Annotated in this window: 49 protein-coding genes and 1 tRNA gene (1 of these 50 cut by a window edge); 31 read left to right on the top strand and 19 right to left on the bottom strand. The window is 59.0% G+C overall.

The genetic code is table 11. From position 1 onward, the window contains the following. From ACR0DO_RS14400 to recF, 7 genes are all read left to right on the top strand, one after another. Positions 1-142: the 3' end of a hypothetical protein gene (locus tag ACR0DO_RS14400; protein WP_480559687.1), read on the top strand. 539 nt of this gene lie to the left of the window's left edge; 142 of the gene's 681 nt are visible here — the last part of the coding sequence; its start codon lies off the left edge, out of view; it ends in the stop codon at positions 140-142. After that, positions 100-951 carry a bifunctional DNA-formamidopyrimidine glycosylase/DNA-(apurinic or apyrimidinic site) lyase gene (mutM, locus tag ACR0DO_RS14405; protein WP_480559689.1) on the top strand — a complete coding sequence of 284 codons (852 nt, stop codon included), beginning with the start codon at positions 100-102 and terminating at the stop codon, positions 949-951. The genes ACR0DO_RS14400 and mutM overlap by 43 nt, the downstream gene beginning before the upstream one ends. Positions 952-1017: 66 nt before the next feature. Continuing rightward, the gene (locus ACR0DO_RS14410) at positions 1018-1794 is read left to right on the top strand and encodes an enoyl-CoA hydratase (protein WP_170447301.1); all 777 of its coding nucleotides are present in this window, start codon (positions 1018-1020) and stop codon (positions 1792-1794) included. 227 nt (positions 1795-2021) lie between these two features. After that, a complete protein-coding gene (gene rpsT / locus ACR0DO_RS14415; RefSeq protein WP_058282200.1) occupies positions 2022-2285 on the top strand; it encodes a 30S ribosomal protein S20 in 264 nt (87 codons plus the stop codon). Positions 2286-2843: 558 nt separating this feature from the next. After that, positions 2844-4235, top strand: a complete 1392-nt coding sequence (gene dnaA, locus ACR0DO_RS14420; protein ID WP_170447300.1) for a chromosomal replication initiator protein DnaA — start codon at positions 2844-2846, stop codon at positions 4233-4235. A gap of 226 nt (positions 4236-4461) precedes the next feature. Beyond that, positions 4462-5583, top strand: coding sequence for a DNA polymerase III subunit beta (gene dnaN, locus ACR0DO_RS14425; RefSeq protein WP_480559692.1), 1122 nt, complete (start codon positions 4462-4464; stop codon positions 5581-5583). A gap of 59 nt (positions 5584-5642) precedes the next feature. Next, positions 5643-6740 carry a DNA replication/repair protein RecF gene (recF, locus tag ACR0DO_RS14430; RefSeq protein ID WP_480559694.1) on the top strand — a complete coding sequence of 366 codons (1098 nt, stop codon included), beginning with the start codon at positions 5643-5645 and terminating at the stop codon, positions 6738-6740. Here the strand turns inward: recF and ACR0DO_RS14435 are convergent. Then, the gene (locus ACR0DO_RS14435; protein ID WP_480559696.1) at positions 6737-7303 is read right to left on the bottom strand and encodes a carboxymuconolactone decarboxylase family protein; all 567 of its coding nucleotides are present in this window, start codon (positions 7301-7303) and stop codon (positions 6737-6739) included. The two genes, recF and ACR0DO_RS14435, sit on opposite strands and share 4 nt — an antisense overlap. Positions 7304-7403: 100 nt before the next feature. On the opposite strand from ACR0DO_RS14435, the gene ACR0DO_RS14440 reads away from it, so the two are divergent. Next, entirely contained in the window at positions 7404-7976 is a 573-nt protein-coding gene (locus ACR0DO_RS14440) for a TetR/AcrR family transcriptional regulator (protein ID WP_170447292.1), read from the top strand. Between the two features lie 102 nt (positions 7977-8078). Beyond that, positions 8079-10496: a DNA topoisomerase (ATP-hydrolyzing) subunit B gene (gene gyrB, locus ACR0DO_RS14445; RefSeq protein ID WP_170447290.1), complete on the top strand. Its 2418-nt coding sequence runs from the start codon at positions 8079-8081 to the stop codon at positions 10494-10496. A gap of 134 nt (positions 10497-10630) precedes the next feature. Here the strand turns inward: gyrB and ACR0DO_RS14450 are convergent, their stop codons facing one another. The 6 genes from ACR0DO_RS14450 to ACR0DO_RS14475 all read right to left on the bottom strand — a co-directional run bounded on the left by ACR0DO_RS14450 (position 10631) and on the right by ACR0DO_RS14475 (position 17486). After that, the gene (locus ACR0DO_RS14450; RefSeq protein ID WP_480559698.1) at positions 10631-11098 is read right to left on the bottom strand and encodes a hypothetical protein; all 468 of its coding nucleotides are present in this window, start codon (positions 11096-11098) and stop codon (positions 10631-10633) included. A gap of 31 nt (positions 11099-11129) precedes the next feature. Next, positions 11130-13421, bottom strand: coding sequence for a hypothetical protein (locus ACR0DO_RS14455; RefSeq protein ID WP_480559700.1), 2292 nt, complete (start codon positions 13419-13421; stop codon positions 11130-11132). 786 nt (positions 13422-14207) lie between these two features. After that, positions 14208-14705 (bottom strand): hypothetical protein, encoded by a 498-nt coding sequence (locus ACR0DO_RS14460; protein WP_480559702.1) that lies wholly within the window; start codon positions 14703-14705, stop codon positions 14208-14210. 325 nt (positions 14706-15030) lie between these two features. Next, positions 15031-15495, bottom strand: a complete 465-nt coding sequence (locus ACR0DO_RS14465) for an FAD-binding protein (protein ID WP_480559704.1) — start codon at positions 15493-15495, stop codon at positions 15031-15033. Between the two features lie 317 nt (positions 15496-15812). Next, entirely contained in the window at positions 15813-16322 is a 510-nt protein-coding gene (locus ACR0DO_RS14470; protein WP_480559705.1) for a hypothetical protein, read from the bottom strand. Between the two features lie 81 nt (positions 16323-16403). After that, on the bottom strand, positions 16404-17486 hold the full coding sequence (locus ACR0DO_RS14475; protein ID WP_480559706.1) for a GFA family protein: 1083 nt from the start codon (positions 17484-17486) through the stop codon (positions 16404-16406). 134 nt (positions 17487-17620) lie between these two features. Between ACR0DO_RS14475 and ACR0DO_RS14480 the strand changes: the two genes are divergently transcribed. The 3 genes from ACR0DO_RS14480 (at position 17621) to ACR0DO_RS14490 (ending at position 18984) form a co-directional block, all read left to right on the top strand. Next, complete coding sequence (locus ACR0DO_RS14480; protein WP_480559707.1) at positions 17621-18427, top strand: class I SAM-dependent methyltransferase; 807 nt, start codon at positions 17621-17623, stop codon at positions 18425-18427. A gap of 123 nt (positions 18428-18550) precedes the next feature. Then, positions 18551-18763, top strand: coding sequence for a hypothetical protein (locus ACR0DO_RS14485; RefSeq protein ID WP_480559709.1), 213 nt, complete (start codon positions 18551-18553; stop codon positions 18761-18763). A gap of 26 nt (positions 18764-18789) precedes the next feature. Further along, positions 18790-18984, top strand: a complete 195-nt coding sequence (locus ACR0DO_RS14490; RefSeq protein WP_480559773.1) for a methyltransferase domain-containing protein — start codon at positions 18790-18792, stop codon at positions 18982-18984. A gap of 310 nt (positions 18985-19294) precedes the next feature. On the opposite strand, the gene ACR0DO_RS14495 is transcribed toward ACR0DO_RS14490, so the two are convergent. Continuing rightward, entirely contained in the window at positions 19295-20929 is a 1635-nt protein-coding gene (locus tag ACR0DO_RS14495) for a hypothetical protein (RefSeq protein ID WP_480559711.1), read from the bottom strand. Positions 20930-21793: 864 nt separating this feature from the next. Here ACR0DO_RS14495 and nadA point away from each other — a divergent pair. The 12 genes from nadA (at position 21794) to ACR0DO_RS14555 (ending at position 38187) form a co-directional block, all read left to right on the top strand. Beyond that, positions 21794-22846 carry a quinolinate synthase NadA gene (nadA, locus tag ACR0DO_RS14500; protein ID WP_480559713.1) on the top strand — a complete coding sequence of 351 codons (1053 nt, stop codon included), beginning with the start codon at positions 21794-21796 and terminating at the stop codon, positions 22844-22846. Between the two features lie 8 nt (positions 22847-22854). Then, the gene (locus ACR0DO_RS14505; protein WP_480559715.1) at positions 22855-24420 is read left to right on the top strand and encodes an L-aspartate oxidase; all 1566 of its coding nucleotides are present in this window, start codon (positions 22855-22857) and stop codon (positions 24418-24420) included. Further along, positions 24417-25265, top strand: a complete 849-nt coding sequence (gene nadC, locus ACR0DO_RS14510; RefSeq protein WP_480559717.1) for a carboxylating nicotinate-nucleotide diphosphorylase — start codon at positions 24417-24419, stop codon at positions 25263-25265. The genes ACR0DO_RS14505 and nadC overlap by 4 nt, the downstream gene beginning before the upstream one ends. An 85-nt stretch (positions 25266-25350) precedes the next feature. Next, positions 25351-27603 (top strand): hybrid sensor histidine kinase/response regulator, encoded by a 2253-nt coding sequence (locus ACR0DO_RS14515; protein ID WP_480559719.1) that lies wholly within the window; start codon positions 25351-25353, stop codon positions 27601-27603. A 100-nt stretch (positions 27604-27703) separates the two neighbouring features. Continuing rightward, positions 27704-28807, top strand: a complete 1104-nt coding sequence (locus ACR0DO_RS14520; RefSeq protein ID WP_480559721.1) for a cytochrome-c peroxidase — start codon at positions 27704-27706, stop codon at positions 28805-28807. 11 nt (positions 28808-28818) lie between these two features. Beyond that, entirely contained in the window at positions 28819-30006 is a 1188-nt protein-coding gene (locus tag ACR0DO_RS14525; protein WP_480559723.1) for a cytochrome-c peroxidase, read from the top strand. Positions 30007-30011: 5 nt separating this feature from the next. After that, positions 30012-30581 carry an arsenate reductase (azurin) small subunit gene (locus ACR0DO_RS14530; RefSeq protein WP_170675639.1) on the top strand — a complete coding sequence of 190 codons (570 nt, stop codon included), beginning with the start codon at positions 30012-30014 and terminating at the stop codon, positions 30579-30581. Between the two features lie 14 nt (positions 30582-30595). Continuing rightward, complete coding sequence (locus ACR0DO_RS14535; protein ID WP_480559725.1) at positions 30596-33277, top strand: arsenate reductase (azurin) large subunit; 2682 nt, start codon at positions 30596-30598, stop codon at positions 33275-33277. A 143-nt stretch (positions 33278-33420) separates the two neighbouring features. After that, a complete protein-coding gene (locus ACR0DO_RS14540; protein ID WP_480559727.1) occupies positions 33421-35628 on the top strand; it encodes a HEAT repeat domain-containing protein in 2208 nt (735 codons plus the stop codon). Between the two features lie 15 nt (positions 35629-35643). Then, on the top strand, positions 35644-36129 hold the full coding sequence (locus ACR0DO_RS14545; RefSeq protein ID WP_480559729.1) for a plastocyanin/azurin family copper-binding protein: 486 nt from the start codon (positions 35644-35646) through the stop codon (positions 36127-36129). After that, positions 36122-37366 (top strand): molybdopterin molybdotransferase MoeA, encoded by a 1245-nt coding sequence (locus ACR0DO_RS14550; RefSeq protein WP_480559731.1) that lies wholly within the window; start codon positions 36122-36124, stop codon positions 37364-37366. The genes ACR0DO_RS14545 and ACR0DO_RS14550 overlap by 8 nt, the downstream gene beginning before the upstream one ends. Before the next feature lie 95 nt (positions 37367-37461). Continuing rightward, entirely contained in the window at positions 37462-38187 is a 726-nt protein-coding gene (locus tag ACR0DO_RS14555; protein WP_480559733.1) for a response regulator, read from the top strand. Here the strand turns inward: ACR0DO_RS14555 and ACR0DO_RS14560 are convergent. From ACR0DO_RS14560 to ACR0DO_RS14570, 3 genes are all read right to left on the bottom strand, one after another. Then, positions 38184-38702, bottom strand: coding sequence for an N-acetyltransferase family protein (locus tag ACR0DO_RS14560; protein ID WP_480559734.1), 519 nt, complete (start codon positions 38700-38702; stop codon positions 38184-38186). The two genes, ACR0DO_RS14555 and ACR0DO_RS14560, sit on opposite strands and share 4 nt — an antisense overlap. Continuing rightward, entirely contained in the window at positions 38699-39253 is a 555-nt protein-coding gene (locus ACR0DO_RS14565) for a helix-turn-helix transcriptional regulator (protein ID WP_170674299.1), read from the bottom strand. The genes ACR0DO_RS14560 and ACR0DO_RS14565 overlap by 4 nt, the downstream gene beginning before the upstream one ends. Before the next feature lie 119 nt (positions 39254-39372). Next, complete coding sequence (locus ACR0DO_RS14570; RefSeq protein ID WP_480559736.1) at positions 39373-40389, bottom strand: Fe(3+) ABC transporter substrate-binding protein; 1017 nt, start codon at positions 40387-40389, stop codon at positions 39373-39375. 408 nt (positions 40390-40797) lie between these two features. Between ACR0DO_RS14570 and ACR0DO_RS14575 the strand changes: the two genes are divergently transcribed. Beyond that, entirely contained in the window at positions 40798-41073 is a 276-nt protein-coding gene (locus ACR0DO_RS14575) for a hypothetical protein (RefSeq protein WP_480559738.1), read from the top strand. Between the two features lie 76 nt (positions 41074-41149). After that, positions 41150-41398 carry a hypothetical protein gene (locus ACR0DO_RS14580; RefSeq protein WP_170447246.1) on the top strand — a complete coding sequence of 83 codons (249 nt, stop codon included), beginning with the start codon at positions 41150-41152 and terminating at the stop codon, positions 41396-41398. Between the two features lie 59 nt (positions 41399-41457). Here ACR0DO_RS14580 and ACR0DO_RS14585 read toward each other — a convergent pair whose 3' ends face one another. The 3 genes from ACR0DO_RS14585 to ACR0DO_RS14595 all read right to left on the bottom strand — a co-directional run bounded on the left by ACR0DO_RS14585 (position 41458) and on the right by ACR0DO_RS14595 (position 42763). Continuing rightward, a complete protein-coding gene (locus ACR0DO_RS14585) occupies positions 41458-41853 on the bottom strand; it encodes a hypothetical protein (RefSeq protein ID WP_480559740.1) in 396 nt (131 codons plus the stop codon). 619 nt (positions 41854-42472) lie between these two features. Beyond that, positions 42473-42598, bottom strand: a complete 126-nt coding sequence (ykgO, locus tag ACR0DO_RS14590; protein WP_008755722.1) for a type B 50S ribosomal protein L36 — start codon at positions 42596-42598, stop codon at positions 42473-42475. Between the two features lie 90 nt (positions 42599-42688). Beyond that, positions 42689-42763 (bottom strand) — tRNA-Val (locus ACR0DO_RS14595). Between the two features lie 150 nt (positions 42764-42913). Here ACR0DO_RS14595 and ACR0DO_RS14600 point away from each other — a divergent pair. Beyond that, positions 42914-43774 carry an N-formylglutamate amidohydrolase gene (locus ACR0DO_RS14600; RefSeq protein ID WP_480559742.1) on the top strand — a complete coding sequence of 287 codons (861 nt, stop codon included), beginning with the start codon at positions 42914-42916 and terminating at the stop codon, positions 43772-43774. A 2-nt stretch (positions 43775-43776) separates the two neighbouring features. Here ACR0DO_RS14600 and ACR0DO_RS14605 read toward each other — a convergent pair whose 3' ends face one another. Both ACR0DO_RS14605 and pyrF read right to left on the bottom strand, forming a co-directional pair. After that, a complete protein-coding gene (locus ACR0DO_RS14605; protein ID WP_480559744.1) occupies positions 43777-45030 on the bottom strand; it encodes a DNA polymerase IV in 1254 nt (417 codons plus the stop codon). Between the two features lie 359 nt (positions 45031-45389). Continuing rightward, positions 45390-46106, bottom strand: coding sequence for an orotidine-5'-phosphate decarboxylase (pyrF, locus tag ACR0DO_RS14610; RefSeq protein WP_480559746.1), 717 nt, complete (start codon positions 46104-46106; stop codon positions 45390-45392). A 152-nt stretch (positions 46107-46258) separates the two neighbouring features. Between pyrF and ACR0DO_RS14615 the strand changes: the two genes are divergently transcribed. Together ACR0DO_RS14615 and clpB are read left to right on the top strand one after the other, a co-directional pair. Then, the gene (locus ACR0DO_RS14615) at positions 46259-46579 is read left to right on the top strand and encodes a hypothetical protein (protein ID WP_480559748.1); all 321 of its coding nucleotides are present in this window, start codon (positions 46259-46261) and stop codon (positions 46577-46579) included. 126 nt (positions 46580-46705) lie between these two features. Next, a complete protein-coding gene (clpB, locus tag ACR0DO_RS14620) occupies positions 46706-49324 on the top strand; it encodes an ATP-dependent chaperone ClpB (RefSeq protein ID WP_480559749.1) in 2619 nt (872 codons plus the stop codon). 46 nt (positions 49325-49370) lie between these two features. Here clpB and ACR0DO_RS14625 read toward each other — a convergent pair whose 3' ends face one another. The 3 genes from ACR0DO_RS14625 to ACR0DO_RS14635 form a co-directional block, all read right to left on the bottom strand. Next, entirely contained in the window at positions 49371-50294 is a 924-nt protein-coding gene (locus ACR0DO_RS14625) for an alpha/beta hydrolase (protein WP_480559751.1), read from the bottom strand. A gap of 57 nt (positions 50295-50351) precedes the next feature. Further along, positions 50352-51167 carry a cyclase family protein gene (locus tag ACR0DO_RS14630; protein WP_480559753.1) on the bottom strand — a complete coding sequence of 272 codons (816 nt, stop codon included), beginning with the start codon at positions 51165-51167 and terminating at the stop codon, positions 50352-50354. Between the two features lie 155 nt (positions 51168-51322). After that, positions 51323-52261, bottom strand: coding sequence for a hypothetical protein (locus ACR0DO_RS14635; protein WP_480559755.1), 939 nt, complete (start codon positions 52259-52261; stop codon positions 51323-51325). A gap of 270 nt (positions 52262-52531) precedes the next feature. Between ACR0DO_RS14635 and msrP the strand changes: the two genes are divergently transcribed. Both msrP and msrQ read left to right on the top strand, forming a co-directional pair. Then, positions 52532-53434 carry a protein-methionine-sulfoxide reductase catalytic subunit MsrP gene (gene msrP, locus ACR0DO_RS14640; protein ID WP_170674283.1) on the top strand — a complete coding sequence of 301 codons (903 nt, stop codon included), beginning with the start codon at positions 52532-52534 and terminating at the stop codon, positions 53432-53434. Positions 53435-53438: 4 nt separating this feature from the next. Continuing rightward, on the top strand, positions 53439-54053 hold the full coding sequence (gene msrQ / locus ACR0DO_RS14645; RefSeq protein WP_480559757.1) for a protein-methionine-sulfoxide reductase heme-binding subunit MsrQ: 615 nt from the start codon (positions 53439-53441) through the stop codon (positions 54051-54053). Positions 54054-54334 lie beyond the last annotated feature (281 nt).

A 54334-nucleotide genomic window follows, 5' to 3' on the forward strand; every position in this document is an offset into this window, starting at 1 on the left:
TTCGGATGGGAAGACGGCGCGGATTTTGAAATATGTTACCGGACATGATGAAATGGTGCAGGCATTTGAAAGCGCGCTGGCCGCAAATCAGGAGAGCACATGCCGGAACTTCCCGAAGTCGAAACGGTCCGCCGCGGGCTGACGCCTGCGATGGAGGGTGTGGTGATCGAACGGGCGGATGTGAACCGTCCCGATCTGCGCTGGCCCTTTCCCGACCGTATGGCGGAACGGCTGACCGGGCAGCGGGTCGACCGGCTGCGGCGGCGCTCGAAATACATTCTGGCCGATCTCAGCAGTGGGGAAACCTTGCTGATCCATCTGGGTATGTCCGGGCGGATGACGGTGTCGGGCGATCCGCTGGGACAGTTCGCGCATGACCACCCGATGCCCGAAAAGCATGACCACGTTGTGTTCCACATGGCCAATGGCGCGCGGGTGACCTTTAACGATCCGCGCCGGTTCGGCGCGATGGACCTGCTGCCGACCGCCACCGCCGAGGCGCACAAGCTGCTGTCGGTTCTGGGGCCGGAACCGCTGGGCAATGACTTTCACGAACAGCACCTGATTGAGGCGTTCCGTGGAAAAAACACCCCGGTCAAATCGGCGTTGCTGGATCAGGGAATCGTTGCCGGATTGGGCAATATCTATGTCTGCGAGGCGCTTTATCGCGCGGGCGTGTCGCCACGTCGCAAGGCCGGACAGATTTCTGAGGTGCGCGTCGCCGCATTGGTTCCGATCATCCGGCAGGTGCTGCAGGACGCCATCGAGGCAGGCGGATCATCGCTGCGCGATTTCCGTCAAGCCGATGGAGAACTTGGATATTTTCAGCACAGCTTTGATGTTTACGGGCGCGAAGGCGAACCCTGCCGCACCGAAGGCTGTGATGCGATGGTCAAAAGAATCACCCAGTCCGGTCGCTCATCCTTCTATTGCGCGCAATGCCAAAGATAACTTGATCCAGCTTCCTCGCGTGATAAGGAATCGTATCTGAACGGAACAACCGGAAGCTTACACCTCATGGCTTTTGAGACGATCATCGTCGAAATCGAAGACCACGTCGCACTTATCAAGCTCGACAGACCCGATGCACTGAACGCGCTGAACGCGCAGCTCACGCAAGAGCTCAGCTCGGCGCTTGAAGATGCGGACCAGAACGACAAGGTGCGCTGCATCGTCATCACCGGCTCGGACAAGGCCTTTGCAGCTGGGGCGGATATCAAGGAGATGTCCGAGATGAGCTTTGTCGACGTCTATGAATCCAACCTGTTCGGCGATTTCAACGACCGTATCTGTGCGATCCGCAAACCGATCATTGCTGCCGTTTCGGGCTATGCGCTGGGCGGCGGGTGCGAACTGGCGATGCTGTGCGATTTCATCATTGCCGCCGACACCGCCAAGTTCGGTCAGCCCGAGATCAATCTGGGTGTCATTGCCGGGTTGGGGGGCACGCAGCGCCTGACCCGCTTTGTCGGCAAGTCCAAAGCGATGGACATGAACCTGACCGGTCGTTTCATGGACGCCGAAGAGGCTGAACGCGCCGGTTTGGTCAGCCGGGTGGTTCCGGCCAAAAAGCTTGTGGAAGAAGCGATCGGTGCGGCCCAGAAGATTGCCGAGAAATCGCAGCTCAGCACGATGGCCGCCAAAGAGGCCGTCAACCGCAGCTATGAGGTTACGCTGAGCGAAGGCCTGTTGTTCGAACGCCGTGTCTTTCATTCCATGTTCGCAACCGAAGACCAGAAAGAAGGCATGGCCGCGTTTCAGGAAAAACGCGCCGCCCAGTTCCGCGACAAGTAAACCGCGCGCCGGGGACCGGGATCAGGCGGGCCTAGCCCGCCTTTTTCATGCCGGCCATGCCCTGTGAAAGAATCGGCTTGGCAAAGCGCGCAATCTTGGATAACTAGCGCCGCTATACATGCGCGTGCGGCCCGCTTGGCCCGACTCACACCCGTGATTCTGATCCGGTGCGGATAATCCGTGACGCGTAACCGAATATAACCGTACCGAACGAAGGTCAGAAACACATGGCAAATTCGCCCCAGGCTAAAAAACGCGCGCGTCAGAACGACAAGCGTTTCGCAATCAACAAAGCGCGCCGTTCGCGCATCCGCACCTACCTGCGCAAAGTCGAAGAAGCGATCGCATCCGGCGACAAGGACGCAGCGACCGCAGCCCTGCGCGCAGCTCAGCCCGAACTGATGCGCGGCGTCACCAAAGGCGTCTTCCACAAGAACACCGCCTCGCGCAAAATGTCGCGCCTGTCGGCCCGGGTCAAAGCTCTGGGCTAACCCCCTGGGTTGACCTAAGGTCAACAATTCACGGTTGAATTGTTCATAAAAGCGTCACAATTCGTGGCGCTTTTTTTGTGCTGTTGCCGGAAAGCCGCGTCTTCACGAAGCCGAGAGATTCTTTCGGCCAAAGACCCGAGTCAACATCAGAGTTTCGTTGCCGTACGCCTTGGCCTCTTGTTACCACTAAGTCAGCGATTCACTCGCTTGGGGGGACAGGCTGTTTCATTGATCAAACTGACGGGCATCAGGATGGTCGCGAAACGAATGTTGGCAAACGGACACTGCCCGTTTGTTGATCTGCTATAGGTTTTCGGGTGACCGAAGATCTGAGCCCTGTCTAAAAATATGTTTGCGATGCGCGACCCTGCATGCGGGCGCCCTGTTTTCGGGTGTCCACCTGTAAGGCTGTGCTGAGTTTAGGGGACAGCCTCGCCAGACCCACGTGGTTTGGCGTGTGGGTATCTTATTGCGAGTGAAAAGCAAAAATAACCGGGTAACCGGAACTGGGTAATAAGGCCGTCAGGCCAATAAAGAATGGGATGCGTGAGGCGCTTGATGACACAAGAGAAATGGGGACAACTGCGTAACAAATTGCTCAAGGCGGTCGGTAAGAACAACTACACCACCTGGATCGAACCTCTTGAATTTCAAGAGCTGCAGGATGGGGTAGCGGTGTTCTCGGTACCGACGAATTTCATGGGCAACTATGTGAGCCAGAATTTTGCGGATCTCATTTTGTATGAGATGAACACCGCCGGGGAATCAGTGCAGCGTCTGGCCTTTCGCGTCGCCGCCAATTCGCCGGTACGCCCGTCCAACGAACCCGCACCCGCGGTTGTTCAGGACACGCCGCAACCCCAATCTTTGTCGCAACAGGCCGAGTCGGCAAACGATGCGCTGGAATCGATGCAGGCCGCGCCATTGGACGCCCGTTTCACCTTTGACAGCTTTGTGGTCGGCAAGCCCAACGAACTGGCCCATGCCGCCGCGCGCCGTGTATCCGAAGGCGGCCCCGTCACCTTCAACCCGCTGGTTCTGTATGGCGGCGTCGGCCTGGGTAAAACCCACCTGATGCATGCCATCGCGTGGGAATTGAAAACCAAGCGGCCCGAGCTGAATGTCCTGTACCTGTCCGCAGAACAATTCATGTACCGTTTTGTGCGGGCTCTGCGCGAACGTCGGATGATGGATTTCAAACACCTGTTCCGCTCGGTCGATGTGCTGATGGTCGATGACGTGCAGTTCATCGCCGGCAAGGATTCAACCCAGGAAGAGTTCTTTCACACCTTCAACGCGCTGGTGGACCAGAACAAGCAGATCATCATCTCGGCCGACCGCGCCCCGGGCGAAATCAAAGATCTGGAAGATCGCGTGAAGTCGCGCCTGCAATGCGGTCTGGTCGTTGACCTGCACCCGACCGATTACGAACTGCGTCTGGGTATCCTGCAGAACAAGGTGCAGCAGTACAGCAGCACCTACCCCGACCTGACCATTGCCGATGGTGTGCTGGAGTTTCTGGCTCATCGCATCTCGACCAATGTGCGCGTGCTCGAAGGTGCCCTGACCCGTCTGTTCGCCTTTGCCTCGCTGGTGGGGCGCGAGATCGACATGGAACTGACCCAGGATTGTCTGGCCGACGTGCTGCGCGCGTCCGAGCGCAAGATCACGGTCGAAGAGATTCAGCGCAAAGTGTCGGACTATTACAACATCCGCCTGTCCGACATCATCGGCCCCAAGCGCCTGCGGTCCTATGCCCGTCCGCGTCAGGTGGCGATGTATCTGTGCAAGCAACTGACCAGCCGCTCGCTGCCCGAGATCGGCCGCCGCTTTGGTGGGCGTGACCACACCACGGTCATGCACGGCGTCAAGCGCATCGAAGAGCTGAAAACCACCGACGGCCAGATTGCCGAAGACGTGGAAATGCTGCGCCGCGCGCTGGAAGCCTGAGGCTTACCTCAAGCCCCTCAGGAAATGCCCCGGACCTTCGCGCCCGGGGCTTTTTTGTGCGCAATTATCCACGGTCGCCGATGAACTGTGCCCGCCGGGCCACGCGCCCCTTGACGCAATGGGTGTTCCGACCCAGAAAACCGTAAAAAATCCTTGTGCCTCAGGGTGGAACCGCTAACGTGCCAGTCCCGCCCATGTCGGTACGCAAGTCAGAGGAACTGAGGGTATGAAGATCAGCATCGAACGCGGCACCCTTCTCAAGGCCGTTTCCCAGGCCCAATCTGTTGTCGAACGTCGCAACACCATTCCGATACTGGCCAACGTGCTGATCGAGGCCGAAGGCGATCAAGCCATGTTCCGCGCCACCGATCTGGATATCGAAGTGGTCGACAAGGCCCCGGCGCAGGTGGAAAAGGCGGGCGCGACGACTGTCGCGGCGACGACCCTGCATGAGATCGTGCGCAAACTGCCCGACGGGGCGCTGGTCACCCTGAGCGCCGACAGCGCCGCAGGCCGCCTGACGGTTGAGGCGGGCCGGTCGAACTTCTCGCTGGCGACCTTGCCGAAAGAGGATTTTCCGGTGATGGCGTCCTCGGAGTATCAATCGAATTTCACGGCCTCGGCTGCGCTGCTACGGCGGCTGTTCGACAAATCGAAATTTGCCATCTCGACCGAAGAAACCAGGTACTACCTGAACGGTGTCTACATGCATGTGGCCGATGGATCCGAAGGCGGAAAGGTGCTGCGCTGTGTGGCCACCGACGGCCACCGTCTGGCCCGCATCGACGCCGATCTGCCGGATGGTGCCGCGGACATGCCCGGCGTGATTGTGCCGCGCAAAACCGTAGGCGAGCTGCGCAAGCTGCTGGACGATGATGAGATGGACATCGCGGTTTCGGTTAGTGAAACCAAGGTGCGTTTTGCAACGCCCGACATCACGCTGACTTCGAAAGTCATTGACGGCACCTTCCCCGACTACACGCGGGTTATTCCGCAGGGCAACACCCGCCAGCTGGAAGTGGACGCTGCCGAGTTCGCGCAGGCCGTTGATCGGGTGGCGACGGTTTCGTCGGAACGCTCGCGCGCGGTGAAGCTTCAACTGGATGCGGACAAGCTGGTTCTGTCCGTCAACGCACCCGACAGCGGCGCCGCCGAGGAAGAACTGGCCGTCGCCTATGGCGATGAGCGGTTGGAGATTGGTTTTAACGCCAAGTATCTGCTGGAGATTGCGTCTCAGGTGGATCGCGAAAACGCGGTATTCCTGTTCAATTCGGCCGGTGATCCGACCCTGATGCGCGAAGGCACTGATCAGAGCGCGGTCTACGTGGTCATGCCGATGCGCGTCTGATCGCGCTGGCGCGCGATGCCTCCGGCGGGAGTATTTTTTAAAAGATGAAGGGAGGGGTCATGGGATTGGCCCTGACCGAGCTTACGGTCTCGCATTTTCGGTCTCATAAGCTGGCGCGGTTATCTTTGGATGGGCGGCCGGTGGCGATTCATGGGCCGAACGGGGCCGGGAAGACCAATATCCTTGAGGCGGTTTCCCTGTTTTCGCCCGGTCGCGGGATGCGGCGGGCCAGTGCGGCCGAGATGACCCGCCGCCCCGAGGCGCTGGGTTGGAAACTGTCCGGTTTGCTGAACGCGCAGGGGCAGAATTACGAGATCGAAACCTGGTCCGAAGGCGGCGCGGCGCGTCAGGTTCGGATTGACGGCAAGGCGGCCAACCAGATCGATCTGGGCAAGCTGGCGCGGGTGGTCTGGTTGATTCCGTCGATGGATCGATTGTGGATCGAAGGGGCCGAGGGGCGTCGGCGGTTTCTGGATCGGATAGCGCTGAGTTTCGACCCGACCCATGCCGAGGCATCCCTGACTTATGAAAAATCCATGCGCGAGCGAAACCGGCTGCTGAAAGAGCAGGTGCGCGATGCCCATTGGTATGCGGCTCTGGAGGGGCAGATGGCCGAGACCGGGCATCGTATCCATGTCGCCCGGCTAACAGCGCTGGCGCATTTGCGGACAGCGCAGGAGCAGGCGGAAACTGCTTTCCCTTCGGCTGATCTGGAGCTGGTTCAGACCGAAGGGGAGATGCCGGAGACGGCCGAGGATTTGCGCGTGGCGTTGAATGAAAGCCGGTTTCGCGATCTGGCTGCAGGGCGGACTTTGGTGGGGCCGCATCGGTCTGATTTGTACGGGGTGTTCGCGGCCAAAGGGGTTCCAGCCAAGGATTGCTCGACCGGAGAGCAAAAGGCCCTGCTGGTGTCCCTGATCCTGTCCAACGCGCGGGCGTTGGCGGGGATGGTGGGCGCGCCGCCGATCGTGCTGCTGGATGAAGTGGCCGCGCATCTGGATGCGGGGCGGCGCGCGGCGCTGTATGATGAGATTTGTGCGCTGGGCGCTCAGGCCTGGATGACGGGTACCGGGCCTGAACTGTTTTCGGAATTGGGCGACCGTGCTCAAATGCTGGTCGTTGCCGAAGGCGATGAGGGCTCGGTCGTTGAAACTTAGGCCGGTTCACCGACTTTACGGTCCCACAGGAAGCCGCGCATAACCTCATCGACCGGGGTTTTGGCCATGTGATTCACGTAGTTCGACATGGTTTTCTGCGCCAGACCCAGCACCACGTCCAGAACCGCGCGGTGCGAGTAACCGGCGTCGAAGAAGGCCTGCAACTGATCTTCGGTCGGGTTGCCGTGGCTTTCCATTATCTGCAGGGTGAAGGTGCGCAGCGCCTCAAGCTTGGCCGAGGGCAGCGGGGTTTCGTTGCGCAGGGCTTCGGTGATCTCATCCGACACCTTCATCATCTTGGCGATACCGGTATGGGCGGGCACGCAGTAGTGGCATTCGTTTTCCACGTTGATGGTCTGCCAGACGACGGTTTTCTCATCATTGTCGAAATCGGTCTGCAGGAACAGGCCGTGCAGAACCTGATAGCCTTCCAGATGCTGCGGGCTTTCGGCCATCACCTTATGCAGGCCGGGCAGACGGCCAAAGGCGGCCTGTGATTTCTCGAGCAGCGGTTTGGACCCTTCGGGCGCGGTCTCGAGGTCATGAGACGGAAAATTGGCCATGTCGGAACTCCTGTTTCTGGCGCGATGAGTCGTAATTAGGGTTTCTTGAGTGATCGCTCAAGTATATATTTGAGCGGACGTTCAAGAATTGGTGAAGTTGATGCCCCGCAAACCTTCCTATGACCGCGACGCGCTGATCGCGCAGGCCCGTGACATTTTCTGGCGTCAGGGCTGGGCGGGGACGTCACTGAAAGATCTTGAGCGGGAGCTGAAACTGAAGCCAGGCAGTTTCTATGCGGCGTTCGGGTCGAAAGATGCGCTCTATGCGCTGGCGTTGGAGCGCTATGCGCAGGACGGGGTCTCAAACATGATGGCACTGGCCCAGGAACTGGGGCCGCTGGGTGCGCTCAAGGCGCAGCCGCATCGTGTGGTCGAGGCATCGGGCCTGCCGACCAAAGCCTGCATGTTGGCCAAGACCTATGCCGAATTGCAGGCCAGGGATCACGATCTGGCCGGACAGGCGCGCACCCATATGGTCGAAATGAAAACCTGTTTCGCAGAGCTGTTTCGCCGCGCACAAGAGGCCGGAGAGATCTCGCCGGACCGTGACCCGGATCGCCTTGCAGCGCGCTATCAGTCCGACCTTCTGGGGCTGCGGTTGTCCGCCGAACGCGACGACGTGAATGCGGCGGAAATTGCTGCGGATATCGCGGCGGACCTCGATCGGCTTTGATCGGTAAATAAAGCCGATCAGGACCACAAAATGTTGGGGGACCGCGTGACAATCCCCACCAGAAAACGTATAAGTTACCAAAATAATATAGGTACTAACGGCATGTCCGAAGACGCACAGGCACCACAGGAATACGGCGCTGATTCCATCAAAGTTCTCAAAGGCTTAGAGGCGGTTCGCAAGCGTCCCGGTATGTATATCGGTGACACGGACGATGGCTCGGGTCTGCACCATATGGTGTACGAGGTTGTCGACAACGGAATTGACGAGGCGCTGGCCGGTCATGCCGACCATGTGACCGTGAAGATTCACGCCGATTCCAGCGTCTCGGTCAGCGATAATGGCCGCGGGATTCCGGTGGACATTCACCCGGAAGAGGGCGTCTCGGCCGCCGAAGTCATCATGACCCAACTGCACGCGGGCGGTAAGTTCGACAGCAACTCTTACAAGGTGTCGGGCGGTCTGCACGGTGTGGGCGTTTCCGTGGTGAACGCGCTGTCGGATTGGCTGGAACTGCGCGTCTGGCGTAACGGCAAGGAACACGTCGCGCGCTTTGAGGGCGGTGAGACAGCCGAACACCTGAAGGTGGTCCAGGAATGCGGCGACCGCACCGGGACCGAGGTGCGCTTTCTGGCCTCGACCGACACGTTCTCGAACCTCGAATACTCGTTCGAGACGTTGGAAAAACGCTTGCGCGAGCTGGCCTTCCTGAACTCGGGCGTGCGCATCATTCTGATCGACGAACGCCCTGCGGAACGGCTGGAGACCGAGCTGTTCTATGAGGGCGGTGTTAAGGAGTTCGTCAAATACCTCGACCGCTCCAAGTCCCCGGCGATGCCGGAGCCGATCTACATCAAGGGCGAACGTGACGATATCGGCGTTGAAATCGCCATGTGGTGGAATGACAGCTATCATGAGACGGTGCTGCCCTTCACCAACAACATCCCGCAGCGTGATGGCGGGACGCACGTGGCCGGCTTCCGGGGGGCTCTGACCCGGACGATCAACAACTACGCGCAGTCCAGCGGGATCGCGAAGAAAGAGAAAGTCAGCTTCACCGGCGATGACGCGCGCGAAGGGCTGACCTGTGTGCTGTCGGTGAAAGTGCCTGACCCGAAATTCTCGTCCCAGACCAAAGACAAACTGGTTTCCTCCGAGGTGCGCCCGGCGGTCGAAGGCCTGATGAACGAAAAGCTCGCCGAGTGGTTCGAGGAAAACCCGAACGAGGCCAAGGGGATCGTTGGCAAGATCATCGAGGCCGCTTTGGCCCGTGAGGCCGCCCGCAAGGCTCGCGAGTTGACCCGCCGCAAGACGGCGATGGATGTGAACTATCTGGCCGGGAAGCTGAAAGACTGTTCCGAGAAAGACCCGTCCAAGACCGAAGTCTTCCTGGTTGAGGGTGACTCGGCCGGTGGCTCTGCCCAGACGGGCCGGGACCGGCTGACACAGGCGGTCCTGCCCCTGCGCGGCAAGATCCTGAACGTGGAACGTGCCCGGTTCGATCGGATGCTGTCGTCTCAGGAGATCGGCAATCTGGTGATGGCGCTGGGCACCGGCATTGGCCGCGATGAGTTCAACATCGAGAAACTGCGCTACCACAAGATCGTCATCATGACCGATGCGGACGTGGATGGCGCACACATCCGGACGCTGCTGCTGACCTTCTTCTACCGGCAGATGCCGGAGCTGATCGAAGGCGGATACCTCTATATCGCACAGCCGCCGCTATACAAAGTTTCGCGTGGTAAATCAGAGGTTTATCTGAAAGATCAGGCGGCGTTGGACGACTACCTGATCAATCAGGGCGTTGAAGGGGCGGTGCTGAAACTGGGCTCGGGCGAGGAAATCATCGGGCAGGACCTGACCCGCGTGGTCGACGAGGCACGCCAGCTGAAACGCGTGCTGGACGCATTCCCCACCCACTACCCTCGTCACATTTTGGAACAGGCCGCCGTGGCTGGCGCCTTTGTGCCGGGTGCGGTGGATGCCGACCTGCAAGGCGTGGCCGACAAGGTCGCCGCCCGTCTGGACCTGATCGCGCTGGAATATGAGCGTGGCTGGCAAGGCCGGATCACGCAGGATCACGGTATCCGCCTGGCCCGTATCCTGCGCGGCGTCGAAGAGGTGCGCACACTGGACGGCCCGATGCTGCGTTCCGGTGAGGCGCGCAAGACCGGCAGCTTTACGCAAAGCCTGCAAGAGGTCTACAACTCTCCCGCCACGCTGGTCCGTCGTGATCGCAGCCAAGTGATCCACGGCCCGCTGGACCTGCTGCGCGCCATTCTGGATGAGGGTGAAAAAGGCCTGTCTTTGCAGCGGTATAAAGGTTTGGGCGAGATGAACCCGGATCAGCTGTGGGAAACAACGCTGGACCCGGACGCCCGCACGCTGCTGCAGGTACGCGTGGACGATATGGTCGAGGCGGATGATCTGTTCACCAAGCTGATGGGCGACGTGGTCGAGCCACGCCGCGAGTTCATCCAGCAAAATGCACTGAGCGTCGAGAATCTGGATTTCTAGCCCGGTGTAGTTTCTACTTTGTCACCAGTCCTTGAAGGTGGATCCTGAACCCAATAACTACCTACCCCGGCGCATCTATTGCACGTGCCGTTAAGACCGGAACCATGACAAATCTCACAAGTTTGGTATCCCATTTAAAACCCCGGACAACCCGCTGCTTTGATCTTTCCAATGGCAGCAGAAGAACCGGCCAAAGAATAAACGCCAAGATCCCAATCTTCCCACCAGATTTGCGCAGTTGATCCTGCTTGCAGCGCTCTTACGAGAGGAAGAACGCCGGGGCGTCCCCCTGTTGAGCATTGATTGGCTTCACACGAAACAGGGACGTTGATGCGAGACACCGGATTGCCGTCTATTACAAAGCCAATGAAACCGCTGTTAGCCTGACGCATGGAACTGGGTCGAATGTCCGGCCGGACAACTATTCCAATCTCTCCGCTGTTGCCACAGTCTACAATTAAGGTCGAACCATCAGACCCCGCCACGGAAGCCGAGCCGGCCGGGCCGCCACTTGGTGAATAAGTCCAATTGGCCAGAGCCGGAACGGGTAAAACTACTGTCGCGCAAAAAAGGAAAGTTTGAAGGGTTGCGATCCGAGTCATCTTTCATTCTCCTGACAAAACCAGAAACTTGTCACTCCAAAGTACGGCTGACCGGCCAGACGATTATTTTGTTTTCGTCCAGCTTTTGGTCCAGGGCAGTGTGCATCGGATGCCAACTGGGGCTGATCGTTGTGAGGTGACCGCCCACCGTCACATTCAGTACGTTCGCCACCCATTCTATCCGAGCACCCTCTGGCACACGCAAAATCAGCCGGTCATTTGAATCTCCAAACCCTGAAAACGCGATGCGCCGCTTCAACCCTGTGATCACCGGTGTCAGGAACACCCCTGAATCAACAATGACGGTATCGGGCACGCCGTCTGGCGCGGCTATGAATTCAATCGATAGTCCGTCAAGTTGGCAAAGGATTGCAACGTCGTTGCCTGGTCCAAGGGTGACCGATCCATTGCCGGTGAAGACATAGGCTGTATCGTTGCCAGCACCCAAATCAATTGAGCTGTGCGAAAGGATACCGTGTTCGGAATCTTCATCTATCGACTTTAAGATGACAATTTCATCCTGGCCGCCATATCGAACCTGCAAGGCAGTATGCTCATCCAGATTTGGCAGGTCTTCCGGGCTCGCGCGGCTGGCCGGTAAGCTGGATTCGTTACATACAAGCGATGGGGGCGTGCTATCCGGTGTTGCTCCGGCGAGTGTTCTGGCGTTTGACCAACTTTGTTCCGTATAGGCAAGGTTTTCGGCCGGAACAACTTGTGTCGCTGCTTTGCGAACCTCTATATCGTTCAGTAACGGTTCCGGCGGCAAAACGCCGGTTTGAACTGCCGCCTTCAATACAGACGAATCCGGCACGTTCCCGTGGTACAGCCTGACCAGCAAAGGACCGTATGTAACATCGGTGCTGTACCCACCGGCCGACGGCTCGACCACTGGTGTAAAGGGTGCGGGCGGCAATATCAGGCGATCCGTTTCCGGTTGAAACTCTGAAACGGAAACCCGTCGAAAAAATCCCTCAGGAATGTCAGCCAGAACGCCTTCTGCAATAACAAGCGTATCCGGATCTTCGTCCATTGCGGCATCCCCGTTCCCAAGAGAAATACCCGCATCGATATCTTCGACCGAACACAGCACAACGAGATCCGAACCACGGCCAGCAATCAAGGCACTATCTGGTGCAACGTCGTAAAGCCACAACTGGTCGTCACCACCGCCAGCCAGCAATTCGTGCCCCTGTCCGTCACCAAAATGAACGATCTGATCATCGCCATCCAGCCAGGTGCTTTCTCGCGTGTCATGGTTTTCAGGTGTTACATCAACTTCTGCTGTATCAGGGCCATCAAATTGTCGGATCGACGCGCATGTCCCATTCCTGCTGACCTCCAACCCGATTTTCCGGTAAACAGACGGATCTGCGGCGTGGTCGCCATCGTGATGATCATCATGTCCGTGCTCGGCATGTTCATCAGAACTGTGGACCATAGCGCCATGATCTTCGCGTTGCCGGACAGTCTGCTCTGCAACCACGGCCAACAATTCCAGAGTTCCCGGTGGGTCTGATTGCACCACCTCTGTTTTGATACCTGTGGTCGGATGCGGTGCGGTCTCATCGGTTATCTGGATATCAAGCTGAATTGGACCGGCTTGAACGAGTGTTCTCCACGATGAGTCTTCTACTATCTTCGGTGCAACCGACTTTGGCGACCGGAGAATGATACGATCCGCACGGGCGTCAAAGCCGGAGATCATTATCCTTGCACCGTAGATTTCAATTGGACGACCACCCAGATTGACTTGATTGGTTCCGATTGCCTCTGCCGAAGTGAAGGCGCTGGGATGAATGACGATCAAGTCGGGAACGGAATCCGGAGCCATTTCACCGCCACTTGCTCCAATTAGGTTGATCGTGCTGACAAGAGAGCAGACATGGATCGTATCGCTCCCGTTCTCTCCGAGAGCATTGCCATGTGGTGAAGGGTTGACGACGAAAATTGTATCGTTGCCATCTCCGGCAGAGATGACGGCTTCCTCCCCGGGACCCAGCAATACGGTATCATTTTCCTTGCTGTAAAAGTGTTCTGATAAGGGCATGCCAAACTGGAACTCTGAAAGGGACTCGCGATCCATTTCTGAGCTGATGCTCGACGAGGGGCTATCGAAGTCTGGTGCCATAAATTGTTCAAGACATGTAGCGTTTTCGTTCGGAAAACCCTCTGCCAACGCCTCAGAGCGCGCACCTACAAAAAGCGCAAACGCGGATATTGCGATCACTGTAGAAATCAATGTGGAACCAGTTGCGCTAAGCACTTTTACCCCCCAAAACCGCCAACTAACTGCCAGATCCACGATTTTCTGGGGGTGCATCTAGCTTAAAGAACTAGGTCAAATCGGTTCATTGGTTCCGATGCGAATAGACAATTTTTCGCAATGTCTTCGGCCTAGTCAAATTTCCCAGAACAATAGGACGAAGGTTAAGATGAGGTACGATTCGCATCAAGTGATGGCAAAATAGGTTCCACAGAAGCACCATGCTGTCCTGGTGAAAAGTGGATCGTATTGGCCACGCGGTGCCCTCTACTCGTACCAATCACAATAGATGCTATCCGTCCCAACGCTGCATGACCTGTAATCTTGAGTCACTCGCCAATTGGAGCCATCCACTTGTACTGATACCCATCGCGGACCCGTGAGAGTTATCATAGTATTTAAGAACGCGGTAAGGGGCGCCAGCCTCTTGTCGCCGAAGAGCATTCGGCCAGAGAATTGACAGAACACGAGACCGTCTTTTGCCACAAAGCAGTCATGCAGCTTGAAGTCCTCGTATTCAAATCCCGCATTCTCGGCGCCTATGAGTAAGCTGTAAACACCCACTGAAAGCCCATAATACTTGGACAGGGCGAGTTGCAGCTGTTCAGAAGTAGGCTGGAGGCCGATGGGTTGACCATTAGCAACTTCCGCAACACTAGGTGGCGGCGGTTCGTAGTTCGGATCGCTCATAGCGCAGTGTTGAAGAAGCGGTCGCAGATCTGCTTCGTATCCACTCAGGTTTGCCCCACCGCCGAGCCTTAAGTACTTCTCACCTTCTTTGAGTATCACTTGTAGGTTTCCGGTCGGCCCAAGGCTGGATGCGACCTTACCGTTTGAGGGTACTTAAACCGAAATTCTGAACATCGTTGATGGACCATTCGCCTCATCCAGTGTCGGGACTGCCCCGAGTATCGTTGCTCCGTCCGGCAATACTGTATCCAGACCGATTGAGCTGGAAATGAGTTCCACATCTGAAACGTACCCCGACTTGATAAATTCAGGCACGTCGTCAGTCCCATATGGATTTACAACAAAGGTCATTCGAAGCACGCCCGGTGCCGAGCAATCAAACGTGGAAGCCAGAAAATCTCCGTATTTCCAGTTATTCTCTTTTCGGTAGGCAACCACGGGTATGCCGCCGATCGAAAGCAGCGTTACTGAAACAGGCACGCTTCTGCTAAGAACTAGGTTGGTTCCTCCAGCTTCCGCACGTTGAACGAGGTCGCTCAGATAGTCCATTGTAGCGCGGGCTTGATTAGCGTTCTGGGCCGAGGTTGGTGAAGCGACCACAACAATTGCCAGCCATGCCAACACAATGATCCTGTGAGATGCGACTTGCATAAATGACCCCCTGACACCAAAAACAACTTTTCCGATGTAACGATCTCACTCGACCTGAGTTCAGGCAAGCCCGGCTTCGGAGAATGTCCTTTCAAGTGCGAGGATGCCTTTGTGCAAAAAACGCCATTTCCTTGATGGAATATTCGTTTCAAGTCGGCTTCAGCGTAAAACACCGGGCAACGCTGAACTTGAACACTTCTGCAATTTTTATAAGCAAGCTCCCCTAAATAAAGACCTAACAATTGGATGGCGTCCTGGGCGACGGGCGCCGTGTCGCCGCCCCTGCCATACATGGTCGCAAGCCAAAGTCTGCCATGGACGGGTGTTAGATAGGTCGCACGCGTGTTGGGCGGTATTGCGAGTATAAGGCAAATCGAGTGGCTTCCGTTATTGATACATTTTGTAGCGCGAGAACACGCTGGCGCACCACGTGGTCCAGCAAAGGCCGAGTTACCGACGGTGCAAGGGTACCTACATCTCGAATTGGAGTCGGGCCAGCCGCATCGTGGAACCAGATATGCTTGTTTCTGCGAATTTGAACAGCACCCGCCTCATATAGTTCGGTCATGATGCCTGACAGAAAATCCTCCAAGGCTTCGACTGCGTACCCAAGGAACGTATGTACGTGTGCACCTTGAGGAGCTCCTTTTCGAACGTGAGGCGTGCGAGGTAGATCAGCCTTTTCGATGATTATGACCTCAGCAAATTGGTCTGCGAGCACAGCTGCTGCCATCAGGCCAGCCATACCTGACCCGATTACAATAACGCGTTGCCGCTTGCGGCGATCCATCACTGCGTCTCTCACTTTCGTTCGAAACGAAGACTGGCATGTACTGGAATTTTTTTAGAAGCCGTCGTTTTCCCTCAAAAGTCGGGTGCCCGAATTGCCCGCTGCTCGGACTCTCAAAAGCTCATTAGTGAAGGTTCGCTTGGGGCTGGGAAGGTCTTAGGCCTGAAAGGCCAAGTTCTCTTGTCGTTCCAAGATTGAACCACTGTCAAACCAGTTTGGTGTACTAACACAGTTCCTCTACACTTGTACCGACGTCGGATAGAGGGACACAGTATGCAGCGAAAGTTGGCGGCTAATCTGGCAGCTGATATCGTCGGCTATTCGGCCATGATGCATGAAGACGAGCTGGCGGCGTTGGAGATGCTCGAACATCTGGAAAGCGATGTCTTGTCTCCGACGATAACCGGCCAATCAGGCCAGATCGTAAAAAGCATGGGTGATGGCTGGTTGGTGCGATTTGACAGCGCTGCCCAGGCGGTTGGTGCCGCGCCGACACTGCCGTCCGGGCACTCTGCAACTTCAAAGGGCAATCCCTCTGCAATGCCCGCTTTGTGTAAATCATCAGCGCTCAATACCAAATGCACACCTTCCATCCGGCGCGCTTTGAGAACATTCAATTTGGTGATTTTTGCGTGCGCTACGGGCGATCTGAAAAAATGCGCATAAAGCGCGTTTGTTGGCGCAATATTGTCGAAAAAGGTTCCTTCTCCACGCAGAAACCTGAAATCTTCGCGTCGCGACCATGGATTGCGGGCTCCAAATTTTCGCATTGAATTCTCCCGCCAACAGCGAAAACTCTCGGAAAATCCTATGCCTCCAGCATGCATGTATGGCCGGCCCGAACAAGTTTTTCCGGCGGTTCGTCTATGTCTGGAAAATGGGTAATAAGTTTACCCAGGTCAGCTTTGCTATTTGAGCTTGGTTGGACCATCAAAAACTTTGCGCTTTTTTTTATCTGGCGGTGTTGGGCCAGCTTTTGACTCGCCCGCGGCCACCCAGCGCGATGAAAGCTGCGGATCATTCTCCGTCCTGATCCGTGGCAAATCGTCATGAATATCGACCCAGGGTATCTGGCTCTCGACACCAAAATGCAGTTCAGGAGGGAAGTCGGCTGGGTTATCGAAAGTTCCAACCCTGATCGAATAGTACCCAAGCTCTTTTACGTCTGTATAAATGCTTGAGCCGCAGGTTTTACAGAAAGCCCGCTCGGAAAGTTGCGAGGACGCATAAAGCCCCGGTGGATCGCCGTCAAACGTTACATTTTGCTTCTCGAAAATCGCCCAGGCGTTCAATGGCGCTCCAAGTGCGAGTTGGCAGTGCCGACAGTGGCAAAACCCAACTGTGACCGGTTCTGACCAAACCTTGTATTTTATTTTGCCGCAAAGGCACCCGCCCGCGGCCACCGGCTTGCGTGCAGTCGCTGAAAGGAATGGCCAGCCAGATGGTTTTTCCTTTTCGCTTGTTGCTTTGGCACCAGTAGAGAATACTCGCACCGGTTCAGCGATATTTTTCAGCTTACGGTGTCCGAGATCATGAAAGGTCTGGTCGATTTTACCTTTGATCTGCTCATGCACTGCTGCGGAAATGCAAATTGCACCTGGCTCAGATATCTCCTGCAATCGGGCTGCCTGAATGACCCCGTCGCCAAAGATATCGTCACCGATGATCGTAATGTCTCCGATATTGACGCCCATTCTGAATTCTATCCGATGGGCAGCCTCCTCATTGGTCTCCCACCCTTTCAGGGCGCACTGGATTTCCAGCATGCAGGTGACAGCATCCAGAGCCGACGCAAACTCCACTAGAACGCCGTCGCCCATGAACTTGACGACCCTGCCATTTCGAGAGTCTACGCGCGGCGAGAAGACATTGTCGAAACATGCAGAGAGGCGGGAGATTGTTCCGGCTTCATCCATTTCCATCAGATGCGAGTAACCCGCCACGTCTGCTGAAACGATGGCAGCGAGTTTTCGAAGCTTGGGTTGTGGCATAACAACATAATACTCGAACAGCCCCGTCAGAAATAGCTGTAATCCGGCGGGGGAAAGCGATCATACTGCCCTCACGAACCCAAACAGTCTGTGCTATATTCGAATCTGGGACCAATTGCTGAGGGAAGGCAAGAGTGGTTACTGAAGTGACACCGGAGGAACTTCAGGCAGGTCGCGGGTATGAAGCTCTGTTCGTGCCAGCGCTTTTTGCGCCGTGGACTGGCCATCTCATTGACGGAGCTTCAGCTAGCGCAGGTGCCGATGTTCTGGATATTGCCTGCGGATCGGGGGTACTTGCTCGTGCGGCCCTTGAACGCGTCGGCAAGTCCGGAAAGGTTGTTGGGCTTGATCCGGCACCGGGTATGATTGCTGCTGCCAGAGAATTAGAGCCCGATGTTGAATGGGTTCTTGGCAGCGCCGAAGATTTGCCTTTTGGCAATTGTTCATTCGACTGCGTAGTGTCGCAATTTGGCATGATGTTTTTTCAGGACCGCCAAAAAGCGGCCAACGAAATGTACCGGGTTACCAGACCAGACGGAACGTTGGCGGTAGCTGCCTGGCACTCGATAAACAGGAATCCGGCATATAAAGACGTCGCCTCGGTATTGGACGAGCATGTATCGCCAGAGGCTGCTGATGCAGTGCGAATGCCGTTTTGCCTAGATGATCCTGATCAGGTTGCCGGACTATTGTCGCAAGCAGGATTTGTCGACGTTGCCTACGAGACGAAAACCGAGCAGGCAAAATTCCCCAGCACCCGGACCATGATAGAAGTCGAATTGCGAGGCTGGCTGCCACTTTTCGGCATACATCTAGACGAAGAGGAAATCGCGACTGTGCTGGCAAAGTCAGACGCAAGGCTGTCGAAACACGCCACGTCGACCGGGCAGGCCGTTTTTCCTACGTCCGCCTACATTGTGACCGCCTGTAAGCCAGAATAGTCCCGGAGCCGGAACTGGACACCACCATTCTTGTGAAAGGCTGGCATCATGGTTTCAAACGCGGCCGTGATGCGTTTGTTGCAATAGTTTCGCGGTCCGACGATCATCGGAAGGACTAACAATATGCAGGACCGTGTATCTGACCATTACAGCGGCCGTGGCAACTTGGCCAAAAAACTCGTGAATGATCTGCGGGAAATTGGACTGGAGCCCACAGAACTGAAACCGTCTGATTTTGAGTCCATCGACGAATTTCACTTTCGGGGCCGGGAAGCGTCTTTGGAGCTGCTGAAACAACTAAACTTCCAATCAATCTCGAAAGTTTTGGATATCTGACGTGGCCTTGGGGGTTTGTCCAGAACATTCGCCCAAGTGGCAGGCGTTTTCGTGTCAGGGGCGATCTAACGCAAGAATTCTGTGACGCGGCCACAACCATTTCTGATTGGGTCAAACTGGGACGCAGCACCGAGTTTCGCCAGGGTGATGCGACAAACCTGCCATTTGCAGATGACCATTTCGACGGAGCAATCACCGTTCATGTTGCTACAAGAAATTGACAATCCAACGAAATCACAACGGTCAAATTCGTTCAGCCAATTTGGCCCATTGGCTCTGAAGTCACGTTGTGCTGGGTAAATCTCACTAGTCCTAAAAGAAAATAGCTCAGATAGCAGCAATGATTACACCGGTGCCGGCGGCGAACACTAATGCGATTGCGCTGAAGAACAAACGCGGCTGGCTGGAGCGACGGCTATTCGAAAAATGAATTCTTATCTGACCTCTAAGCAAACCATCTGCTGCCATCGACAAAGCAAAAAGGCCAAGAGACAGCGCACTGGATCCCCCCATAAACTCAACGTTCCAATGTTATGAGTTCTGCCTGCAATAGCAGGATGCCTTGATTGGCACCTCGGCGCGCGCGGCAGCCTTGTCCAGTTGCAACTTTATGTGGGCGGCTTCGACCGTTTCGCCACGTCGGGTGAGACATTCGTGCAGGCCATGCAGGCTCCAGACGTTGCCCGGATGCTGACAGGCCCGGCTAAGCGTAGCATCCAGACCAAGGTCTGCGCGGTAAACGGCTTCAGCTTCTTCCATATGGCCCTGTTCAAGAAGAAGTGCGCCCAGTGCATGACGGGTGGGTTGCATCCATCCCCAAGGCTCGTCGTAGGGGAGGTTATCGTCGATCTCGACAGACTTTCGCAGTTGGTCAAAGGCCGTTTCGTGCTCTCCTTTGTGATAGGCCAGCTCACCCAGCATCATTTGCTCGGCGACCTTCAAAATGTCCTGGCATGTGTTGTTGAACAGCATTCGGGTTTCCGGAACTCTAGCCAGAGCATCATAGAATTTGGATTTTTCATTCTCGGCGTCGGCGACCTTATGCAGGTTGGCCAGTGCAACCGTCCTTGCATATCGCATCATAGCGATGGTCACGCTGTATAGCTCTTCATCCTCTGGCAGATCCTGATCGAGAATATCTTGCCAGCGTCCAAACCTGATCAGCACGTGCTGCTTCATAGGAATGAAGCCCTCAAACCAGTCAGCCATCGGTCGAAGAGTGTCTGACGGCAAGGTGTCGATCAGTTCTTCGGCTGCCTCGATTGCCGCTGAAGGCTGCCCCAAAAACATCGCTCCGTAGATTTTGAAGTGATAGTTGTGGCACCGATAGACGGAATAGAAGTTGTCGGGCCCTTCGCGCTTCAGAAACTTCCGATCCGCCAATATGGCTTGGTGATTGCGCAGCACCACGTTCATGTAGTCTCCACACAATACGTCGATGTGGGTCGGCATGTGCAGCAAATGCCCGGCCTCGGGCACCAGTGTGCTGAGCACATCGCCGTGACGGAGCGCCCGCTCGGGGTGGGGCGACATTTCCATCAGGTGAATGTACATGTGCAATAGCCCCGCGTGCGCCCATGCTCCGGGAAGTGTGTCGAACGCGCTTTCGAGCACGGAAATAGCCTCGAGCGTATCGGCGCCCTCGGCGGGCTTTCCGGTCGGCAGGTCCCAAAGCTGCCAGGGCGTCCGGTTCATGAGCGACTCGGCCAGGATCGCACACACGTCCAAGTCCTCGCTGAACTCGGCGTGAACCTTTCGCATCGCATCGGCGAAGGCATCATTCCAGGGGCTGAAATCTTCGATATCAGATGAGTCCGGGTAGCGCGCTGGAATTGCTTCGATGAGCGCACGTTCAACTGGTGTCAGCCGGTCCTTTAATGACGTGGCAGCAAGAATTGAGTCCTTTGCCAAGGTGATACAGTCAGGCTTCTCGTCGTCTTCGAATGTTTCCCAAGGCTTGTTGTAATTCGGTCCAATACAATACGCGATGCCCCAGTACGCCATTGCGCAATCTGGATCGGCAGCCACTGCTTTTTGAAAGCACACAATCGCTTCTTCGTGGTTGTACGCGTAGGTCCATGCCAAGCCCCGGTCACACCAAAGCTGAGCTTCATCCGATGATGTCGTAATTTTCCGGCTATAAGTCCCGAGGTCATAATATTCCATAGTGGTATCCCCCAAGTATAAGGGAAGAGATTACCACAATGGCCCGATTTTCTATACAGGTGTGACACCAAGGTCTGCGCTAGGTTTTGTTTGCTGCAAAACGCATCTCCAACCAAAATGTCCAAATTTGAAACCAAGCACTGTTGAGAGGAAAATTGGCGCCGCGTTGCAACCCGCTACGATGAGCAACCACCTGCGCGCGTACCGAGTCGGCGAAAAAGCCGCATTAAACGCCTTTCAATGAGCTTACGCTACTGCCGCTGAATTTAAATTTTTGGCACTACTGCACGAGTGAGAATAGATTGCGTTTTTCGAAGAAGGTTGAATATTGCCGGAAATGACGGGCTTTAAACTGAAAATATGGGCCTTAAGTTCACTGAATCTCGTGGACACCACCCATAATAGAGCGAGTGTTTGGTGCCGTGCAAACTTTTGGGCGGTATCCCTAAAATTCCTAAAATAAAATCAGTGATGCTGGCGTAGCGTTTTGAGCGCACCTACACCCGGTGTGAGTGGCGCAAAGGGGCGCATGTGCGGGCATGGGTTTTCCATTGAGTTGAAGTCAAAGCCACAAACGGCAGATCTGCACTCTGAGGTGCGGGTCTGCGGTTCTGTTTCGCACCCGGTCGAAATCTATGAAACTCCGGCAGGATACGCCCTGCCGGTCAATTCTTGAGGTGGCCGCAGTGATCATGCGTGCCGCTGCGGGGTGCCCGGGGCAAGGCCCGAAAGTCGCGCGGTTTGGCACTGTATTTCCGCCGATGCAGGTAATATCGGAACATTCTTCTGATCTGAACGGTGGTAAATCCGCCACAAACCTCATATGAACAACGCCACGAGTTCATCAGGCAGAAAAACAGTCCCGTGTTCGACCTACCCGCGCAGCGCGCGCATCTCTCCGAAAAATATGATCTGGCCCCGTCGCCCGAGCTTGCCGCAAGCATGAGCGATATCTACGACCGAATGTCCCGCGTGGTCTCGCCCGTGGATTGGGCGATCTATGCGCCCTACGTGAAGGCGATCAACGACCTGAAAGTCGAGCGGAACGCGGTCATTCTGGGCCATAACTACATGACGCCCGAAATTTACCACGGCATTTCCGATTTCGGCGGCGACAGCCTGCAACTGGCGATCAAGGCGACCGAGGTCGAGGCGGATGTGATCGTGCAATGCGGCGTGCATTTCATGGCCGAGACGTCCAAGATTCTCAGCCCCCAGAAAACGGTGTTGATGCCGGATATGGAGGCCGGGTGCTCGCTGGCGGAATCGATCACTGCCGAGGGCGTGGATGAAATGCGCCGCCGTTATCCCGGCGCGCCGGTGGTGTCCTACGTGAACACGACGGCCGAGGTCAAAGCGGCCTCCGACATCTGCTGCACCTCGTCCAACGCGGCGCAGATCGTGGCCGCGCAAGACAGCGACACGGTCATCATGACCCCGGACCAGTATCTGGCGCAGAACGTGGCCCGCGACGTGCCGCAGAAGAACGTGGTCTGGTGGGAAGGGTCCTGCATCGTGCACGAGCAGTACTCGGCCCGCGACCTGCGCGATTTCCGCGAATGGAACCCGGGCACGCGGCTGATTGCCCATCCCGAATGTACGCCGGATGTTGTGGCCGAGGCCGATTTCTCGGGTTCGACCAGCGGCATCATCAAATACGTCACCGATGAAAAGCCGGAAAAGGCGCTGCTGATCACCGAATGTTCGATGGCGTCGAACATCGCCGATCAGTTGCCCGAGGTCGAATTTGTCGGCCCCTGCAACATGTGCCCTTACATGAAGAAGATCACGCTCGAAAAGGTGCTGTTCGCGCTGGATACCATGACCGGACAGGTCGAGGTGGACGCGGACGTGGCGGACAAGGCGCGCCTGTCGGTGCAACGCATGATCGACCTGTCGCGTAAACTGGGTATTTGATCGACGACATGCAAACCGTTGACACGCCGCGTGTGGTCATCATCGGCGCCGGGCTGGCGGCGGTTTACACCGCGCTGAAACTGGCCCCTTGCCCGGTTGTGATGATTTCGCCCGAACCGTTGGGGTCCGGGGCCAGCTCGGCCTGGGCGCAGGGCGGTGTCGCGGCAGCGATGGCGCGCACGGACAGCCCCCAAGCCCATGCCGAGGACACCATGCGCGCAGGCGCCGGGTCGGTCCTGCGCGAGGTGGCCGAGTTTGTCACCCGAGCCGCGCCGGAACATATCTATGATTTGTCCGACCTTGGCACCGGGTTCGACCGCACCGCCGACGGTGGATTTGTGCAATCGCGCGAGGCCGCGCATTCGGCGGCGCGGGTGGTACGGGTCAAGGGCGATCAGGCCGGGTCCGAGATCATGCGTGCGCTGATCGAGGAGTTGCGCCAGACGCCCTCGGTTCAGGTGATCGAAGGCGCACAGGCTGTCGGGCTGGAAAGTGATGGCACCCAGGTTACCGGCGTTTTCCTGACCCATGCGGATACGGCCACCGCGCCAACCGTTCTGTTGCGCGGTGCGGCGCATGTTCTGGCCACCGGCGGGTCGTCTGGCCTCTATGCCCAGACCACCAACCCGGCGCGTGTCCGGGGGCAGGGGATCGGCATGGCCGCCCGTGCCGGTGCGCGGATAGCCGATGCGGAATTCGTGCAGTTTCACCCCACAGCAATTGATGTGGGCGAGGACCCAACACCACTGGCGACCGAGGCGCTGCGTGGCGAAGGCGCCGTCCTGATCGACCGCGACGGCCATCGATTCATGTCCGACATCCACCCCGATGCCGAACTGGCCCCGCGCGACACGGTTGCGCGCGCCGTCTATCAACAGGCACAGGCGGGCAGGAGACCGGCTTTGGACACGCGGCAAGCCATCGGGGCCGAGATCGCCACGCAATTCCCTGCGGTCACCGAAGCTTGCCTGCGCAATGGGGTCGATCCTGTGCACGACCCGATTCCGGTGACCGCCTCGGCGCATTACCATATGGGCGGGGTTGAGACCGATCTGGCGGGGCGCAGCTCGCTGACCGGGCTTTGGGTCTGCGGTGAGGCCGCCTCGACCGGGTTGCACGGGGCGAACCGCTTGGCCTCGAACGGGTTGCTTGAGGCTCTGGTGTTCGCCCGCGCCTGTGCGCGAGACATTGCGGATGCGGTGATCACACAGGACGCGCCCGGGGTCGATATTCGCCTGGCCCATGGTGACGAAATCGCGCTGGATCAGGATGTGGCCACCCTGCGCCGCACCATGACTGAACATGTCGGCGTGGTGCGCGACGAACCCGGCCTGCGCCGCGCCTTGACGCAGATCGCAGCGCTTGAGGCCGCGCACGCAGGGTCCGAAGTGTTCCTCAACATGACCGCTACCGCCACCCTGATCGCCGCCGCCGCGCTGCTGCGCGAGGAGAGCCGCGGCGCGCATTACCGATCTGATTTCCCGGACCTTATTCCCGGCCCCGGCCAACGCTCGGCCCTGACCCTGACCGAGGCGCTGGCCCTGCGGGACCGCATTGCAAAGGATGCAGCATGACCTATCCGGCTTTGCCCGACATGATCCTGGAACCCATGGTGCGCGCGGCGCTGATGGAGGATCTGGGCGCCAATGGCGATATCACCACCCTGACCGTGATCCCGGCGGATGCGACGTATAACGCCCGGCTGAACGCACGCGAGGATGCGGTTGTGTCGGGGATGCAGATTGCCGCGCTGGCATTCCGGCTGGTCGATCCCGCGCTGCAGGTCACGACACATATCAGGGACGGCCAGCGGTGCTCCAAGGGTGATACGCTGATGGAGATCCAGGGTAGTGCAGCCTCGATCCTGTCGGGCGAGCGGGTGGCGCTGAACTTTGCCGGGCGTATGACCGGTGTGGCGACCGCAACGGCGGCGCTGGTGGCTGAGATCGAAGGCACCAAGGCGCGGATTACCTGCACCCGCAAGACCACACCCGGCCTGCGCATTGTTGAAAAACAGGCGGTGCTGCATGGTGGCGGCTTCAATCACCGTTTCTCTTTGTCGGATGCGATCCTGATCAAGGACAACCATATCGCCGCCGCCGGGGGCGTGCGGGCGGTGCTCGAGGCTACCAAGGCCCGCGCCTCGCACATGATGAAGGTTGAGATCGAGGTGGACACACTGGAGCAGCTGGCCGAGGTGCTTGAGGTCGGCGGGGCCGATGTGGTGCTGCTGGACAACATGCCGCCCGAGACCCTGAAACAGGCGGTTGCGCTGGTGGATGGCCGGATCGTGACCGAAGCCTCGGGCAATATCAGCCGCGACACGGTGGCCGCCGTTGCCGCGACCGGGGTGGATTACATCTCGTCCGGCGCGCTGACCCATTCTTACCGCACCATTGATATCGGGCTGGACTTCTAGGCGTTTCAGCCCGAACAAAAGTGGCGCGCGCCTGCAAAACGTGACACACCCTAGGCCTGAAAGATGTTCAGGTCAGGATGCAGGCATGAAGGACGTTCCCGAAGTGGTCGAGGGTTATCCAAGGCGGTCGCTTGCCGTGGCCTTTGCGATCGGCATCGCGCTGGTGACCATCCTGTCGGTGTTTCTGTATATGTCGCGCGAAACCGGCAACCGCATTGGCGAGATGCGGCAGGCCTGGCATAGCTATTCGGTCGAAACCACGCCGCGCGGCTATTGGATTTCCGACATCCGTGCGGATTTCGGCTATGGCGGGCTGATCCACAATTTCAAGAACTATGTGCTGCGGCAGGACCTTGATTACGGCCCGATCCTGCGCCAGCAATCGGCCCGCTTGCTGGGAACGATTCAGGCCTATCGCAACTCGGGCCCGTCGCAGGTGGAATTGGACGCCTTGCGGCAGATCGAAGACGTTGCATTGGAATATACCGGCAACATCCCCTTGATCGAAGAGGGGATCGCCGCAGGCCAGACCGCCGAACAGATCGATACCCGCGTCCGGGTCGATGACAGCGGCGCGCTGGCGGCTTTGGCAACGCTGGAAACCCTGTGGGTCGAAGAGCGGGACCGTAGCCTCTCGGGCATGGTGCGGGCGTTTTCGGATGGCGAGCGGCTGGTGCGTAACTTCTCGGTTCTGCTGGTGGGGCTGATTATTCTTGTCGGTGTGATCGCCATCCTGACCACCTTGCTGATCACCAACATCCTGCGCACCAACAGGCGCCTGCAGGCCGAGCTTACCCTGCGCGAACAGGTCGAACTGGCCGAACGGAAACTGGCCCGTGCGGTGGAACAAAGCCCGACCTCGATCCTGATCACCGATACCGACCTGAATATCGAATACGCCAATCGCAAGTTCTTTGACCTCAGCGGGTATTCGGCGGATGAGGTCTATGGTCATACGCCCAAAATGCTGCAATCGGGATATTCCGGGCAGGGCGTCTACAAGGACCTGAAGGACCGGCTGCAACGGGGCCAAAGCTGGTACGGCGTGTTCCGGAACCTGCGCAAGGATGGCGCGCATTACTGGGTCTCGACGGCGATTTTCCCGCTGGTGGATCAGAACGGATCTGTCACCCATTACATTGGTATCGGCGAAGACATCACCGAAACCCGTCGCACCCGCGAACAGTTCGCCCAGGTGCAGAAGATGGAGGCCGTCAGCATTCTCGCCGGCTCAGTCGCGCATGATTTCAACAATGTGTTGATGAGCGTCATCGGCAATGCCGATCTGATCGAACTGGATGCCGACGGGAACGAGGACGTTCAGACCTCGGTCAGTCATATCCGCATCGCGGCACGGCGGGCACAGGCGCTGGTGCGCAAGATGCTGACATTCGCCCGCCAGCGCCCCCGCAACCCGCAGCGCGGCGATCTGGTCAAAGCCACGCAAGAAGCGCTGGAACTGATCAAGGTCTCGGCCCCTCCCAGCATTGAGACCCGCTTTGACGTTGAGATCGACGCCGCCTTTTCCGATTTCGACACCACCCTGTTTTTCCAGACCCTGCTGAACCTGTGCCACAACGCCTTCGAGGCGATGGGCGACAAGCCGGGCGAGGTGGTTCTGCGGATCAGCCGGGCCGATGACGATGCGCTGGATGACATGCCGGACGAGGCGATCGGCGTGATCCGTCTGGATGTCGCCGACACCGGGCCGGGCATGAGCGGCGAGGTGCAGAAAAAAGTGTTCGAGCCGTTCTTCTCGACCAAACCGGTGGGCAAGGGCACCGGTCTGGGGCTGACCATCGTGCATAACAGCGTCGAGGAATCCCACGGCCGGGTCGAGCTGCACTCGGAGCCCGGAAAGGGCACCCGGTTCAGCCTGTTTTACCCGATGATGCCCGCGCTCAGCCCCGAGCAGCAGGCCGAGCTTCGCGCGGTGACAGGGGATGAACATGTGCTGCTGGTCGATGATGACGAAAATGTTCTGTATGTCACGCGCCGGCTGCTGACCCGCTATGGCTATCGGGTCGAGGCCTATTCCGATCCGCAGCGGGCATTGGAGGCATTCCGCGCAGCACCGGACAGCTATGATGTCATCGTCACGGATCTGATGATGCCCGGCCTGAAAGGCACCGACCTGATCGGCGCGGCGCGGTCCCTGCGCTCCGGCATGCCGACGATTCTGGTCAGCAGCTATTTCGATGACGCGGATACTCCGGATGCGGGTGATTCAACGATCCGTGTTCAAAAACCGGTTGAGGTACAGGACCTTGCGCGGATCATCCGCGGGTCGATACACGGGAATTTGAAACAAAACTTAACATCTCTTCACAGACCTTAACCTGGATCAAATCACCACGAAACAACTGCCCCCTAAGGTTGGCTCAGCCGGCCCTCGGCCAACCGAGTGACCGGAATAGCGAAAAAGGGGCTTTCAGATGATGACCAAAGCCAGAACATGGTTCTCGGCGCTGTCGACAGTATCATTGCTGACGATCTGTGCTGCGTACCCGGTTCACCAGGCCCAGGCGGACCAGCCGGGCCCGGTAGAAGCCATTGAGTTCGACCCTGCCAAGGCGGCGCTTGGCAAACGTTTGTTTTTTGATCCGCGACTGTCCGGCGATACCGAGCTGTCCTGCGCCAGCTGCCACCAGCCGGAATTGGGTTTCACCGACGGGCAGGCCCTGTCGGACGCCTACGCAGGCAGCCTGCATTTCCGCAACGTGCCGACGCTGATCAATAGCGCCAAGCGCGCGGCCTGGTTCCATGACGGGCGGATAGGCACCAACCTTAATGATGTGACCCGTGAAAGCATCACCGAGACCTATTCCATGAACATGGACATGCGTCTGATGCAGGAACGCATCAAGCAGGACCCGGTCTATGTCGAGATGTTCGAAGCCGCCGGATTTGGCGAGCCCTCGAACGGCGGCGTGCGCAACGCGATCCCGGAATATCTGAAAACCCTGATCTCGCGTGGTGCGCCCTTCGACACCGGCGAGATGTCCGACGAGGCCAAGGCGGGCTATGAGCTGTTCAACGCCAGCGGCTGTAACTCGTGCCATTCGGGCGAACGGTTCACCGATGACCTGCCGCACAATATCGGCGTCGGCGACAACCCCGACATTTGGGCGACCCCGGAGCGGCACATCACTTTTGTGACCATGATGAAATTCCTGGGTGTCGAGAATTACATGAACCTGCGCGCCGATCCCGGGGCGTATATCCGCACGCACACTGCCGACACGTTCGGCACCTTCATGACCCCCACGCTGCGCGAGTTGACCTATACCGCGCCGTATATGCACAACGGCTCGATTGCGACGCTCGAGGACGTGGTGGCCTTCTATAACGCCGGTGGCGATGACGATGAAAACAAGGATCCGCGCATCAAGCCGCTGAACCTTTCCGAGACCGAGCAAGCGCAACTGGTGGCCTTCCTCAAGGCGCTGTCCGGTGAGCCGTTGACCGGCCCCGACTTCGTCGCCGAGGGTATCGATACGGACTATGCGCCGATCGAAAACTGGCAAGACGCGACAAACTGAGGAGTGGACCCATGAAAGACCTTAAGTCTTACCTTTCAGGTACAATCGCCACCGCTGCTCTGGTTGCCGCCCTTGGTTCGCAAGCCTTTGCAGAAACCAGCATGGAGATTGAGGCCGGTATCGGCGGGGCAGACCCCGACCCGGATGCGCCGTTGGTGGCGCTGGGTGAGCCCCCAATTCCGCTGGACAACCCCCAGACCGAGGCCAAGATCGAACTGGGCAAGATGCTATTCTTCGATCCGCGTTTGGGCGGCAACCCGTCGACACCCTGTTCGGCCTGTCACATGCCGGATGTGGGCTGGGACGTCGAAGCACCGATCTCATTCGGCTATCCCGGCACGACCCACTGGCGCAACAGTCAGACGGTTGTGAACTCGGCCTATTACGGCAAGCTGTTCTGGGCGGGTTCGTCCAAGAGCCTTGAGAGCCAGGCCAAATCCGCCGCAGGCGGTGCGGTCGCCGGCAACGGCGAGGCCGACATGATGGAGGCGCGTCTGGCCTTCGTCCCCGAATACGTTGAACGCTTCAACGATGTGTTCGGCGATCAATGGCCGCGCATCAGCAACGCTTGGCGGGCCATTGCCGCGTTTGAACGCACCATCGTTCAAACCGACACGCCCTTCGACAACTATCTGCGCGGGGATGATGCGGCGCTGACCGAGGAACAGAAGCGCGGGCTGGAGTTGTTTACCGGCAAGGCGCAATGTTCCGAGTGCCACAACGGCGCGCTGCTGTCGGATGAGAAATACTACAACACCGGCGTACCGCCCTATAGCGGCTGGGAAGATGACGGTCTGGCGCAAGTGACCTTCCGGTACGAGCTCTATTCCAAAGGCTCGACCGAGGATTTCTACCGCCACACCAAGGACGACCCCGGCTTCTATTTCCGTACCAAGGAAAAGGCCGATAAGGGCAAGTTCCGCACGCCAAGCCTGCGCTACACCCTCTACACCGAACCCTACATGCACAATGGCATGTTGGCGACGCTTGAGGATGTGGTTGAATTCTACAACCAGGGCGGTGGCGAAAACGAATTCGCAGCCAATAAATCCCAGCTGATCCAACCCCTTGGTCTGAACGACCAGGAGAAATCGTATCTGGTGGCCTTCCTGAAATCCCTGTCCGGCGACGAGATTCTGATCGAAGAACCCGATCTGCCGGATTACCAGCCGCTTCCAGCGGTTGCAGCAGAGGAGTAAGCGTCATGACAGATCATAACGCAACCGGATGCAGCTGTTCGGGCGAGGCCAAAAAGGCCTGCACCGTGAACCGCCGCCAGTTCCTGTTCGCCTCGGGCGCAACAACCTTTGCCGTGATGGTGGCCATGCCCACCCGCCACGGTCAGGCCGAACAGGTGCCCGCATTAGTATCGACCTATCCGCGCAAGCTGATCGGCAAACTGTCCGAACTGGAACAGGATGTCCCGGTCGAGTTCTACTACCCCGATGAGGGCGACTATTCGGACTCGATCCTTGTGAAGACCGGCGTGGAAAGCGGCGGCGGCATTGGTCCGCAAAAGGATGTTGTGGCCTTCAACCTCACCTGTACCCACCAGGGCGGGTCGATGTATGACAGCTACAAGCCCGAACATAAGGTGCTGGGCCCATGCCCGCTGCACCTGTCCACCTATGACGTGACACGGCACGGCATCCTCGTCTCGGGGCAAGCCTATCAGTCGCTGCCGCAGGTCCTTTTGGAACTGGACGGTGATGACATCTACGCCGTTGGCATGTTCGGCCTGATCTACGGCCGTTACGACAACCTGATTGCATAAGGGGAGACGGAATCATGGCAACCCCGTATTACGTACCCGAAACCAACGTCCCGCTGCCGCCCAAAGGCGCCGAGGTCATCTCGACCGCCTGCGACTATTGCATCGTGGCCTGTGGTTACAAAGTCTACCGCTGGCCCGTGACGGCCAAACCCGGTGGCCCAACTGCGGACGAAAACGCCTTTGGCGAGGACTTCCCCGTTGCACCCTTGGGTGCATGGGTCGCGCCGAACCAGCACAATATCGTTCTGCACAAAGGTCAGCCGCACCACGTGGTGATCATCCCTGACAAGGACACGCAATACGTCAATACTGACGGCGACAGCTCCTTGCGGGGCGGGTGTATCGCGCAGAAATGCTATAACCCGCAGACACCGACACGCGACCGTCTGAAGACACCGCTGATGCGGATCTATGGCACCCTGATGCCGGTTCCGTGGGATCTGGCGCTGGATGTGGCGGCTGAGGTGGGCAACCACGTCATCGCCAAGCACGGCACCAATGCCTATGGCGTGAAAACCTTCAGCTATCAGTATATCGAGAACACCTATGCGATCTCGAAATACGCGCTGCGTCATATCAACACCGCGAACTTCACCTTCCACGACACGCCGTCCGACGTGACCTCAACCCCCGGTTTCCGGGATGCGGGTTTCGACAACTTCGGCCCGTCGTATGAGGACTGGCGCGATGCGGAAACCCTTCTGGTCTGCGGCACTGATCCGTATGAGACCAAGACCATCCTCTATACCCAATGGATGATGAAGGGGATGCAGAACGGTCAGAAAGAGATCTATCTGATCCCGCGCCGGTCGGCCGGTGTGGCCCATGCTGAAAAGATGGGTGGCCTGCATATCGACGTTCTGCCCGGCACGGACCTGCTGGTCGTCAACGCCATCGCCCGCGTCATCGTGGAAAATGGCTGGGAAGACAGCGACTGGATCAAGAAATGGGTCAACAACAAGTGGGAAAGCTCGTCCGGCTTCGGTCAGGGCACCCGGAACACGCCATGGCAGTGGCGTACGACCTGGGGCAAGTTCCAGACCAAGGGCTTTGAAGACTGGAAAGAATGGCTGCTGTCGCAGGACGAGTTCTCGCCCGAGAACGCAGCCGCCATGGCCGAAATCGACGTGCAGAAAATCTATACTGCCGCCGAATGGCTGGCCAAACCCAAGGCGGATGGCACGCGGCCCAAAACCTCGGTCATGATCGAGAAAGGGTTCTACTGGTCCAACAACACCGGCAACACACAGGCGATCTCTGCGCTGGGCATCATCTGTGGCTGTGGCGGTCGTCCGGGTCAGGTCATTGGCCGGGCCGGTGGTCACCAGCGGGGCGGCGTGAAGGGCGGGAAATACCCGCGCAACAAATCGCCCGAGAAACTGCCGGGTCGCCGTCGTCGCGCCATGGATACCGACCGGTATCTGATCGCAGGCCATACCCGTATGGCCCATGTGATCGGCACCACTTGGATCCAATCCATGTGCGGTTCGCAGCAACTGGCCGACAAGTTCGAGGAACTGACCGTCCGCAACCCGCACCAGATCGCCTCTTTCGACAAGCAAGAGATGATCGACACGCTGAAGGCCCGCGCCGACAGCGGCGGTATGGTGGTGATCAACCAGGACATCTATCTGCAGGACCCGATCGGCAACCGCTACGCCGACATCGTGTTCCCCGCAGCGACCTGGGGTGAAGAAGACTTCCTACGCGCCAACGGCGAACGCCGCCTGCGCCTGTACCAGAAGTTCTATGATGCTCCCGGTGCGGCCAAGCCCGATTGGTGGATCATTGCGCAACTGGCACAGCGGATGGGCTTTGACGGGTTCGACTGGCAGACCTCGAACGAGGTCGCGGAAGAGGCCGTGCGCTTTACCCGCGGGTCGCGCAAGGACTTCCACGCGGTTCATCGTCTGGCCAAGAAAGAGGGCAAGACCCTGCACCAGAAGGTCCGTGAGTTCGGCACCGATGGTGTGCAATGCCCGGTCATGCTGGATGCCGATGGCGTCACGCTGATTGAAACCAAGCGTCTGCACGACACAACCCGCGAACTGCCCGAAACAGGCGCAGCTGGTGCGGATGTGTTCAATAAGAAGCTGACGCATTTCAACAGCCAGACCGGCAAGTGCAACATCCAGAAATCGCCTTGGGGCCTGTTCTCGGACTATTGGGAATGGCTGAAACCCAACAAGGAAGAAGGCGAGCTTTGGGCGACCTCCGGTCGGATCAACGAACGCTGGCAGTCCGGCTTTGACGACCGCCGCCGCCCGTATATCGTGCAGCGCTGGCCGGAAAACTGGGTTGAAATCCACCCCGATGATGCGGCTGAGCGTGGCATCGAAAGCGGCGACTATGTGATGGTCTATTCGGAACGTGTTCCGGGCAACAAGACCACGCTGCTGGGTGTGGAAGGCGACGATTTCCAGTTCTCGAAACTGATGGAGAACGGGCATATCGAACTGACCAAAGCGGCGATCACCGCCGTGGCCATGGTCACGCCCGCCATCAAGAAAAGCGTTGTTTACATGGATTTCCTGCACATGCAGCAGCCTGCAAACGCGCTTGAAGGCCGGATCGTCGACTGGATCAGCGGCAACTACAACTACAAGATGGGCGTTGCCAAGCTGCGGAAACTGGGGCCGAGCCCCTACAAGACTTCGTTCCGCACGATGTCCTTCGCACCGCGCGACATCGCCTGATGTCTTTCCGGGGGGCGGTCGCCATGCCGCCCCTCGGGTCTGGTCCCACTGCAGAAGGGACCACATGGAAGGCAGGCTTCGGTTGGGAAACCTGTCTTCCACTTTCACCCAACCTGTCCCAACGCAAACATGGCAGACCCGATATGACACTGAAATCTGATACCGCCCTGCGCGATGAGGCCGCTGGCCTGTTTTCCGAATATGCGAAATCCGACTATGACGTGATCCGCCTGCGCGCCATTCAGGCCCTGACCGCCATTGGTGCCGCCAACAGCCCCGCACTGGTCGAGGCGCTGCTGGACGATGACGAAGATGTCCGCCAGGACGCGGCGCAGGCGCTGGGCGCGCTGGGCGTGCAGGACGCAGCACCACAACTGCTGGAAAACCTGATCCACGACCCTTGCGGCGAGGTCAAACTGGCCTGCGTCACCGCTCTGGCCGAGTTGAAATCCGAAGACGCCGCGCCCTATCTGCGCACACTGGTCACCGGGCGCGGCGAGGACATCACATGGGATGAAGACGAGCTGCACCAGGACGAATGGGACGACTGGCTGGATACCCAGATTGCCGCCATCAAGGCGCTGGGTCGCATGGGCGACGCGGCCGCGATTGAACCCATCGTCATGGCCCTGATGGACGAAGACGGTCAGGAACTGGGCGATGTGGCGTGTGAGGCGCTGGGCCGGATCGGCCAGCCCGCCGTGCCGACGCTGGGCGTATTCACCCAATCTTCGAACCGCCGCCTGCGTCACCGCGCTCTGCGCACGCTGGCCACCATCGGAGGACCCGAGGCCGAAGCCATCCTGCGCAAAGCCACCACCGAGAAGGACGGCGCCGTGCGCCTGATCGCCTATGAGGCCTTGATGCCCGGCGATCCCGCGCTGGTCGAACAGGCCCTGACGGATGCGGTCGAGGATATCCGCATCGCAGCGCTGAACCAGTCCGGCTTTTCCGAACCCGAACTACTGGACCGCATGATGCGCGACCCCGGTGCCAAGGTGCAACTGGCGCTGCTTGACCGGCTGGACCGCGACACGCCGATCGCGGACCAAGAAGACCTGCGCTGGCAGGTGCTGGATTTCCTCGCCACCGGTCAACAGCCTGAGGTCTCGGCGCAGGCGCTGGGCCTGCTGGCGGCGCTGGCTCCGGAATTGGTGGCCGATCGGCTGAACGCGCTGTTTTCGGTCGATGCCGATGACCTCAAGGCCGAGCGCATCCAATGGGCTATCGTCGACGCACTGGCGACCTCTCCCCTGCGCGAGGCGGCGGAATGGCTGCAGCGCGCCTGCCGCGCGCCCTTCCGGTCGGTGCGGCTCAAGGCCGTCGCGTCGCTGGCGATGATCGTCACCGACGCCGACCGTCCGCATGTGAACCAGCAGCAGGGCCGCGAATTGCTGCTGTCCTTCGCGCTGGCCCCCATGCCCATGGCCGCCGAGGAAACCCCCGAAGAAGAGGCCCCGCAAACCGATATCGCCGCGCTGGAAGAGGCCGGTCTGGACGTCTCCGAAGGCGGCGAGAATGGCCCGACCTCAAGCCTCGGCGCGATCCTCGGTCACGACGCCATCGCGGCAGAAATGACGCAGGAGGCGCAAGAGGATGAGGTGCAACCCCTGACCCCCCGCGAACAGGCGCTGCTGGCCAAGGCCACCCGTCATCCCAAACGCCGCCGTGTCGCGCTGGACGACAATGCCGAAGCGCTGGAGCGGGAAACCCGCCTCTCCGCCATCCGCCTGCTGGGCGAGGTGCCGGGGATGCAGATCATGCTGGCCCAGATTGCACAGGACCCCGAGACCGAGATCGCGCAACAGGGCTTCTCGGCACTGGCCGCCGCAGTCACCCGCAACGGTGTGGAACTGGAGCACGACCAACTGGTGGACCTGATCACCAAGGGCCTGTCGCACACCGACTCAAGCCTCTCGCTGCAGGCGCTGAAACTGCTGCAACAGGCTGATCTGCCGCCGCAGGACAGCCTGCGCGGCAAGCTGCGGGCGATGGTGAAGACCGGCGATACCGCCTTCCGCATCGACGCCATGCAGATCCTCACCCGTTGGGATGGCACACCCGATGTGGCGCGTAGCCTGTTGGACGATGTTTCGGCCCCCGTGCGGCAGGCAGCGATGCGTCTGTTGTCGGAAACCGCGCCCGATCAGGCCGGTGCCGCCATCGTGCCCTTCCTGATGGCCAACCCCGAGCAGCGAATCGTGACCTATGTCAATGACAGCGCGCCTGCGGTGGTGTCCATTGGCCGCCAATTGCTGACCGAACTGCGCGACGAAGACCGCCGCGCGCAATGGCCGGTGATGATCAGTGCATTGGCCGACCTGCTGGGGACCGACTCCCGGGCGGCGTGAACCCCGGAGGGACAGATGAACATATCGCTGAAACTGACTGCGGCGATCCTGGCGGGGGCCATGGCCTTTGGCCCCGCCGCACAGGCCGAGGACATTCCCGAGGTCGCGGTGGTGCACCAGATCATCGACCTGAACGCCGACACTCCGGCCCACGCCTTCCGGTTTGAACCCAAGTTCCTGCACGTCCCCGCCGGGTCCACCGTGCGCTTCAAGGGCTCGACCGGGCGGCATACCGTGACCGCCATCACCCGCATGATCCCCGTCGGTGCCCGCAGCTTTGAGATTCGCGGCAAGCCCGAGATGGACCTGACCTTCGAGAAAGAGGGCGTCTATGGCATCCGCTGCCGTGTGCATGGCCGACACGGCATGGTCATGCTGCTGGTGGTGGGCGACCCCAGTTCGAACCTCGAAGAGGCCAAGGCCTATCTGCCCAAGCTGGGTGAGGCCGAGCAGGCCGGTTTCGAAGAACTCTTCGCCTATATGGAGGCCCAAAATGGCTGATGGATGCGCCTGCGACCGCCACGCCCATATGTACCTGACCGTTGACGACGCGCTGCGGCGTGGGCTGTCCGTTTCTGACCCCCTCACGGACACCGAAACGCTGCCGCTGGCGCAGGCCATCGGTCGGGTATTGGCCGAGGATTGCACCAGCAAGGTCGATATGCCCGCCTTCAACAATTCTGCTATGGACGGCTACGTGCTCCGAACCGCCGATCTGGGCGAGGGGCCTTTGTTCGAACTGCCCGTTACCGGGCGCATCGCAGCCGGGGACAGCGGCGCGCATGATGCGCCCCAAGGCAGCGCCCTGCGCATCTTCACCGGCGCGCCGGTGCCGCCCGAATTCGATGCGGTGTTGATGCAGGAAGACTGTGAGGCAACCCCCGACCGCATCCGGTTCAGCCGCCGCCCCAAACCCGGCCAGCACATCCGCCGCGCAGGCGAGGACCTGAAAGCGGGCGCGCCCATCCTGCGGCGTGGTTGCGAGATCACCGCGCGCGAAGCCGCCGCGCTGGCCTCGTCGGGATACGCAGAAGTCAAAGTCTACCGCAAGCTCAAGGTCACCATCTTCTCGACGGGCAGCGAGCTGCGCCAGCCCGGTGAGGCGCTGGGCCCCGGTCAGATTTACAACTCGAACCGTTACATGCTGCGGGCGTTGCTGGACAAGCCGTGGATCGCCCTGACCGACCGTGGCCCGGTCGAGGACAAGCCGGCGCTGCTGGAACAGGTCCTGCGTGAGGCCTGCGAAACCTCGGACCTGATCATCACAACCGGCGGTGTATCGGTCGGTGATGAAGACCACATGCCGCGCCTGTTTGCCGAAATCGGTGGCCAGACCGATGTGATGAAGGTGGCAATGAAGCCGGGTAAACCGATCATGTTCGGCCGCCGGGGCAATGCGCTTTATGTCGGGCTGCCGGGCAATCCGGTCTCGGCTTATGTGACATGGCAGATCATCGGGTCGCATATGATGGCGCGCCGGGCCGGTCTGCACCACGCTCCGCATGCGTCGGAACAGGCGGTTCTGGCTGAACCGCTGGAGCGACGCGCCGGACGTCAGGAATACCGGCCCGTCGTGATCGAGGGTACATCGCCCGATGGCACCCCCCGGCTGCGCCTGATGGCACCGTCCTATAGCGGCCGGGTTGCGTTGCTGGCGCAGGCGGATGGCCTGGCCATCATCCCGGCTGAAACCGAGGCGCTGCCGCAGGGCCATGGGCTGCAGTTTCTGCGGTTCTGACCGCGATGAACAGGCCAGCCACATTCTTGCAACAGCCGGGCGGCAGCGGCTACAACGGTTCTGCGCCAGCTCAACACGCCCGCCTGGACTCGATTATGGTTAAAGAACATATCCTTGTCGTCGATGATGACCCGCAGATCACTTCGTTTCTGCAGCGCTACCTTGAAAAACAGGGGTGCCGGGTCAGCTGTGCCGCAGACGGCAATGCGATGGACGCGATTCTGGAGAAATCCGAGATCGATCTGGTCCTGCTGGATATCGGCCTGCCCGGGCGCAACGGGTTCGACATCACGCGCGAGTTGCGGGTGAGTTCCGACATTCCGATTATCGTTCTGTCCGGCCGGGATGAGATCTTTGACCGGGTCGTCGGGTTGGAGTTCGGGGCCGATGACTACATCACCAAACCGTTTGAGGCGCGCGAGGTGCTGGCCCGCATCCGCACCGTTCTGCGCCGCGCCCGCCCCGAAGAGAAAGGCGCCAATGGAACCGAGACGTCTCAGGTCAAGTTCGGCGATTGGGTGCTGAACGTGAATGAACGCACCCTGATGGCAACCGGAGCGTCCGAGGCCACGCCTCTGACGACCACGGAATTCGATGTGCTGCTGGCTTTTGTGACGAACCCGCACATGGTGTTCTCACGCGATCAGTTGCTGGACAAGGCGCGCGGGCGCGAGACCATTGTGGGTGACCGAACCATAGACGTGCATGTGGCAAGGCTGCGCAAGAAGATCGAGCCCGACCCCGCCGCGCCGACCTTTATCAAGACGGTGCATGGCATCGGTTATTGTTTTGCCGCCAATGTGCGCAAAAGTTCGGCCTAGCTGAGGTCCTTGAACATGTATGTCGTAGGCTCCAACCGGTTTTCGAACGGGTTGCGGCAATAGTTCGGAACCTCTCCGGCGATCTGAAACCCCAGGTTTTGATACAGGATGCGCGACGGGTCAGAGCTGCGCGTATCCAGCACCAGCAGCGTCCGGCCCAGTTGGATGGCGCGGTCTTGCAGCGCGGCCATCAAAGCACGCCCCACCCCCCGGCGCCGGGCCTTTGGGTGCACCAGCAGCTTGGCCACATCGGCGCGATGCGGCTGGTTGGGCATCGCCGCCGGGATCAACTGCACCGTGCCCAGCACACACCCGCCGTCGCGGGCAACGAACAGGTCCAGCGCGCCGGTCTGCAGGTCCGGCCGCACCCGGTTCTGCCAATAGGCGCGGGCCTGATCCGGCGGGAAGGGGTGGATGAACCCGATGCTTGCACCATCCTGCACGCAGGCGTGCAGGATGTCCGTCAGATCGTCCAGGGCACCGTCAAAACCGCTGTTGTCCAGACGTACGATCATATCAGCACCAGCAGATACCGCGCCCCGCGGGCGGGTGTGGTTTCGAACCGGGTCGGGCCGGACAGATGATAGCGCAGGCAATCGCCGCCATTCAGGTCATGCGCGACCCCGTCCACCGTAAGCGTCAGGGCGCCGTCCAGCATGATCAGGTGATGTTCCTGCCCGGGCTTGGGCGGCGTGTCATAGGTAATCACCGTGCCGGGCGGCAGATGGCCTTCCAGAACCTCGGCGCTGAGACCGGTGGCCGGCGGAGACACCGAGCGGCGGGTAAACCCGGTTTCGGGATCGCACCATTCCGGTTGCCGCTCGAAGGGTACGCGCGGGTCGAAACTGTCCTCGACCATCATCAGCAGGCGGGACATCGGCAGGCCATAGGCCGCACACAACCGCCCCAGTGTTTCCGCGGTGGGGCTGACATCCCCCTTCTCCATCCGCGAGAGGGTGGCGCGGCTGACACCGCTGCGCTCGGCCAATTGGTCCAGCGACCAACCATGACCCCGGCGAAGTTCGTTCAGGCGGTTGGCAAGGCGGTTTGAAAGATCGTCTAGCATAGCTCAGATGTGGGAACGTCGTTCACTTTTGGGATTATTGATTAAAAATAAATGCTGCACAACAAGAAAGGGCGCAGAAACCTCTGCGCCCTGTCCTTTGATTTGGACTTTTGTCCGGATCAGTTCCAGCCAACTTCGTTGAAGATTTTCTGCGCCTCGGGCAGGTTCTTGGCGACCTCGGACAGGTTCACCTCATCGGCCTTGAACTCACCGAGTGCCTTGACCGAGTCCACAAGTTCCACGCCTTCGACCGCCGGGAATTCGTCATTGCCCGCCGAGAAGTATTTCTGGGCCGTGTCGCTGGCCAGGTATTCCAGGAACAGGATCGCGTTTTCCTTGTTCGGAGCGTTCTCGGCCACACCCGCGCCCGACAGGTTCATATGCGCGCCGGTGCTGTCCTGGTTGGGGAAGACCCAGCCAATCGAGTCGATGTCAGCGGACACGCCTTTGACGTCTTTGCGGATGGCGCGGGCAAAGTAATAGGTGTTCGACACGGCGATATCGCACTCACCCGAAACGATGCCGCGCAGCTGGTCGGTGTCGCCACCCTGCGGATCGCGCGCCATATTGGCGACGATGCCCTCGGCCCAAGCCTTGGCGGCCTCGGGGCCTTCGTGGGTGATGATCGAGGCCAGCAGGGTCTGGTTATAGGTGTTGCTGGACGACCGGATGCAGATCAGGCCCTTGTATTCCGGCTTGGCCAGATCGGCATAGGTGGCTGGCGGATTGGCCACGTTTTCCTTGTCGAAAAAGATGATGCGGCCGCGCTGGGAAAAGCCGAACCACTCATTATCGGTGTCCTGCAGGTTGGCGGGGATACGCTCTTCCAGAACGGCGCTGTCGACCGATTGCAGGATGCCCGCATTCTTGGCGCGCGCCAGACGCGAGGTGTCGACGGTCAGCAGGATATCGGCGGGCGAGTTCGCCCCTTCGGCTTCCATCCGGGCGATCAGCTCATCGGCCTTGCCCTCGATGCGGTTGATGGTGATGCCGGTCGCCTTTTCGAAATCACCGTACAGGTTTTCGTCGGTGTCGTAGTGGCGCGAGGAATAGAGGTTCAGTTCCCCCTCGGCAGCGGCAGAGGTTGCAATCAGGGCCGTCAGGGCGGCGGCAACGCAGGTAGAGGATTTCAGCATCATGTCTCCCAACTTTGAAAGCTGTGGCAGAATATTTCTGACTGAAACGGTCAATGATACGATTCCGAGGGGGATGCAAGGAAATCCGACAAAATTAGTTGGTCAAATGGTCGCTGTCTGGTGGCGCCAAGTGCGCGAACCGCTTGAGGGTTGGGTTGGTAGCGGCTGCCACAAGCGCGTTCCGTGAAAGCCTGCCATGTGTATAAGGGTATCCAGAAGAGACCCAAGAGCGCCAACGCGGTTTTGGTCCAGGGTTTGTATTTACCAAGACACGTAAACTTTATGGTAAATCCGCGCGACCCCGGGTTTCAGACATAAATTCGTCACATTCATTTACAAGGGATACTATATGTAGTGGGTTGGTAACGTCGGGTGTTGGGCGTTCAACGAGTAAGAAAGTGTTGTGAAGTGAGTATCGAGTTTTTTGTTCCGGCCCGTGCAGCGTCAGGCGCTTCGTATTCGCAGGGGCTTGATCAAGGCCGCACCGGATTGCAGGCCGCTTTGAACCTTGCGGGCAAAAGCTTACCTTCGGATCTTGCGAATGAGCTTTCCCCTGAGTTGAACTTTTCCGATCAGGCCAACAAAGCACCTCTGTTGGCAGGCTGGATATCCCAACGCACAACCGAGTCAAAAGACACGTCCCTCGTGCGGGTATCTGATGTTGCAGTAATACGGGTGGGTTGACCCGCAATCGACCGTCTCCGATCGTGCGAGCGGGGAGTAAATAAACGAGTGTTTGAGAGTAAATAGGGTAACGATCATGAAAAACCTTCTGGCAATTGCGCTAACCATCCTTCCCGGCCTGAGCTGGTCGATGACGGAAGAGCAGGACATTGCAAATTGGAAAACCGCATGTGCAACTGCAGGCGGCGAACACTTTGTAGACTTTATTCGCGCAGGTAACGCAGAGCGGACGCCGCATGTGATTTATGTTTGTGAGCGTGCAAACGGGACGCAGGCTGTCAGAATTGTCCCTGCGGTACCGTTGCTCACAACGCCCAGAGGCTAAGTCCTGATCGAAGACCGGAGGAGGCGCTGCAATACAATACGGCCCCGCGGTTTTGCGGCTTATTCAACTGGAGCTGACCGCCCGGACGCCAGCGCAATTTGTTTCAGCCCGCAAGCTCCGAAAAGAGCGGCGCCGAACATTTCACAGGTTTCCTCGGCGAGAGTCACGTAGCGTCCATTTTCCATTTCATGAAACCATATGAAGGCCGCGATCATCTCGAGCCCAAGCGCGCCGCCCAGATAGACGGCTACAGCAAGGATGAGATACCGCCGTTGTGCGGGGTCCATGCCGTAGGCCACAAAACGAAAACCAAGCAGCATTAGTATGACGACATCTGAAATGCCGTAGACGACCCATTCCCACGCAAAGAACCCGGTGCCGTCAAAATTCCTGGTGAAATACGCGCCAACCGGTTCGTGTACCTGGGCCGCGTCGTCAAAGGCTGCGAAGAACATGATTGCCGCAAAGCCAAGCCAATGCCACCGGTCCTTGGCAGCAAAAGCCTGAGTTGCCGCCAGAAAATAAAGATGCTCGAAACAACGAGGAGCGTGAAGTTTACAAATGTTGGCACGTTCGCTTTTTCACCGACCCAAAAGATCTCGAAAGCAAGCCGCCCAAATTAGCTATCGGTGTTCGATAAAATTTGAGCAAGAGCCGCCAGCGCCGCAGTTGGAAGAATAGCTGCGGCTGAATAAATCAAGTATCGGTTAGAGGTTGGCAAAAAAGATACGTGAAACATGTCTACATTAATTCTTATCTCAAATTCTTTAACTCACCCCACCAAGCTTAGAAGCAGAGTTTTGGCTGTATAGTGAGTGGCGGCATAAGGTGAGTGCCAAGTTGATATTGGCCTCAAAACGAAATCAATATTTCTCAATGACCTCTATTGTCCCCGAAGTGCTGACAATTGCGACTCGATCGCTTGGGCGAAGTACCCCGATCTTTGGCGCGATAGGTGGGCCAGCTATCGGAGCGGCAAGTTTGGCTGCGTCCGTCATGGCCGCAAGACAGATGTCGCCACAAAAAAAAACCGCACCCGAAGGCGCGGTTTCTTTAAACGGCTATGTGCAGTTCTCAGCCCTGACGAGCTTTGAACTTGCGCTGCGTCTTGTTGATCACGTAGACGCGGCCTTTGCGACGCACAATCCGGCAGTCGCGGTGCCGGTTCTTGAGCGAGCGGAGCGAGTTCTTGACCTTCATTGGTCTGTCTCCAATCTGCGGCGCCTTCATCAAAGACGTGGCCAGCGCCTGGGTTAGCGGGTGTCCCGGACCCCCGGAACAGCGAAACGATGGTGGGCGGTACAAGGATCGAACTTGTGACCCCTTCGATGTCAACGAAGTGCTCTACCGCTGAGCTAACCGCCCACTTAAACCTTTGCGTTGCCCTGCCCCATAACGAAATGGGGCGCGGAACCCCGCGCCGGTAGCGGGGTCTATAAAAGGAGTCGCAAAGGGGTTCAAGGGGTTTGGTAGAACTATTTTCCGGTCTATGTTGAAACCGAACAAGGAGTCATCATGCAGAATACGCCCTATGTATTGGATATGCCCGCCAGCCGCACGTCCTGCGTGGTGTTTTCCTCTCCGCATAGTGGTCGGAACTATCCTGAATCGATGCTCAATCGCACGATCCTGAGCGAGAATGTGATTCGATCCTCGGAAGATGCCTTTGTGGATCAGCTGTTTTCCGCAGCGGCCGATTTTGGCGCGCCGATGATCTCGGCGGTGATGCCGCGCGCTTATCTGGACCTGAACCGCAGCGCCGAGGAGCTGGACCCGGCGCTGATTCAGGGTGCGCGCCGGTCCGGGCATAACCCGCGTGTGGCCTCGGGGCTGGGGGTGATTCCCCGCGTGGTTGCCAACGGGCGTGCGATTTACCGCGGTAAGCTGACGATGGATGAGGCCCGCCTGCGCATCGACACCTGCTGGCGGCCCTATCATGCCCGCATCAAATCCCTGCTGGCCGAATCGCATGATGCGTTCGGGCAGGCGATCCTGGTCGATTGTCATTCGATGCCGCATGAAGCCGTTGCCATGGTCAGCAACCCAAGAACCAGACGACCGGATGTGGTGCTGGGTGACAGGTTCGGGGCGTCGGCTTCGGTTGAAGTGGTGGACCGGATCGAAGCGGCTTTTGTTGCCGCCGGGCTGAGCGTGGCGCGCAACACGCCTTTTGCCGGGGCATACGTGACCCAGACCTATGGCCGCCCCACCCGTGATCAGCACGCGGTGCAGATCGAGATCGACCGGGCGCTGTATATGGATGAGGCCCGAATCGAGCCGAATGAGAACTTTGCCGCGTTTCAGGAGATATTGCGCGAGGTCATCCGGGACATCGCCGGTATCGGCGAGGGTTCTCTGCGTCTGGCCGCCGAGTGACCTCAGCGCAGGGCCCGGCCCTTCACAATCGCATCGCTGCCGAAACGACGCCGGATTTCATCGGTGGCGCGCTCGGCCTGTGATCTCTGGGTGGCGCCGGGGTCCAGCAGGTCTCCGGAGATGTCTGCCTGATCCTCGGGGCACAGATCGGACAGGCCAACACCCAGCAGGCGGTAGGGGCCTTGACCCCCGACCTGATCGAACAGCCCTCGGGCGGTGCGATAGATTCGGTCGGCGATCTGCGTCGCGTCGCGCAGGGACACGCGGCGGGTAATGATCTTGTGATTGGCGCGTTTTAGTTTCAGCGTGACGACCCGCCCGGCCAGCGCCTTGGCCTTGGCGCGGTCGGCAACCTTTTCCGACATGCGCCACAAGTGACCGTCCAGAATGTCCAGGCTGGCGGTGTCCTCAAAAAACGTGGTCTCGTTGCTGATCGACTTCATCGGCTCGTGGGACGATACGCGCCGTTTGTCCTGCCCGCGGGCCAGATGCCAAAGCCGGTATCCCATCGACCCGAACCGTGCGGTCAGCGCCTCCTGATCCCAGCGCAGCAGGTCGGAAAAGCTGCGGATACCGGCGCGGTCCAGAGACTCCTGTGCGGCCGGGCCAATGCCCCAAATCAGCCGCACCGGCTTGTCATACAGGAAATCCGCCGTTTCCGCCTGACCGATCACCGAAAACCCGCGCGGCTTGTCCAGATCCGAGGCCACCTTGGCCAGAAACTTGTTGTGCGACAGCCCGATCGAGCCGGTCACGCCCAGCTCATCCTTCATCCGCTTCACCAGCCGTGCCAGCATCACGGCAGGTGGCGCACCGTGCAGGCGTTGCGTGCCGGACAGGTCCATGAAGGCCTCGTCCAGCGACAGCGGCTCGACCACCGGGGTCAGCTCATCCATCATCTTGCGGATCTCGCGCGAGACCTCGGCATAGACCGACATGCGCGGCTTGATCACCACCGCCTCGGGGCACAGTTGCAGGGCCTTGAACATCGGCATGGCCGATCGGACACCGCGAATGCGGGCGACGTAGCAGGCGGTGGACACAACGCCCCGCTTGCCGCCGCCAATGATCACCGGCTTGTCGGTCAGCTCCGGATTGTCGCGTTTCTCGACCGAGGCATAAAAGGCGTCACAATCCATATGTGCGATGGACAGGTCGAACAGTTCCGGATGTGCCTTTACCCGCGGGCTGCCGCAGGCAGGGCAGCGCCGTTCATCGGTCAAAGTGGTCAGGCAATCTCGGCAGAGACCGGGCATGTAATGTTCCCGCCTTCCGTGCGATCCAGTCAGCGGCTTACTTATACCAGCCCCGGCTGCGGCGCAAAGTGCCGGCGGGTGCAAAGGTCACAACGCTGTCCTAAAGAAGACCCCCCGCAAATTGGCGGGGGGAGGTGACGGACCTCAGGAAGAGATGGTCCGCGGGGAGTATCACAGCCCCAGAATCGCGCAAAACCACCGATTTCGATAGGACCCAGGTCACAGAAGGAAATCTCGAGTTTTTCATGTGTGTTTTTAGGCACAGGGACGATTTGGCGCGGATCAACGGGAAAGTGACGCAAGGTCAACTGGTTGGCGGCGCTTTTGGGCGCAAGAATCCGCCGATCTGGCGGGGTGCCTCAGTGCTGTGTCAAGGAATTTAACTCATCAAGAACCGCTTGCGCCGCCGCTTTCGGGTCCTCTGCCTGATAGATCGGGCGTCCGACAACGATGTGATCTGCACCGTCGCCAATGGCGCTGGCCGGGGTTGCGACGCGTTTCTGATCACCCAAAGCGGCGCCTGCGGGGCGGACGCCGGGGGTGACGATCAGGCGGCCGTCGGCCTGCGGCAGGGCGCGGATCAGGGCGGCCTCTTGCGGGCTGGCGATGACGCCATCGGCCCCGGCCTCAAGCGCGCGGGCCGCACGTTCGACCACCAGATCCTGCACGTCGCCCTGTTTCAGCAGGCTGGCATCCAGATCGTCGCGGTTCAGCGAGGTCAGGATGGTCACTGCGAGAATCTTAAGGTCTTTACCCGATGCGCCCTCTTTCGCGGCGCGCACCACATGCGGGTCGCCATGCACAGTCAGGAAATCCAGATCGAACTGCGCCAACCCCCGCACGGCGTTTTCCACCGTATTGCCGATATCGAACAGCTTCATGTCCAGAAAGATGCGCTTGCCGTGGTCCTGCTTGAGCTCATTGGCCAGGGCCAGCCCGCCTCCGGTCAGCATTCCCAGCCCGATCTTGTAAAAGGATACCGCATCGCCCAGCCGCTCGGCCATGGCCAGCCCTTGCAGGGCGTTCGGGACATCAAGGGCAACAATCAGGCGGTCATCGGACGCGGGAACGGTCATGGGGCGGGCTCCTTTTTGGCAAACGTCTGCGTCCTAACGGGTTCGGGCGCGTCTGTCCATGCGGGACCGAAGGGAGACGGGAATCAAGCCGCATAAACCGGACTGTGCTATGGTACCGGTCATTCAGATGCGTATTTCAGATGGGGGGGAATATGAAAGCACGGATTGGAGTGGGGCTTGTTCTGGTTTTGACGGCCTGTCAGGACATGCCGCTTGAGACCGAGGCAGCGGACACGCTCGTGGTATCGCCGACAAATGATGATCTGCGTCTTGTACGCGGCTACCGGTCCACAGATGACGATTGTCAGCTGACCGGTGAAACCGCCTTTACCATAGATTTTCTGGATGATGCGGCGGACCTTGTATCCTGCCCGACCGGCAGTGATGCGGCACAGTCTCTGGTTGAGATGTATGGGGCGCGGCCAGTGGCGAATACCGGGGGTTACACGGTCTATTCGGTACCTCGACGATAAGCCCGGATTCTATGGTTTAGCCTCTTGAACAGACAAAGATATTTCCCAGATTGAATATGAGGCCCAGACCAGCACGTGCCGCCAAGCGGGCGTAGACATCCTGGGCGCTTAGAGAAGGAGACCACTATGGACTTGAACAAGTTCACCGAGCGGGCACGGGGATTCGTGCAGGCGGCGCAGACCATTGCGCTGCGCGAGGGGCACCAGAGGCTGGAGCCCACACATATATTGAAAGCATTGATGGATGACGATCAGGGGCTGGCCAGCAATCTGATCACACGCGCGGGCGGCGCGCCCAGCCGCGTGGTCGAGGCGCTGGATGCCGCTATGGCCAAGATACCGAAGGTCAGCGGTGACGCAAGCCAGGTGTATCTGGATGGCCAGACCGCCAAGGTTCTGGACGAGGCGCAGAAGATCGCCACCAAGGCGGGCGACAGCTTTGTGCCGGTTGAACGCGTGCTGATGACGCTGTGCATGGTGAAATCCAAGGCCAAGGATGCGTTGGAGGCCGGTGCCGTTTCCGCCCAGAAACTGAACGAAGCCATCAACGACATCCGCAAGGGTCGCACCGCTGACAGCGCGAGCGCCGAGGAAGGTTATGACGCGCTCAAGAAATACGCGCGCGACCTGACCGAGGCGGCAGCCGAAGGCAAGATCGACCCGATCATCGGACGCGATGAGGAAATCCGCCGCTCGATGCAGGTGCTGTCGCGCCGGACCAAGAACAACCCGGTTCTGATCGGGGAACCCGGCGTCGGTAAAACCGCGATTGCCGAGGGCATGGCCCTGCGCATCGTCAACGGTGACGTGCCGGAATCGCTGAAAGACAAAAAGCTGCTTGCGCTGGATATGGGTGCCCTGATCGCTGGTGCGAAATACCGTGGTGAATTCGAAGAACGCCTCAAAGCCGTTCTGACCGAAGTCACCGAGGCCGCTGGTGAGATCATCCTGTTCATTGACGAGATGCACACGCTGGTTGGTGCCGGTAAATCCGACGGCGCGATGGATGCCGCCAACCTGATCAAGCCTGCGCTTGCCCGGGGTGAGCTGCATTGTATCGGTGCAACCACGCTGGATGAGTATCGCAAATACGTCGAAAAAGACGCGGCCCTTGCGCGCCGGTTCCAGCCCGTAGTGGTGGCCGAACCGACGGTCGAGGACACGATCAGCATCCTGCGCGGCATCAAGGAAAAGTATGAGCTGCACCACGGCGTGCGGATTTCGGACTCGGCGCTGGTGTCGGCGGCGACCCTGTCGCATCGCTATATCACCGACCGCTTCCTGCCCGACAAAGCCATCGACCTTGTGGATGAGGCCGCGTCGCGGTTGCGGATGGAGGTGGATTCCAAGCCCGAGGAACTCGATCAGTTGGACCGTCAGATCCTGCAGATGCAGATCGAGGAAGAAGCGCTGAAGCTGGAAGATGATGCGGCGTCCAAGGATCGTCTGGAAACCTTGCAAAAGGATCTGGCTGATCTGCAGGAGCAATCCGCCGAGATGACCGCCCAATGGCAGGCAGAACGCGACAAGCTTGCGGGCGCGCGCGATCTGAAAGAACAGCTCGACAAGGCGCGGGCCGATCTGGAGATCGCCAAGCGTGAGGGCAATCTGGCGAAAGCCGGTGAGCTGTCCTACGGCGTCATCCCTGAGCTTGAGAAAAAGCTGACCGAGGCCGAAAACGCCGAAAGCAACGCCATGATGGCCGAGGAAACGGTGCGTCCGGAACAGATCGCCAGCGTTGTCGAACGCTGGACGGGTATCCCGACCTCGAAAATGCTGGAAGGCGAGCGTGAGAAACTGCTGCGCATGGAAGACGAGCTGCATTCCCGCGTGATCGGTCAGGATGCGGCGGTGACGGCTGTGGCCAACGCGGTGCGCCGTGCGCGGGCAGGTTTGAATGACGAGAACCGCCCGCTGGGTTCGTTCCTGTTCCTCGGGCCCACCGGCGTCGGTAAAACCGAGCTGACCAAGGCCGTGGCGAACTTCCTGTTCGACGACGACAACGCGATGGTGCGCATCGATATGTCCGAGTTCATGGAGAAACACGCGGTTGCCCGTCTGATCGGCGCCCCTCCGGGCTATGTCGGCTATGACGAAGGCGGTGTGTTGACCGAAGCCGTGCGGCGCAGGCCCTATCAGGTTGTGCTGTTTGACGAGGTCGAAAAGGCGCACCCGGATGTGTTCAACGTGCTGTTGCAGGTTCTGGATGATGGCGTTCTGACCGATGGTCAGGGCCGCACCGTGGATTTCAAACAGACGCTCATCATCCTGACGTCGAACCTCGGGTCTCAGGCGCTCAGCCAACTGCCAGAAGGGGCCGACAGCGCACAGGCGCGGCGAGACGTGATGGACGCGGTCCGGGCGCATTTCCGGCCCGAGTTCCTGAACCGTCTGGACGAGACCATCATCTTTGACCGGCTCAAGCGGGCCGATATGGATGGCATCGTCGATATTCAGATGGCACGTCTGCAAAAACGTCTGGCCGCCCGCAAGATCGAGCTTGCACTGGATGATGGTGCCAAGGAATGGCTGGCCAACGAAGGCTATGACCCGGTCTTTGGGGCCCGTCCGCTGAAACGCGTGATCCAGCGCGCCCTGCAGAACCCTCTGGCCGAGGCGCTGCTGGGGGGTGAGATCAAGGACGGCGAGACCGTTCCCGTCACCGCCGGGGCCGAGGGGTTAATCATCGGTGATCGGCTGGGGACGTCGGAACGTCCCCGCCCGGATGATGCCGTCGTGCACTAACGAACATCTGAAAACGAAAAAGACCCGCCATCTCGGCGGGTCTTTTTTATTCCCCGGCAAAGTGCCGGTTCAGGAATCCGGCGATTTCCGTCAGGGACGCATCGGCCTCGGGGATATCCGGGTAGAACTCGAAGACATGCCACATGCCCTCCCAAATGCGCAGGGTGCAGACCGCGCCCGCCTCGCGCAGGAGGTGGTCCAGACGCACGCAACCGCTCAGCAGGTGATCGCGGGTTCCGCTGGTCACGAAGACGGGCGGAAAATCGGCGTCGAACGGACCGTAGATCGGTGAGATGTCAGGGTGCGTCGGGTCGGCGTTCCGGGGCACGTAGCAGGACCGGAAAAACTCGATTTCCGACTGGTTGAGGAACGGGTCGCGGTCAGCCCGTCCGCTGTCTCCGGGGTTGAGTACATCGACAAACGGCGACAGCAGGGCCAGCGCCTTTGGCTGCGGTCCATGAGATGCACGCAGGCGGTGAAGCGCCGCCAGTGCCAGATTGCCGCCAGCGGATTCTCCGCACAGGCAAGCGCCCGGCGTTTCATCCAGAACCGAAGAGATCACCGCAGTACAGGCATCAAGCGCGGCCGGGTAAGGGTGTTCCGGGGCCAGCGGGTAGTGGGGTGCAATCACCACAGCCCCGGTTTTCGCAGCGAGCGAGGCGGAAATCGGCAGGTCCTCGAACGGGCTGCCCAAGGTGAAGCCGCCGCCGAACAGATAGACAAGTTTGCGGCCCGCGTGCGGCTCTGGCGGCGTGATGACCATGCAGTGCACGCCTGCGATGATCCGTTCGGACAGGGTGACGCCGGTTTTTTCAATCACCAAAGCGCACCCCTGTTCGCTTTCCTTGCGCAACATGGCCCGAATGTCGTCCAGAGGCTGGCTCAGATCGCGGCTCGGGGCCTGGGCGGCAAGGGCCTCGGCCTCGGGGCTGATCAGGCCAAAGGTGGGGGAGGGATGGTCTTTGGTCATGGTGTTGGTTTGAGAGGGGGCAAAAGACCCGCCTGCAAAGGCGGGTCAGAAACGGCCTTATATCAGTGCAAATATCCGCGCCGGACCGCCCGTACCGCCGACATGTTTGGACGCGCCGATGACCAGCGTGGCACCGGCGGCCGGCACCCGGTTCAGACCGGCCATGTTTTCGATCCCGAAGCGGCCGGATGGCAGCCACGCATAATGCGTGGCGAAATCCTTTGAAATGCCGTGGTCCAGCGACAGCGTGTCCGACGCGATCGACCGCGCGCCGGTTTCCTCCATCAGCATCTGCGCGGCCTCGACGTGGAAACCGGGGTAATGCTGTGCTTCACCGTCAAATCCGCGATAGGCATCGCTGTCGACCTTGGCGGCCCAGCCGGAATAGAGCGCAACGCACGCACCGTCCGGAATATCGCCATTGGCCGAGATCCACGCCTTCAGGTCATCTGGTGTCAGCAGCGTGTCTGCGTCCTCGGCTGCGCGCGCCGCGATGTCCACGACACAGAGCGGTGCCACCAGATCCGAGATCGGGATTTCGTCCACCGAGGCCCCGTCTGCCGAGAAATGCAAAGGTGCATCAATATGCGTGCCGGTGTGTTCGTTCACCACCATCCGCAGCATGTTGACACCGTGGTCCGCGATGTTGAAAATCTGTTCGGTCGCGTATCCCGGCTCTCCGAAAAAGGTTGGGAAGTCGGGGCTGATTACGTGGGTCATGTCCTCGACCCCGCCATGACCTGCGGCCAGCGCCGAGGGCGCGGCGGTTCCGGTTGCGGCGGCGGCTACGCCAGTGGCAGCGGCTGCTTTGAAGAACCCCCGCCGCGACAGCATCCGGTCCTTGACGGCGTTCATTACGCAAATGTCACACATTCGTCTTCTCCCTCTGAGGGTCTTCAACTGTTGGGATGGGCAGGCCATCCGCTTTTCGTCTTCAGTACCTGGGGATCAGCCTGCGTTTTTGTCGCATGCGTTGTAAAGCCCGGGATGGCCGCAACCCTGCCGGTAAATGCGCGCGCAGGACGGGTTCAGTAATGGCCTGTCTGGCGGCTTTTGCGCAGGGCGCGCAGGTCATCCGCGCTCATCCGTGGGGTGTCTTCGGGATCATTTTTGGGCTTTTGATTGGCCTCGATTACCTCAGCCAGCTTCGGAGCCGTGTCGCGCAAACGCAGATACCCCAGTACGCCACCAGCACATTGCAGGCTGAAAGCCCATGTCCCGATCAGCATGTAGAGTACGAACAGGCCAAGCAGCGACCAGAGAGGCCGGATCGAGGCCATGCCCTTGGTCATGTCTTCAAGCTCCTGCAGCTCAGCCTGCAAGGACCCGAAATAATCCATGGCGATCATCAGCGCGATCAGAAGTGCGTGCAGGACGAACATCCCGACATAGCTGAAGATCGTCAGCGCAAACAGCGGGCCGAACGACGCCCGAAAATGCCGGAAGGGGGTATAGTGCATACCGTCCGGGTCCCGCCCGATCGAGGCGGATGTGATCGGCACAAGCAGGCTGGCCCGGATCGAGCACACCGACAGAAAGACCGCAAGCAGCCCCAGCAGCCCCGGAAGGGCCCAGGTCGGGTCGACATATTCAAGCGCCAGCTCGGCGACTTCGCTCTGTTGCAGAATGTCGGGTGAAATCACGAAAAGTGATGCCGCAACGATCACGCCAATAATAAGCGTCACGCTTACGCCCTCGACGGCACCATAGATCACCGCAGGGGTGAACAGACCCTTGATGCCTGTGCTGGGCTTCACGCCTTTGACCTGCAACCCCATCCTTGTCCCAAGCAGGGTCGGAACGACGCTGGAAGAGGCCATGATCAAAAAGGTCACAATGAACGCAAATGGCGGGAAGATGAGGCCTAGCAAAAACCCGACCAGGGCGCCGACCAGGTTATAGAGGGTCAAACCGATCAGCATGACCGGCAGGACAACGGCCAGACGCCAGCAAATGGACAGGGACAAAGGGAAGGCTTTGGCAAACAGCACTGAAATAATCTCTGATCGGTATTCGTTTATATGTCGACGTATCGAAGCCGCGCAGGCTGTGCCAGTTCTTTTCAGAAGGGATTGTCAAATGCAGGGCGGCAATGTGTCATTTTGGAATCGCCGCGACGGGCTGCGGTGTCTGATACGTTACAATCTCGTCTCTCAATCGTGACGCCTGTTTCCTTGGCTCTGTGCTATCAGCGGATTACCTCACTCTCTGAGGATATTTGACGACTGGAGACATATATGGCGCATCGCTGGACCAATACACTGACACAGGCCGACGTCACCCCGCGGGCGGCGTTTCTGAACCGGCGCCAGGTCATGGCCGGGCTGGCGGGTGTCGGGCTGGCAGGGATGACGCGGGGGGCTGCTGCGCAGGAGGCACTGGAGCCGAACACCTGGGAAGAGATCACCTCGTACAACAACTTTTATGAGTTCGGGACCCGCAAGGAAGATCCGGCCAAATATGCCGGTGCCCTGACCACCGAACCATGGAGCGTCAAGATCGACGGGCTGGTCGACAACCCCGGCGATTACGATTTCAGGGATATCATGTCCGAGATGACGGTCGAGGAGCGCATCTATCGATTCCGCTGTGTCGAGGCCTGGTCGATGGTGATCCCGTGGAACGGGTTCGAGCTGGCCGATCTGCTGAACATGGCAGGTGTGCAGGACAGCGCCAAATACGTGGCCTTTGAAACCGCCCTGATACCCGATGAGATGCCGGGCGTGCAGTATCCGATTCTGGACTGGCCCTATCGCGAAGGCCTGCGTCTGGATGAGGCGATGCACCCGCTGACGATCATGGCCACCGGTATCTACGGCCGTCCGATCCCGAACCAGAACGGCGCGCCTCTGCGTTTGGTGGTGCCATGGAAATACGGCTTCAAGTCGATCAAGTCGATTGTGCGGATCACCCTGACGGATGTCGAACCGCCCACCAGCTGGAACATGTCCAACCCGCGCGAATATGGCTTTTATAGTAATGTGAACCCGAACGTGGATCATCCGCGCTGGTCGCAGGCCTCGGAACGTCAGATTGGTGGTGGCCTTTTTGCCAAGCGGATCCCGACCCTGATGTATAATGGGTATGAGAAAGAGGTCGCAGGCCTGTACGAAGGTATGGATCTGTCGGAATACTATTAAACCCATGCAGCGGTTGAATCAGATATTGCGCCGCATCCCCGTCTGGGCGGTATATCTGCTGGGGGTGCTTCCGGCCCCGTGGCTGTTCTATCAGGCCCTGACCGGCGGTTTGGGCGTTGAGCCGATCGAGGCGCTGGAACACCGGTACGGAGAGTTGGCGCTGCAGTTGTTGATTGCCGTGCTGGCGATTTCCCCGCTGCGGCGATTGCTTGGGCTGAACCTGCTGAAATTTCGCCGTGCCCTTGGTGTGCTGACATTTACCTATGTCGGTCTGCATCTGTTGGTGTGGCTGGTTCTGGATGTGCAGGTGCCCAGCCAAATCTGGGCCGATATTCTCAAACGTCCCTATATAACGGTTGGCATGGCCGCGTTTGTCCTGATGTTGCCGCTGGCGGTGACGTCCAACAATCTGTCTGTGCGCAAGCTGGGCTCCCGATGGCGCAGCCTACAGCGGCTGGTCTTCCCGGCGGCAGTGTTGGGAGGGGTGCACTATGTCATGCTGGCCAAGGGATTTCAGATCGAGCCGCTGGTCTATTTGTCCCTGATCGTTGGCCTGTTGCTGCTGCGTCTTCCGTTTGCCGGCCTGCTGACTCGGCCGCGTGAGGCCGATTCCGCCTGACTCGTCGCCGAGTCTGTGGGTAACCCTGTGCAAAAGCCGGGATTCGGGGTGGGGCCTGTACGGGAATGCGTGGTTGGCTCAATCTGAAACAATTCAACATATTGTTTTGTTTGATAAAAAATCGATTTTGCGGTTTTTTGCTAGTTTCTCGATTTTTCTGCTTGCGGAGGTGTGTGGTTATACTTAGAACCCCCTTCACCGGCGCTGCTGAGGCGGTGCTGACGGGTCGGAGAGACGGCCTGACGGACTGGAAAGACGGTTGAGACGCATCGGAGAGACGG

Source organism: Ruegeria sp. AM9 (genome assembly GCF_056540565.1).

Bases quoted from the DNA above. Each gene is read 5' to 3' on its own strand.
- mutM (WP_480559689.1), top strand. From the start codon at position 100: ATGCCGGAACTTCCCGAAGTCGAAACGGTCCGCCGCGGGCTGACGCCT.
- ACR0DO_RS14410 (WP_170447301.1), top strand. From the start codon at position 1,018: ATGGCTTTTGAGACGATCATCGTCGAAATCGAAGACCACGTCGCACTT.
- rpsT (WP_058282200.1), top strand. From the start codon at position 2,022: ATGGCAAATTCGCCCCAGGCTAAAAAACGCGCGCGTCAGAACGACAAG.
- dnaA (WP_170447300.1), top strand. From the start codon at position 2,844: ATGACACAAGAGAAATGGGGACAACTGCGTAACAAATTGCTCAAGGCG.
- dnaN (WP_480559692.1), top strand. From the start codon at position 4,462: ATGAAGATCAGCATCGAACGCGGCACCCTTCTCAAGGCCGTTTCCCAG.
- recF (WP_480559694.1), top strand. From the start codon at position 5,643: ATGGGATTGGCCCTGACCGAGCTTACGGTCTCGCATTTTCGGTCTCAT.
- ACR0DO_RS14435 (WP_480559696.1), bottom strand. From the start codon at position 7,303: ATGGCCAATTTTCCGTCTCATGACCTCGAGACCGCGCCCGAAGGGTCC.
- ACR0DO_RS14440 (WP_170447292.1), top strand. From the start codon at position 7,404: ATGCCCCGCAAACCTTCCTATGACCGCGACGCGCTGATCGCGCAGGCC.
- gyrB (WP_170447290.1), top strand. From the start codon at position 8,079: ATGTCCGAAGACGCACAGGCACCACAGGAATACGGCGCTGATTCCATC.
- ACR0DO_RS14450 (WP_480559698.1), bottom strand. From the start codon at position 11,098: ATGACTCGGATCGCAACCCTTCAAACTTTCCTTTTTTGCGCGACAGTA.
- ACR0DO_RS14455 (WP_480559700.1), bottom strand. From the start codon at position 13,421: ATGCACCCCCAGAAAATCGTGGATCTGGCAGTTAGTTGGCGGTTTTGG.
- ACR0DO_RS14460 (WP_480559702.1), bottom strand. From the start codon at position 14,705: ATGCAAGTCGCATCTCACAGGATCATTGTGTTGGCATGGCTGGCAATT.
- ACR0DO_RS14465 (WP_480559704.1), bottom strand. From the start codon at position 15,495: ATGGATCGCCGCAAGCGGCAACGCGTTATTGTAATCGGGTCAGGTATG.
- ACR0DO_RS14470 (WP_480559705.1), bottom strand. From the start codon at position 16,322: ATGCATGCTGGAGGCATAGGATTTTCCGAGAGTTTTCGCTGTTGGCGG.
- ACR0DO_RS14475 (WP_480559706.1), bottom strand. From the start codon at position 17,486: ATGCCACAACCCAAGCTTCGAAAACTCGCTGCCATCGTTTCAGCAGAC.
- ACR0DO_RS14485 (WP_480559709.1), top strand. From the start codon at position 18,551: ATGCAGGACCGTGTATCTGACCATTACAGCGGCCGTGGCAACTTGGCC.
- ACR0DO_RS14495 (WP_480559711.1), bottom strand. From the start codon at position 20,929: ATGGAATATTATGACCTCGGGACTTATAGCCGGAAAATTACGACATCA.
- ACR0DO_RS14505 (WP_480559715.1), top strand. From the start codon at position 22,855: ATGCAAACCGTTGACACGCCGCGTGTGGTCATCATCGGCGCCGGGCTG.
- nadC (WP_480559717.1), top strand. From the start codon at position 24,417: ATGACCTATCCGGCTTTGCCCGACATGATCCTGGAACCCATGGTGCGC.
- ACR0DO_RS14515 (WP_480559719.1), top strand. From the start codon at position 25,351: ATGAAGGACGTTCCCGAAGTGGTCGAGGGTTATCCAAGGCGGTCGCTT.
- ACR0DO_RS14520 (WP_480559721.1), top strand. From the start codon at position 27,704: ATGACCAAAGCCAGAACATGGTTCTCGGCGCTGTCGACAGTATCATTG.
- ACR0DO_RS14525 (WP_480559723.1), top strand. From the start codon at position 28,819: ATGAAAGACCTTAAGTCTTACCTTTCAGGTACAATCGCCACCGCTGCT.
- ACR0DO_RS14530 (WP_170675639.1), top strand. From the start codon at position 30,012: ATGACAGATCATAACGCAACCGGATGCAGCTGTTCGGGCGAGGCCAAA.
- ACR0DO_RS14535 (WP_480559725.1), top strand. From the start codon at position 30,596: ATGGCAACCCCGTATTACGTACCCGAAACCAACGTCCCGCTGCCGCCC.
- ACR0DO_RS14540 (WP_480559727.1), top strand. From the start codon at position 33,421: ATGACACTGAAATCTGATACCGCCCTGCGCGATGAGGCCGCTGGCCTG.
- ACR0DO_RS14545 (WP_480559729.1), top strand. From the start codon at position 35,644: ATGAACATATCGCTGAAACTGACTGCGGCGATCCTGGCGGGGGCCATG.
- ACR0DO_RS14550 (WP_480559731.1), top strand. From the start codon at position 36,122: ATGGCTGATGGATGCGCCTGCGACCGCCACGCCCATATGTACCTGACC.
- ACR0DO_RS14555 (WP_480559733.1), top strand. From the start codon at position 37,462: ATGGTTAAAGAACATATCCTTGTCGTCGATGATGACCCGCAGATCACT.
- ACR0DO_RS14560 (WP_480559734.1), bottom strand. From the start codon at position 38,702: ATGATCGTACGTCTGGACAACAGCGGTTTTGACGGTGCCCTGGACGAT.
- ACR0DO_RS14565 (WP_170674299.1), bottom strand. From the start codon at position 39,253: ATGCTAGACGATCTTTCAAACCGCCTTGCCAACCGCCTGAACGAACTT.
- ACR0DO_RS14570 (WP_480559736.1), bottom strand. From the start codon at position 40,389: ATGCTGAAATCCTCTACCTGCGTTGCCGCCGCCCTGACGGCCCTGATT.
- ACR0DO_RS14580 (WP_170447246.1), top strand. From the start codon at position 41,150: ATGAAAAACCTTCTGGCAATTGCGCTAACCATCCTTCCCGGCCTGAGC.
- ACR0DO_RS14585 (WP_480559740.1), bottom strand. From the start codon at position 41,853: ATGTTCTTCGCAGCCTTTGACGACGCGGCCCAGGTACACGAACCGGTT.
- ykgO (WP_008755722.1), bottom strand. From the start codon at position 42,598: ATGAAGGTCAAGAACTCGCTCCGCTCGCTCAAGAACCGGCACCGCGAC.
- ACR0DO_RS14600 (WP_480559742.1), top strand. From the start codon at position 42,914: ATGCAGAATACGCCCTATGTATTGGATATGCCCGCCAGCCGCACGTCC.
- ACR0DO_RS14605 (WP_480559744.1), bottom strand. From the start codon at position 45,030: ATGCCCGGTCTCTGCCGAGATTGCCTGACCACTTTGACCGATGAACGG.
- pyrF (WP_480559746.1), bottom strand. From the start codon at position 46,106: ATGACCGTTCCCGCGTCCGATGACCGCCTGATTGTTGCCCTTGATGTC.
- ACR0DO_RS14615 (WP_480559748.1), top strand. From the start codon at position 46,259: ATGAAAGCACGGATTGGAGTGGGGCTTGTTCTGGTTTTGACGGCCTGT.
- clpB (WP_480559749.1), top strand. From the start codon at position 46,706: ATGGACTTGAACAAGTTCACCGAGCGGGCACGGGGATTCGTGCAGGCG.
- ACR0DO_RS14625 (WP_480559751.1), bottom strand. From the start codon at position 50,294: ATGACCAAAGACCATCCCTCCCCCACCTTTGGCCTGATCAGCCCCGAG.
- ACR0DO_RS14630 (WP_480559753.1), bottom strand. From the start codon at position 51,167: ATGTGTGACATTTGCGTAATGAACGCCGTCAAGGACCGGATGCTGTCG.
- msrP (WP_170674283.1), top strand. From the start codon at position 52,532: ATGGCGCATCGCTGGACCAATACACTGACACAGGCCGACGTCACCCCG.
- msrQ (WP_480559757.1), top strand. From the start codon at position 53,439: ATGCAGCGGTTGAATCAGATATTGCGCCGCATCCCCGTCTGGGCGGTA.